The sequence below is a fragment of the Pseudomonas sp. R1-7 genome, from assembly GCF_051132105.1.
In the GTDB taxonomy this organism is placed as follows: domain Bacteria; phylum Pseudomonadota; class Gammaproteobacteria; order Pseudomonadales; family Pseudomonadaceae; genus Aquipseudomonas.
Map to the genome: position 1 here is coordinate 2,465,312 of NZ_CP071661.1, position 57,671 is coordinate 2,522,982.

The following is a 57,671-nucleotide window of genomic DNA, read 5'->3' on the forward strand; positions in this document are numbered from 1 at the left end:
GGATGACGCCGAATTCAAACGCGCGGCGGTCGCGGCCAGCGGTCAGGTGGTCGTAGCGGTGACCAATCAGAAGCTGTCCAGCGTTGCGCATTACCAGGTGGCGTCTTGTGAAGAAGTCACCGCGCTGGTGGTCGAGCACGACGCGCCGCGCGAGCGACTCGATCCTTTCCTGGCGCGAATCGCCAAGGTCATGAGGGCCCCCGCCAAGACGTGAGACGCAGCAATGGGCGACAAGCCCATTGTCCGCCAAGCGTTTTACGTCTAGTTTGCTGGCCCATCACAAGTACAAAAGTCAGGAGTCATCGATGCAACCGATCCGTCTCGGTCTGGTGGGCTACGGCAAGATTGCCCAGGATCAACACGTTCCCGCTATCCGCGCCAACCCTGCTTTCGAGCTGGTGGCGGTCGCGACCCAAGGACAGCCCTGCGCCGCAGTGGAGAACTTCCGGTCCCTGGAGGAGCTTCTTGACAAAGGTCCACGCGTCGATGCGATCGCGTTTTGCACGCCGCCGCAAGGCCGATTCGGGCTGGTGCGGCAGGCGCTGGAGGCCGGCAAACACGTCCTGGTGGAGAAACCGCCGTGCGCAACGTTGGGCGAGGCAATGGCGCTGGTGGACCAGGCGCACGCGGCCGGTGTAAGCGGCCTGTTCGCCTGGCATTCGCGTTACGCGCCCGGCATCGGGGCCGCCCGCGACTGGCTCGCCAGCCGCACGCTGCAAAGCGTCCAGATCGACTGGAAGGAAGACGTACGCAAGTGGCACCCGGGCCAGGCGTGGATCTGGCAACCCGGTGGCCTGGGCGTGTTTGATCCGGGCATCAACGCCTTGTCGATCGCCACTCACTTGTTGCCGCTGTCATTGTTTGTCGAGTCGGCTGAACTGCGCGTTCCCGATAACTGCCAGTCGCCGATTGCCGCCAGCATCAAGATGTCGGACTCAGGCCATCTCGATATCCGCGCGGATTTCGATTTCGATCATGGTCATGATGAGCTCTGGAGCATCGAGATTCGTTGCACCGAAGGCGTCCTGCGGCTCGACAATGGCGGTGCGCAGCTGAGCATCGACGGTGTGCGCCAGGCCGTGTCGGAGGAGGGCGAGTACGCGGCGGTGTACCGGCACTTCCAGCAACTGATCAATGACAAGGCCTGCGACATGGACCTGCAACCGCTGCGCCTGGTGGCGGACAGCTTTTTCGTCGGTAGCCGTATCTTGGTCGAGCCGTTTTACGATTGATAGCGCGAGCGTGCCCGTGGTCTTGGCGACGACGGGCACATGGCATTCCTACTGATGCAATTCGGCAACCGACATGGTGAAGATCAGCTTCGACCTGCCCGTGTTGGAATAAACGTGCGGGACATCTGTCCTCGCCACCGCCGAGCTCCCGGCGGGGATCACCAGCTCCGTTTCTCCCACCACGCATTTGAGCGTGCCTTTCTCCACATGGAACAACTCAAGGGTGCCTTGGGGATGTCCGGCTGAAGAAAACGATTCGCCCGGGAACATCTCCCAGCGCCACAGTTCGATCATGTTCGGGCCGCTCGTCCCGGCGAGCAGGCGCGCTGTGCCTCCCAATTCTCCGGTCCACAGTGTGGGTATGTCCCGGCTGTCGATAATGTGGGCCGAAGGGGGCTCCGCCACATTAACGATGTCGGCCACGGAAAGGCCCAGCGCCGCGGCAATCTTGCACAAGATGCCGATGCTCGGGTTGGCCGTGCATTTCTCGATCTCGACCACCATTCCCTTGCTTACGCCCGAGCGCCGGGACAGCTCGTCCAGGGTGATTTTCTGAGCCTTGCGCGCCTGCTTGAGCGTGCGCGCAACGGCCAGGCTCACCGCGTGGGCATCGGCGCCAGGCGTGGTCGATATATTGATATTCAAGGTCATCATCAAAGAATCATGAGAAAGAGAGTGCGGCGATTCTCGACGGTCGCCGGCGGTGTCGTCAATGTTCGTCGGGTTTCTATCGACCATAAAAGTCGATATATTGACTTTGGCGGTTGGCGATGACTAGCATGAAATCCTTTGGATCGCTGGAGAACCTTGATGCTGTCAGTACAGCCGTTGATCGACCAAGCCGTTGCCGAGCTGGCGCCCGGGTTCAGGGCGCTGAGCATCGTGGTGCAAGCGGCGCCGCTGACCAACCCGGACGTCGCCCGCATGGCCCTGGATCGAGCCTGCCAGTCGGTGCTGGCGGGTGGGCCTGCCTGGGGAGACGCCCATTTGCAGCAGTGGGCAGACACGTTTCGACTGTTCGGCGCCAAGCCGCAACGCACGCCGTGCTCGGCCGAAGCGTTACGCAAGCGGGTGCTGCGTGACGGCGGCTTGCCGAGCCTGGATCCGGTCGTGGATCTCTACAACGCCATTAGCATCGAGTATGCGATCCCGGTCGGCGGCGAAAATATCGAGGCGTACGTTGGCTCGCCGCGACTCGTTGTCGCCGAGGGCTGTGAACCGTTCGACACCATGAAGGAAGGCGCACCCGCCCATGAATTTCCGGACGCTGGCGAAGTGGTCTGGCGCGACGACCAGGGCGTGACGTGCCGGCGCTGGAACTGGCGACAGGGCGTCAGGACGCGGCTGGATGCGGAAGCCAGGCACATGTGGTTCATCCTCGAAAGCCTGCCGGCAATGCCGCTCGAAGCGCTGACCGAGGCGGGTGACAGGTTGATCGAGGGGTTGCAGTCGATGATGCCGGGTGTGCAGATTGAAAGTGTGCTGGTAGGGCCTGGTAGCTGAGCTGCTGGTAGAGCTGTTGTGGCGAGGGAGCTCGCTCCCGCTGGTCTGCGCAGCAGACCCAACCCAGCCAACGCGGTAGTCCGGGAAGACCGCGCTGGCCGGGTTACGACTGCTACGCAGCCGAGCGGGAGCAAGCTCCCTCGCCACAGGTTTGTGGCGCGTCGCGTCGACTAGCCCAGATCCTCCGCCCGATGCCGCTCCGGCACCTGGCTCGCCTCATCGCCCCAGGTCCGGTTGACACGTTGCCCTCGCTTGACCGCAGGCCGATTGGCGATTTCCTCGGCCCAGCGCTGCACGTGGGTGTATTCATGAGCGGAAAGGAACTCGGCCGCCGAATACACGTTGTTGCGCACCAGTTGGCCGTACCAGGGCCAGACTGCGATGTCGGCGATGGTGTACTGCTCGCCCGCCAGGTATCGGTGTTCAGCCAGGCGACGGTCCAGTACATCCAGTTGGCGCTTGGCTTCCATGGTGAAGCGGTTGATGGGGTATTCCAGTTTTTCCGGCGCGTAGGCATAGAAATGGCCGAAGCCGCCGCCCAGGTAAGGCGCCGAGCCCATCTGCCAGAACAGCCAGTTCAGGGTTTCAGTACGGCCGGCTGGATCGCTGGGCAGCAAGGCGCCGAATTTTTCCGCCAGGTACAGCAGGATCGAACCGGACTCGAACACACGGATCGGCGGCTCGACGCTGCGGTCCAGCAGGGCCGGAATCTTGGAGTTCGGATTGACCTCGACAAAGCCGCTGGAGAACTGGTCGCCTTCGCCGATGCGAATCAGCCAGGCGTCGTATTCCGCGCCGGCGTGCCCGAGGGCCAGCAGCTCTTCGAGCATGATCGTGACTTTCACGCCGTTGGGCGTCGCCAGCGAATAGAGCTGCAGGGGATGCTCGCCGATCGGCAAGTCTTTTTCATGGGTTGGCCCGGCTACAGGGCGGTTGATGCTGGCGAAATGGCCACCCGAGGGGGCTTCGTTTTTCCAGACCTTGGGCGGAACGTAAGACGCTTGGCTCATGAACGTACCTTATCGTTTGAATGCACTGATCCTGGGACGAAGCCATAGCGCATTTTGCGCCATGGCTCGCGTCGAGACATGGACTCTAATCTATGGGCGCTCTGTCAGGCAGACAAGGGCGGCCGACATTTTGTCGTGGTACTTCTATTTCCTTCGGCGATAGCCTCTCAAACAAGCCGATATAGGCTTCCTTGACGTCAAAAGATAATTCCCTCGATTCGTTACAGCCGCCCAGTTATTCGCCGATAGCCATTTGAGGTCCGGTTGATTCTCTTGCGTTCGTCGAGGGTACGTCATGTTTAATAAAACTTTAAAAAATGAACTGACGGCCAGGACGGCCGACTTGGAAACCTACAAGGGACTGGTCGGAGCGCTGGAACGGTCGATGGCCGTGATCGAGTTCAGCCCCGACGGCAAGGTGCTTCGCGCCAACGCAAACTTCTTGAACACGATGGGCTACCGCGAAGATCAGTTGGCGGGGTTGTCCCATCGCAATTTCTGTACCCCGGCGCTGGCCGGCAGTGCCCAATACCGGGAGTTCTGGGACCGGCTGCGAGCCGGTCAATTCGTTTCCGGGACGTTCCAGCGAATCAGTGGCGATGGCCGCAATGTCTGGTTGGAGGCCAGCTACAACCCGGTCCTGGATGAGCAGGGCAAGGTTTCGAAAGTGGTGAAATACGCCCTCGATGTCACCGCCCGGGTGGCCAGCGATGCGGAGATACGCGGTCGCTTGGCCGCACTGGATCGGGCCATGGCGGTGATCGAATTTGACCTGGGCGGCAATATCCTTACCGCTAATGACAACTTCCTGCACACGATGAATTACTCGCTGGCGGAGATCAAAGGCAAGCATCACCGACTCTTTTGCGAAGCGAGCCTGATCAACAGTTCGGAATACAGCGATTTCTGGCGGCGTCTCAATGCCGGCGAGTTCTTCAGCGGCCAGTTCAAACGCCTGGGCAAACACGGCAAGGTGGTCTGGCTGGAGGCCAGCTACAACCCGGTCTATGACGCGGACGGCAAACTGAGCAAGATCGTCAAGTTCGCCAGTGACATCTCCGAACGGGTGGAAAAATTCGAGGAGGATTCACGCGGCGCGTCCCGTGCCTACCACATTTCCTCCGAGACCGAGCGCGTCGCCGAACAGGGTGCGCAAGTGATCCAGCAGACCGCCAAGGAGATGCGCCAGATCGCCGAGAACATCGGCGCCTCCGCCCGACTGGTCGGGCAACTGGGCGCGCGTTCGGAAGAGATCACCGCCATCGTCAACACCATTCGCGGCATCGCCGACCAGACCAACCTGTTGGCGCTCAATGCCGCCATCGAGGCCGCGCGAGCCGGTGACCAGGGCAGGGGCTTTGCGGTCGTGGCTGACGAAGTCCGGCAACTGGCCGGGCGCACCAGTCGCTCGACCTCGGAAATCGCCGAGATGATCGGCATGATCCTCTCCGAAACCCGCGATGCGGTGGCCAGCATGAGCGTGACGCACGAGGGCGCGCTGCGTGGCGTGACCCTCGCGGACCAGGCGGGATCGGTGATCGTGCAGATCAGGGCAGGGACCACCGATGCATTGGAGGCAGTGAGCATGTTCGCGTCCAAGCTCGACGAGTCGGAAGTGATTCCTAAAACGGCGATTGGCTGGGTCGGCTGAGGAGACTGGCTGGCTGCTGCGTCTGGGCCAAGCGTCAAACAGGGCCGCGGCTCGCAGCAGGCCATTCCATTTTATGAAACAGTGGATTTCAATCCATGCGTATTCCTGCGCCGCCGCTTTGGGCAGAAGATGGCTCCACCTCATACACCGTTCGCCAAAGGTGTGATGGACCCTCCCTGACCACAGCGCACTGACCCCGTTGCCAAGCCGGGGGCGCGAGGAGTAGCTGATGAACGAAGCCACGAAAGCACAACCTTCGCCCTGGCATGAAGGTGAGTTGACCTTGCAGCGCTCCGTCGGGGCAGTGGAGATGATGGCCGGTGTCGGTCAGCGGCAACTGGCGCGCACCTGGATGCCGGACCAGCACCGCGAGTTCTACGCACAACTGCCGTTCGTGGTGCTGGGGGCGGTCGATAGCCAGGGCGACGCCTGGGCGACCCTGCGCACCGGCCAGCCCGGTTTCATGAATTCGCCGGATCCTGAAACGCTGCATATCCATTTCGATCCGCAGCCCGAGGACCCGGCCGAGGAAGGACTGGGCGAGGGCGACGCCATCGGCATGCTGGGTATCGAGTTGCACACCCGTCGGCGTAATCGCATGAACGGTGTGGTGCGCCGCCAGCTCGACCAGGGCCTGGAGATTTCGGTGAGCCAGGCCTATGGCAACTGCCCGCGCTACATCAACCTGCGCCAGTACAGCTTTGTCGATGAGCAGCCAGCCGTGTCCCGGGAACTGGCGGTGGCGGATCCGCTGGTTCGTCACATGGTCACGGCGGCCGATTCGTTCTATGTCGCCACCTACGTGGTGCGCGACGGCGAGCGCCAGGTCGATGCCTCCCATCGTGGCGGCAAGCCCGGTTTCGTGCGCATGGACGAGGACGGTACGCTGACCATCCCGGATTTCTCCGGAAACCTGTTTTTCAACACCCTGGGCAATATCCTGCTGAACCCTCGTGCCGGGTTGGTATTCGTCGATTTTCAAACCGGTGACTTGCTGCAGATGAGCGGTTCGGCCCAGGTGCTGCTGGACGACCCGCAGATTGCCGCGTTCCAGGGTGCCGAACGGTTGCTGCGTTTTACCCCGCATCGGATTGTCCACCGCCCGGCGGCAATACCACTGCGGTGGAAAGATCAGGAGGCGGGTGACTCGCCCAACTCCTTGATGACCGGCAGTTGGGAGCAGACCGCCGAGCGGTTGCAGGCCGAGGCGTTGCGCACCCATTGGCGTGCGCTGCAGGTCACCCGGGTGGTGGATGAAAGCCACAATATTCGTTCGTTCTACCTGCAAGCCACTGACGGTGCCGGTTTGCCCCGGTACGAGGCCGGACAGCATCTGCCCGTGCGGGTGCGGTTGGAGGGCCAAGACGTGCCGTCGATCCGGACCTACAGCGTGTCCAGCGCGCCATCGGATGATTTCCTGCGCATCAGCGTCAAGCGCGACGGTGTGGTGTCTTCGCACCTGCATGAGCAGATCCAGGCGAGCCACGATATCGAGGCCCGGGCGCCCCAAGGGCACTTCACGGTGAATCCCGCCGAGCGCCGGCCACTGGTGTTGCTGGCGGCGGGCGTCGGCATCACGCCGTTGCTGTCGATGCTGCGCGAGGTGGTCTATCAAGGGAAACGCATCAGCCGCATGCGTCCGGTCTGGCTGCTGCAAAGCGCCCGCCACGTGGCCGACCTGGCCTTTCGCGAAGAAATCGACGAGCTGGTGGCGCGTGCCGGAGACAAAGTGAACGTGCTGCGCCTGGTCAGCCAACCGCCCACCGACGGCAAGGCCGGGCAGGGCTATGACGTGGCGGGCCGGATCGATGTGGCGCTGCTCAAGCAACTGTTGCCACTCGACGACTACGATTACTACTTGTGCGGTCCGGGCACCTTTACCCAGGCGCTGTACGACGGCCTGCGCATGCTGCGCATCCCGGATGACCGCATTCACGCCGAAACCTTCGGCCCGTCCACGCTGGTGCGCGATATCGAGGTCCGCGTACCGGCGGCCGAACAGGTGCCGGCGGCGACTGAAGCGGTGAAAGTGCTGTTCTCCAGCTCGGCCAAGGAGGCCCGCTGGGAGCCGGACAGCGGGACGCTGCTCGAGCTGGCCGAAGCCCGCGGCCTGAACCCGGAATTCAGTTGCCGCGGTGGTTCCTGCGGCACCTGCAAGACCCGCATGACCCAAGGCCAGGTGCATTACCTGACCCAGCCGGCCGAGCCCGTGGCTGACGGCGAAGTGCTGATCTGTTGCGCGGTTCCGGCCCAGGGCAGCGAGCCTTTGGTACTCGAAGCCTGACACTCGGCGGTGCGGGCGGGTTAGATTGCGTCTCACCCACCCCACGATGCCCAGCCCAAAGCAGTTTTGATGAGTTTTCGCTGAAGCGTCCACGCCCCGCCATCAACATTTACCGAAACAATTCCCAACCCCGTCAGATGAACTAGTCTCTTTCAGACGCGGTAGAAGTAGTCGTTTTCATAGTTGCAGGGAAACCTCAGATGACTCACTACGAAACCGTTGTAAAAAAAGCCAGGAAAAAAGATCTGGACGGCATCCTGGCCCTTCAGGCCGAGAACCAGATGGATCGGGGCGGTTCGCTTTCCGCCAGTTTGCCGCGGGCCCGGTTGAAGATGATGCTGGCGGACATGCCTATTATCGTTGCACGTCATGGTGACCGCGTTACCGGTTTTCTAATGGCAACCTCCCGCGAAATGAATGCCGATCTTCCTATTGTGAAAGCGATGTTCGACGCTTATCAAGGGACCCCCGACGCGTATGTCTATGGTCCGATTTGCGTAGGCGCGCAAGAGCGCGGCAAGGGTTTGGCCCAGCGAATGTTTGACAAGCTGAGGGCGCTCGAACCCGGGCGCGAAGGCGTGCTGTTCATCCGCTCGGATAATGCCGCTTCAATTCGTGCACACGAAAAAATGAACATGGAGAAGGTCGCTGACTTTCAGTTCAACGATTTTCAATACGCTGTGTTTTCCTACTTCGGTTAGTTGCGCACGGATTCGATTGACTTCGTGCCTGACGAGCCTCATCGCGTACCACCATCCAGATACCGACGGCAGACACCGCCATCCCCAACGCCATTTGCCACGACAACGGCTCATCGAACATTGCCCAGGCCCATACCATCGTTATGGGCGGGCTCAGGTACAGGACACTGGCGACACGCGTGGCTGATGCGCGGCGCAGGCACAACCAATAGAGTCCATATCCGCCCACCGTCGACAACCCTGCAGTCCACAACACACTCAATGCGAAACCTGTGCTGGGAATCGGTGCCAAGCTGCGCTGCGAGCCCTCGATCAAGGCGAAGGCCACGCCCGAGACGCAGCACTGCAACCAGAGGTTGGGCAACAGGCCCATCGATTGCGAAGCGGGCAGGTGCTTTTGCCACAGCGTCGCGGCAGCGAGCGACAGCATGCCAAGCAGTGGCAGCCCGTAGACCCACAAGGGCGCGTTACCCCAGGCCAACGCACCATGGGTGCCGAGGGCAACGCCTGCCAAGCCAATGAGCAAACCTGCCCAGACTCGCGGCGCCATGCGTTGTCCCAGCAAACCGGCGGCCAACAGTGCCAGGCCCATCGGCAACAGGTCGGCGAACAAAGCTGCCAGGCCTGCCGGCACGCCGAGGGCGATGCCCTGGGTGATGCCTGCCAGGTAACCCGCCATCGCCAGCAGGCCGATGCCGGCATTTTTCACCAAAGTCATCGGCGAGATTCGCCGCAGCTCTTTTGCGACAAAGGGAAACAGCAGAAGGGTGACCAGGACGCAGCGCCAGAACACCACCAGCAATGGCGGCGCGTAATCAAGGGAAAATCGCGCGCCGACGAAGCCCGAGCTCCAGGCCACCAGCAGTGCCGCTTCGAGCAAGGGCAATGGAACCAGCCGACAGCCGCTGGGCGAGGATGCGCAAGTAATCGATTTGGTCGGGTTCATGGGCACAGGCTACGAAAGCAGCCTAATCTAATAAATCAAAATAACCTGTAGCAGTTGTTCAAAAAGGTTGAACCATGACAGCCATACTGGATATCGAACTGATCCGGACCTTTCATGCGGTCGCACGCTTGGGCAAGTTCAGCGGCGCGGCGGAGCAGCTTCACAAAAGTCCGGCGGCGGTGAGCGTCCACATTCAGCGATTGGAAGCCGTCGCCGGGGGGCGCTTGCTGAACCGTGACAATCAGGCGGTCTCCCTGACCGCCCTGGGCAAGCGCTTGCTCATTTCCACCACGGAGCTGCTCGCGACCCACGACCGTGTGCTCGCCGATCTCCACGGCACACGATTGGCGGGACGCATCACGCTCGGCGTGCCGGACGAATATGCGGACCACGTCATTCGCGACATTCTGCCGACGTTCACGGCAGCCTGGCCCAACGTGATCCTGGAACTCAAGACCGCGCCCAGCTACGCGCTGCGTGAACAGGTGCAGCGCGGCAAGCTCCAAGCCGCCGTGCTCACCCTGCCGAAGGGGCAACGGCAGGCCGAGGAGGTCCTGGTCACCACCACGCCAGTCTGGGTCGCGGCCATACACGCAACGGCGAGTTTGACGGAGCCCCTTGCGCTAGCCGTGCATGCGCCGCAATGCCCTTACCGCCAAATCATGCTGCAGGCGCTCCGGCAAACCGGGCGCAGGGTGCGAATCGTCCTGGAAAGCCCATCGAACCAGGCCGTCAAGGCGTGCGTGGAAGCCGGGTTGGCGATCAGCCTGATCGACCGTGGCCGGGTGACGAAGAATATGCGGATCCTCAGTGATCTGCCGGTGATCCCGGACCACGAGGTGGTGTTCATGCGGTCAGAAGCCTCGTATACCGAAGAAGCGATCGATCTGCTTGGCGAGGCCATGCAACAGCGTTTTCGGCTGTAGGGAAAGGCTTTATGTGGCCTTGGGACTTAGCGTTCCGCGCCCCTGACGCTATTCTTCGGACGGCCTGATGTGAAGGATCGTATAGGGCAGGATAAGCGAGCGACTGTCTGGGGTCGATAGACCGAAACTGCCCACACAACCAACGCGCCAAGACTGATCAACCCGCCCAGCCAACTGACTGCGGCCCAGCCCCAGTGTGCATAAACCTGGGGCGCGGCGGCGGCACCGAGCGCGCTCTCCTGGCCGCCAGCGCGCCGGCAACCCCGGCCAGGCCAAACAGGCCGATGGCGGTGTGGGACAGCGACAGCGGCGGGGCGCTCAACGGTAGCACCATAGCCGTCCACAGCACGGAAAATGCGGCGAAGATCAGCAGTGCGAACAGGCCCCTGGTCCGCGCGTCGAACGGTCAGAAATTGCAGCCATGGGATTGCCACAGGGTCAGGCGCATTCCCGGGGAGCCTTGAACCGAGCGAGTCATTTCAGGATTGGACAGGTTGCTCATAGCGCTGTTGGATGCGTGTCAATTCTCCAGACCGGCGCAGTTGTTCCAGCGCCTTGCTCCACGCGGCGATCACTTGGTCGTCGCTGTCGGTGCTGAAGGCGATGTACAGCGATGAGCGGTAAAGCTCGATGGGAATCTTGCGCAAGGTGCCCGGGGCGATGTCCAACTGGCGGCTGTAATACGCCACTCCGGCAGCGGTGTCGCCGACAATGATGCTGGTTCGTCCGGCCAGCAGCATGCGGTAGAGCAGCCTGCTTTCGGTCGCACTTTTATCCAGATTGTTGAAGCCCAGCGATTGCAACGTCTGAGGCACCAGGCCCGCATGCCGCGTGGTGATCTGCGGGGCGTGCAGCAGTTGTTCCAGGGTATTGATCGGTGGCGAGTCGGCCCGCTGGTAGGCGTGGATGGATTCTTCCACTATTGGCCCGACCCACTTGTACAGCGGCTCGCGCTCCGGTGTGCGGAACAGCGAGTACATGATGGTCTTGGGCCGATTCTTCAATACCTGCGTGGCGCGCATGCTGGGTTGCACCGAGATTTCGAAATGGTCGCCGGTCAGCCTCATGATGGCCCGGACGATTTCCGTGGTCATGCCGGTGACTTGGTCATGTTCTACATAGTTGTAGGGCGCCCATTCCTCAGTGACGACCTGATATTGCTCGTCTGCGGTCGCTGAACCGAGCAACAGGCAGAGCAGCGCTGCGGCGGGCATCGAATGCTTCACGTGTTCTCCTGATGGACGGTGCGCCGTTCCTGGCGAACCCAAGACAAGCATAGACCCAATCGGGTGCCTGATATTTGCAACAGCTTCGTTGTGCGAACGATCCCTCAGTTGATTCGCACATTGCCGCAAACGTCGCCGCTGACAACTTTTATCTTCCACCGCTGATAAAATGCCAAGCCTCGCCAAGGCAGTCGCCACATGGGCGACAGAAAACAGGACTGGAAGCTTGAACGAACAGACATTGTCCATGCGCCTCGAACGCGTGGCGGGGCTCGTGCCAAAAGGGGCGCGCCTGGCCGATATCGGCTCGGACCACGGCTACTTGCCGGTGGCATTGATCAACCGAGGGGTGATCACGGCGGCGGTGGCGGGGGAGGTGGCGTTAACGCCGTTGCGCTCGGCTGAACGCACAGTGCGTGAAAGTGGCCTGGACGAACAAATCAGCGTGCGCCTGGCCAACGGCCTGGAAGCGATCGAGCCGGCGGACGGCATCACGGCGATCAGTGTGTGCGGCATGGGCGGCGAGACGATTCGCGACATTCTCGACAGCGGCAAGCGTCACCTGAGCGGCAGGGAACGCTTGATCCTCCAGCCTAATGGCGGCGAACAGCCCCTGCGCCGATGGTTGATGGACAACGACTACCGCATCCTGCGCGAAGAGGTATTGCAGGAGAACCGCTTCTACTACGAAATCATTGTCGCCGAGCGCGACGGACCGGTGCGGTACAGCGCCGAGGAGCTGTACTTCGGTCCGTTGCAACTACAGGCTCGCACCTCGGTATTCCTCGCCAAATGGCAACGCATGCTGCGCCTCAAGCAAAAGACCTTGGCCAGTTTCACCCGGGCGCAGCAGGCTGTGGCTGAAGAGAAAGTGCAGGAAGTCGCACAACAAGTCCGGTGGATCAGCAAGCTGCTGGCGTGAGTCCGGCGAATCACGATGAAGTGAATCCGATCCAATCGGCTATGGGCCGGTCGCTGTCTGTTTCAACCGCTTCAACCGTTCAGCAAGGTCATCACCTCAGCGCTGTAGCGGGCCCCGGCCACGGCGCCTTCAGGGGCGAAAATAGCGTCGAGATGATTCAGGTCATCGCTGCTCAGGTGAACATCAGCGGCGGCGACATTACTCTCCAGGTATCGACGCTGCTTGGTGCCTGGAATGGCGGTGACGTTGCTTCCCTGGGCCAGCACCCAAGCCAAGGCCAATTGCGAGGCAGTCATGTGTTTCTGCTCGGCCATGGTCCGGACCCGTTCGACCAGCTCAAGGTTGCGATAGAAATTCTCAGCCTGGAAACGTGGGTTGAAACGCCGATAGTCGTCGACGGCGAAATCATCCGGGGTCTTCAGTTCACCGGTCAGAAAGCCACGCCCCAATGGGCTATAGGCAACAAAAGCGATCCCCAGGCGCCGGCAGGTTTCGAGCACGCCGTTGTGCTCCGGCTCCCTTGACCACAGCGAATATTCGCTTTGCACCGCCGCAAGGGGATGCACGGTGTGGGCACGCTGGATGGTTTCGGCGCTGGCTTCTGAAATGCCGATGTGGCGGACCTTGCCGGCCTTGACCAACTCAGCCATGGCCCCAATCGTTTCTTCGACTGGCACCTGCGGGTCGATACGGTGCTGGTAGTAGAGATCGAGGTAATCGGTTTCGAGGCGCTTGAGGCTGCCGTCGACCGATTGCCGAACATATTCGGGGCGTCCATTGACGCCCCTGGCGTGTGGATCGTCGCTGCGCACCAAGCCGAACTTGCTCGCCAGGAAAATCCCCTCCCGCTTGCCACGCAAGGCCCGTCCAAGCAGCTCTTCGTTGGTGTACGGCCCGTACATGTCGGCGGTGTCGAAGTGCGTTACGCCGAGCTCGATGGCCCGATGGAGCGTGGCGATCGCCTCTCGCTCATCCGCGCCGGTGGTGTAGAAGTCAGACATGCCCATGCAGCCCAGGCCGATGGCGCTGACATGTGGGCCTTGGTGGCCGAGTTGGCGTGTGATCATCAGAGTGTTCCTTCGAATTGAAATGACGTGGTCAGTCTCCGCAAATAGGATTTCTGGATAAAGCCAAGGTTTTTGGTTTAACTATTCGTGATTTCTAAATAGTGAGCCGAGAACCATGGACCGATTACAGGCAATGCAAGTTTTCCGGCGCATCGTCGAGTTGGGTGGTTTTGGCCGGGCAGCCGATGACCTGGGGCTGCCTCGGGCCACCGTCAGCCTGTTGATCCAGCAGTTGGAAAGTCACCTGGGCGTGCAACTGCTGCAGCGCACCACCCGACAAGTGCGTGCCACCCTCGATGGCGAAGCCTATTACCAGCGCTGCGGCCAATTGCTGGACGAGCTGGATGATTTGGAGAACTCGGTTTCCACGCAACGAAGCCAACCTCGGGGCACCTTGCGCGTAGACATGCCCATCGCCTTCGGCTGCACCTGGATCGTGCCGAACCTGCCGACGTTCTATCGGCGCTACCCGCAACTGCAATTGGACCTGGGTTTCCACGACCGCCAAGTACACCTGCAACGCGAAGGTGTCGATTGCGCCATCCGGGCCGGCACTATCGTCGACCAGGCTCTGGTTGCGCGGCCTATCGTGCGGCTGCATCAAGTGACCTGCGCCAGCCCCGGGTATCTGGCTCGCGCGGGCACTCCGCAGCGACTTGAAGCACTGGCTGAGCACCGCGCCATTGGTTTTGCGGCCGGCAACGGGCGCTTCTTTCCGTTCGAGTTCGAGGCGGCGGGGCAGGTGCGCGAGCTGCACTTGCCGTCCGAACTGACCGTCAACAATGCCGACGCCTACGTGGCGGCTTGCGAAGCGGGGCTCGGCTTGATCCAGGCGCCGCGTTATCACGTCCAGCGGCAGTTGGCCGAGGGGCGCCTGGTGCAAGTATTGGCTGAACATCCGGTGCCGTCATGGCCGATTTCGGTGGTCTATCAACCCCATCGACAGTTGTCGCCCCGGGTGCGGGTGTTCATCGACTGGGTGATCGAGTTGCTGCATGGCGCGGCGGACGTGCAAGGCGAGTTGATGGAGAAAGTGTGAGGCTTGAAACGGGCGTTGCGCTGATGGATCCAAAACTGGCGAAGCTGGCATGAGGGGCTATTTTGTAAGGTGCGAAATTTTCCGGAGTTTCCCATCCACACATGAGGCTCAGCATGGACAACGCAGACAGCACCGCAGGATTGACGCCGAGAGCGGGCACCGGCAAGACCTTTGTCGACCTTGACGGCTACAACGACACCAAGAAAATCGCGGTGGCCCCGGACGGCAAGATATGGCTGGCGGGCATGACAGGAGTGGACAAGGACTGGGAATACGAAGGCTACCGGACCTCGCTGATGCGCTTCAACGCCGACGGCACCCCCGATACGACCTTCAGCGACGATGGCAAGACGCAGCTTCCCCATGATATTTACCCGGGGGAAGGCTACAGCGCGGCCGTGCAACCGGATGGGAAATATCTGCTGGTCTATCCGCAATTCACGTCCGGCATCGCCATGATCCGGATCAATACCGACGGCACCGTGGACCAGGGGTTTGGTATCGACGGTAAAGCCATCGTGCCGGCGGCTTGGGGCGATTATGCCAGTGCCACGGTACAGCCGGATGGCAAGATCCTCGTGTCGAATCGTGACAGCTACGAAAATCTTTTTTCGGTCAGTCGCCTCAATGCCGACGGGACGGTGGACTCGACGTTCAATGGCGGCAACGCCATCGAATTCAACATCCCAGACATTGGCGCGCTGGAGGGGTACGGATTCACGCTGCAAGCGGATGGCAAATTACTGGTGCCGGGTTACAACGGCGAAATGGTAGTCGCGCGCTTGAATGCCGACGGCAGCCTGGACAGCAGTTTCGGGGTGGATGGCCTGGCCGACACGCAGGTGGCAGGCCTGGCAGCCTCCGTCACCGTCCAAGCCGATGGCAAGATCCTGTTGGCCGGTGGCGGCGAACAAGAGGGCAGCGGTTTCGATTTCAAGATCATCCGGCTGAATCAGGACGGCTCCCTGGACACCCGTTTCGGCAACGCTGGCGTAGCGGTGATCGACCTGACCGGGGACCGGGATATGGCCCGGGACATCACCGTCCTGGCGGACGGAAAAATCCTCGTGGCCGGGCAGAGCACCTATTTCGGCAACCCTGATTTCAGCCTCATCCGGCTCAACCCTGACGGCACGCTCGACACCACCTTCGGCGCCCTTGAAGGTGTCTTGCCGCGCATCGACGGAGGGCAGGGCGATGATGTCCTGTCAGGAAGCTATATCCCGGAACGACTCAGCGGTCATGACGGTGCCGACTTGCTCGACGGCGCCGGGCAACGGGACGTGCTGGAGGGCGGCGCCGGTGCCGATGTCTTTCGGATCAGCGCCATCGGCGACAGCTATCGCATCGACGGCCAAGTGGTCAGCGATCGCATCGCCGATTTCGACGCCAACCTGGATCGCATCGATTTGACGTCGCTGGGTTTCAGCGGGTTCGGCAATGGATTGGACGCAACCCTGGCGGTGCAGGTCAATGAGGCCGGGACGCGAACCTATCTGAAAAGCTTCGAAGCGAACTGGCAGGGCCATCGTTTCGAACTGGCCCTGGACGGCGACCTGGCCCAGGCACTCAACGAAACGAACGTGGTATTCGCGCCGCAACGGGTCCAGGGGACGGACTCAGCCGACCGTCTGGTGGGCTCGGTAGTCGGCGACGAGCTACTCGCCGGTGCCGGCAACGATGTCGTTTCGGGCGGCAATGGGCACGATGTCATCGATGGCGGGCTGGGACGTGACGTGCTCAGTGGCGGCGAGGGTTCGGATGTATTTCGCTACGACTCCCTCGAGGACAGCTTTCGCACGGCGGACGGTAACTTCCAGGATCGGATCACCGATTTCAATCCGCTCACCGACAAGATCGATGTGTCGGCGTTGGGTTTCACCGAACTCTGGAGCGGTTACTACACATCGCTGCGAGCGGTTGTCAGCGAAGATGGCCAGCGGACCTACTTGAAAAGCTACAGCGCCGATGAAGAAGGGCGCCGGTTCGAGATCACCCTGGAGGGCAATGTGGCTTCGGAACTGAGCGACAACAACTTTATCTTTGCCTCCAGCGACGACGCCTTCACCGAGCTACAACTGCTGGGCGTGGCTGCCCCGGAGCAATTCGGCTAGCAGGCCATTCATTCAATCCCTGGTCCCCGCTGTCGCCGGGGATTGGCTTGGATCCGAAAACATTCTGGCCAATCGCAATACACCCTTGCCCGCCATGATCTACGCTCCAGAAGAGGGTCTCTCGGGCAGGGGGTTTCAATGCGAAGCGCACCTGAAAACAGTCTGAAAAAAGCACTGCAAGCCTGCCGGGACAGTTTCATTTCTGTCGGGTTTTTCAGCTTTTTCATCAACGCGCTGATGCTTGTCCCGACCTTCTACATGCTCCAGGTGTACGAGCGCGTGATCACCAGTGGAAGCCTCACGACATTGGCGATGCTGACGCTGATCATGACCACACTGGTGATCACGCTTGGCTCCCTGGAATGGATCCGTTCGCGTGTCATGGTCCGGGTCAGCACACGGCTGGATGTGCTGCTTGGCCGCCAGGTCTACAAGGCCAGTTTCAAGCGGGCCCTGGACAGCGGCGGCATGGATGCCTCTGCCCAGTCGTTGAACGACCTGACAGGCTTGCGGCAATTTCTTTCCGGCAACGGGCTGTTCGCTTTTTTCGATGCGCCCTGGTTACCGATCTATATCGCGGTGATGTTCCTTTTCCACCCCTGGTTTGGCTGGGTAGCCACCGCCAGCGCCCTATTGTTGCTGGCGCTCGCCTTCCTCAACGAGCGGCTGACCGGACCGGCACTGGCCCAGGCCAACAAGGAGCACATCGGGGCGACGCTCGACACGACGAAAAACCTGCGCAACGCCGAAGTCATCGAGTCCATGGGCATGCTTGAAACGCTGATCGACCGTTGGGGACGGCGCCAGCGCAACGTGCTGATGCAGCAGTCGTTGGCCAGCGACAGAGGCGCGATCATCAGCACGCTGTCACGCACCTTCCGGCTCCTCGTCCAATCGCTGGTGCTGGGGCTCGGCGCCTACCTGGCCGTGGACCATCAAGTGGGCGCCGGCCTGGTATTCGCGGGGGCGGTGCTGCTGGGGCGCGCATTGGCGCCTATCGATCTGATCATCGGCAGTTGGAAAGGGTTTATCGCCGCGCGCTCACAGTACAGCCGCCTGAACGACATCCTCGGCAAGCAGCAGGCGCAACCCGAGCGCATGCCTTTGCTGGCGCCACAGGGGGACGTGCGGGTCGAGAACCTGGTTGTCGCCGCACCGGGTTCCAGGACTGCGATCATCAGGAACATCAGTTTCAGTACGCCGGCCGGATGCACGGTCGGCATCATCGGCCCAAGCGCGGCGGGCAAGTCGACCCTGGCCCGGGCCCTGATCGGAGTGTGGCCACCACAACTGGGGGTGATTCGGCTCGATGGCGCGGATATCAGTGCCTGGGACAAACAGGAATTGGGTCCCTACATCGGTTATTTGCCCCAGGACATTGAATTGTTCGAAGGCACCGTCGGCGAGAACATCGCCCGTTTCGCCGAGGTCGATTCGGCGAAAGTCATCCTGGCGGCCATGACCGCCGGCGTGCACGAGATGGTCCTGCAATTACCCGATGGCTACGACACCGTGCTGGGCAGCGAGGGCATCATGCTGTCGGCGGGACAACGCCAGCGCATCGGCCTGGCGCGGGCCCTGTACGGAAACCCGCGGCTGATCGTCCTCGACGAACCCAACTCCAATCTTGACGACGTCGGTGACCGCGCGCTGGCCGCCGCCGTGCAGCAACTCAAGCTGACCGGCGCGACCTTATTCGTCATTACCCACCGGACCAACATCGTGTCGCAACTCGACCGACTGATGGTGTTGAACGCCGGTGTCATCAGTGTCTATGGGCCTCGCGAGCATGTCCTGGCCGAACTCAACGCGCAGCGACAGCAGGCACAGACGCCAGCCGTACCCGCAAGTTCCAGCGCGGCTTCGGTCGACGCCGGCAAGGGTGATTCCGATGAACCCTGTGGTGCCCATTCGTCCAATTGACAGCTTCGCCGACCTGCCTATATCCGACCACAAGATCCGACGCCTGGGGGTGATCATCGTAGGGCTGATCTTCGGCCTGTTCGGCACCTGGGCGGCCATCGCGCCACTCGACGGCGCCGCTTATGCACCCGGTGTCGTCACCGTGCAGGCTTATCGCAAGACCGTCCAGCATCTGGAGGGCGGCATCGTCAAGGCGGTGCTTGCCCATGACGGGGACATCGTCAAACGCGACGATCCGCTGATCATCCTGGACGACGCGCAACTGCGCTTTGAATACGAGATGACCCGAAGCCAACTGCTGGCGGCCCGGGCGATGGAGGCGAGGCTCATCGCCGAGCGCGACATGTCGGCGACGGTGGGTTTTGGCGAGATGAGCGAGCCGCAAAACCTGCGGGGCATGGAGGCGCGCCAGGGCGAAAGCCATGTGTTCAGCGCCCGGCAGAACTCGCGACTGGGCCAGATCGCCGTGCTGCGCGAGCGCATCGGCCAGTTCCGGCAACAGATCAAGGGCCTGGAATCGATGGTCGGCGCCAAGGTCAAGCTGGAGAAATCCTACAGCGGCGAAATCAGCGACTTGTCCGAACTGCTCAAGCAAGGCTTCGTCGACAAGCAGCGCTTGCTCGAGCAGGAACGCAAGTTGGGACTGCTGCGTTCGGAAGTCGCCGACCACCGCTCGACCATCGACCGGACGCGTCTGCAAATCAGCGAAACACAGTTGCAGATCCTCCAGGTGGACAAGGAATTCAGTGCCGAGGTCGTCAAGCAACTGGCCGAAGTACAAACCAAGATCTACGACCTCCAAGAACAAACCTCGGCCCTGGAGGACCGGCTCAGCCGCGTGGTCATCCGCGCGCCCGACGCCGGCATGGTGATCGACATGACGGTGCACACCATCGGCGGCGTGGTGCGGCCGGCCACGCCATTGCTGGACATTGTTCCTTCGATTTCCGACCTGGTGATAGAGGCCCAGGTCGCGCCGGTGGATATCGACCGCATCGCCATCGGCAAGCGGGCGGACATCCGTTTCGGCGCCTTCAACAGCGCGACTACACCGGTGATCGAAGGCCAGGTCAGCAGCGTCTCGGCCGATCGGATGACCAATGAAAAGACGGGGACGGCCTATTACCTGGTGCGGGTGCGAGTGACCCAGGAGGGCGCGCAAACCTTGGGTGAGCGCAAGTTGCTGCCAGGGATGCCGGCGGACGTGTTGATTATCACCGGGCAACGCACGCTGCTGCAGTACCTGATGCAGCCGGCGCGCAATGCGCTTTCCCAATCGATGATCGAGGAATGACCATGGTCACGTCGGCCGCGTTGCTGGGCAGTGTCTGGGTGTTCGCGGTGGGCGTCGCCGTGGCGCAAACCGAGGTCGCGGTGCCCCCTGGGGTAAGCGCCTCGACGTTTTCCACCGACCTTATGCAGTTGTATCGCGAGGCGCGGCTGGAGGACCCGCAGGTGCTCGCCTCCTATGCACAAGCCCAGGCGGGAACCGAGCATCAGCGCGAGGCCAAGGGCGCGCTGTTACCGCAACTGTCCTTCAATGCCGGGTCGAACCGAATCCATCAGCAAAGCGATTTGGTGGAGCGCAGTTACGACAGCGAGAGCTATGGTCTGGTGCTGCGTCAGTATCTCTACAACAAGGCGGCGTGGGAGAACTATCAAAAATTCAAGAGCCTGGCCAGGCAGTCCGAATCGCAAGCGCTCGACACCCAGGCCGAAGCCGCCGTGGAACTGGCCCAGCGCTATTTCACCGCGTTGGCAGCCGAGGATGAATTGGAGCTGGTGAGGGCCGAGCGTCGCACCACGCAAAAGAGCCTGGACCGGGTCAATGCGCTGTACGAGAAACAGATGGCCTTGATCACCGACCAACTCGACCTCAAAGCCAGGGTGGACCTGCTTTCGGCGCAAGAACTGGACGCCCGCAACCAGGCCAGCCTCAGCCGCGAAGCACTGGCAGAGATTGTCGGGCGGCCGGTCAAGGAGCGGCTCGACCGGATTCGCAGTGACCTGCAACTGCAAGTATCGGCACAGAGCCTGGAGAGCTGGGTCCGCGATGGCATCGCCTTCAATCCGGCGCTCAAGGCCAACGAGAGCGGTGTCGAGGCGGCAGGCGCGGCGCTGCGCAGCGGCAAGGGCGGGCACTATCCGACCCTGAGCCTCAACCTGAGCGCGCAACAGACCAACGAGGGCTACAACAACTCGCTGGCTCCCCGCACGGATAGCTATGTCGCGGGCATCGGTGTGCAGGTGCCGTTGTACAGCGGCGGCTCGACCTCGGCGCGGGTCCGAGGGTTGTATCAAGACCAGGTGGTCGCCGAGCAACAGCTGGAAGCCGTCCGGCGCCGGGTGGTCAAGGAGATCACCAACGCGTATCTCACCGCCAACTCCAACGGGGAGAAAATCGGCGCGAACCGGCTGGCGCTGGAATCGGCACAGTTGTCCAGGGTGGCGGCGGAAAAGGCGCTGAGCTACGGGATGGTCAATTCGGTCGATGTGCTCGCGAGCGTGCGCAACGAATTTCGCGCTCGACGGGATCTGCTCAAGACCCAATACGAGTTTCTCAGCAACGTGCTGACCCTCAACCGCTGGGCGGGTAGACCACCGGCCGACGGTATCGAAAACGTCAATGGCTGGCTGAGCCCTGGCAGCGCTGGGCAGGATTTTCGTTGATTGGGGACACTTCGCAAGGAAAAAGCGGCTGCCTACTCGCCCATAAGTTGACGCAATACTTGCACTTACGAGCCCTGTCGCACCACTCGTCGATTAATTGACAAGCCGCTCAGGCTTCGCCCTGCCTGTTTATCCGCTTCCGCCAGAACTAACTGTTTGATTCCGATAGACATCTTTCAATCTTGCAAAATACGTCCAGCCCGTGGGTTCCAAGCTGCATCAACCAACGCCCACCCAGCGGTATGGCGTTGCGTCAGGCTGACCTAGACTCAGGCTACGGACCCAAGCGCAACGCATGATCATGTGTAAGTCGTTGATAATTATTCCCGTTTGAATCGTTTCATGGTCTTGTTCGGCTGCTTCATACAGGCACATTTGCCGTTGGTTCACAGGATGAACCCCATCGTTTGTTGTTCAAGGGGGGGTTATCAATATGAGACCGGACCACCGAAGCTCGATACGCGTGTTGCTGATCGATTGTCGCCCCCTTGTATTGAGGGGATTGCACGACCTGATCAACGCCAGGAAACCCCAGATGGAAGTCAGCGGCCAAGCCTCCACCTATACCAACGCCCTGGATCTCGCCGACCAATTGCACCCCAACGTGATCTTTTTCAGCTTCTTTCCCGACGCGCTGAATCCGTTGGAGGTCGTCGCCGGGCTCACCCGCAGCACCGAGATGAAAGTGCTGGTGCTCAAGGGATTGTACGAAGCCGTTCCCGTTGCCCAGGCAATCGAGGCGGGCGCGCGGGGTGTCGTGTTGGCGGAAGACCCGACGGAATCGATCATTCGCGCGATCATCAAGGTTCATCACCGCGACACCGGGTCGGACAGGGCTTGGGCCGGAGGGCTTTCAGGCTATGCCACGATGGGTCATGTACCCACCCAGTGCAATCTGGAGCAGGCGAAGCAGGCGCGACTGACCCTGCGCGAGAGAGAGCTGATTCGGGCCATCGTCGGCGACCCGTCCGCCAAGTACATCAGCATCGCGGGGCGCCTGGGCATCAGCGAGCACACCGTGCACAACCACCTCAGCAACATTTACCAGAAGCTCAATCTCATCAACCGGATCGACTTGCTGATGTACGCCCTCAAGCACGGGCTGACCAATAACGAGGATCCCCCCGAGTCCACCTGGGTGGAACTGGACTGAGCCGACACGATGGGCAGGTCCGGAAAAACAATGCGGGGAGGATTTCCAGGTCCTCCCCGCATTTTTCATGCTCGCGTTACGTTCAGGCGGCGCCCAACACCACGTCGCTGCCGAGCAGGTCCACCCCGACCAGCGTGATGGTGGTGATTTGTCCTCCGGTTTCGGCAACCGTCACGATGCTGTCCGCTCCGCCGTTGTCGATCGACTGGACCACCGCGCCCTGGTCGCCGTTGAGCACCAAGGTATCGCGCAGATCCTGGCTGACATCGAAGCCGGTCACCTGATACGCATTCTCGGTGAACGACAGGTCGACGTTGAACGCATCGCGCTCGCCCCCCGTGCCGGCCAGCGTGTAGTTGTACAACGCGTCGTCGGGCGTGTCGGCGAACAGGTTGGCATCGAAGGTGCTCGTCGCCGTGTCACCGTCCTTGTCCGTCAGGGTCGCGTTGAAGCTCAACTGGACATCGCTGGCCAGGTTCTCGGTTTCCTGGATGAACTGGATCACCGGGATCTTGATCGCGCCACGGGCCATCGTGAGCTGGACCGCGTCGATCATCACCGAGCCCTCGCGCTCGATCTCGAAGGACACCTGTCCGCCGGCCTCCGGCGTGAGGGTGTTGACTTCGATGAGGTTGGAGAAGGTGCCGTCCTCGTAGTAGATCCGGAAATACAGGTCTTCGGTCGCGGTGTTGTAACCGGCCACGGAGTTGTCGATGAAGATCTTCATGCCCGAGACCAGGCTCTCCGGGTTGATGACGAAGCTTTCATCGGCCGCGCCGATGGCGGCCAGGTTGTCGCCCTGGAGCAGGTTGTTGGCGACCCCGATGCCGGAAGTACTGACGTTCATGGCCGCCGGGTCGATGTACGACGGCAGTGGCGTGGTTTGCAGGGCAGCTTCGGTGGGGTCGGCGAGTCCGATGCCGATGCCGGTGAGGATGTCGGCGGTCGACGCAAGGGCCTTCGCCGAGAAGAACACGACTTCCTCGGAGGCCGAAGGGATGGTTGGGTCATTGGTGTCCGGGATCAGCAAGGTGCGCACCGAATCCGGGCCGCCGGCACTGAGGGCACCGTCTGCGCTGCTGCGCACGATCGTCGAACTGAAGCCCTGCACCAGGTCCAGCGCATAGCTGCCATCGGCGTAGGCGGTGAGTGTGTAGTCGACCGCAGTGTCCGCCGTGGCGGCATTGTTGTCGAAATCACCGGTCAACGTGCCCGCGAACTGATAGGCGCCATTGCCGTCCGGGGAGGGCGCCTGTTCGGTGAGCGTACCGGTCCCGGTGGTGGTCGTATTGTCCGGCCTGACCAGGGTGAACTGGCCGTTCACCAGGGTAATGTCCAGACCCGTTGCGCCAAGTCCGTCGGCACCGGTCGAGTGGTTCCAGAAACCGTATTGCGGCAGGACGCTGCCAGTGCCGACCAGGTTGCCGAACGCGAGGGATGGACCGTCGTCCTCGAATACCAGGTTCTGGCCAATGTTCAATGTCGCCTGGGCGCTGTCGCCGTCCTTGTCGGTCTTGATCGCCGTGAGCGTGACCAGGCTGTCCGAGGACAGGCTTTTGGCGTCGTCGGGATTGGTCGGGTCGGGATGCACCATCGCCCGGATCTGGTCCAGCGTGACGTCACCATTGGTGGCGACGCTGACGGTGAACGCCAGCAGGTTGGTAATGGCCGTACGGCCTTCCACCACGTTACCGTTGAGCGACAGGTTGACCGCTTCGCCCGTGGCCGTGTCGGTCATGCCGGAAGGCCCCGCTACCACGCCCAAGGCGTACGTCAGCGTACCGGCATCGTCGGCGCCATACGCCGAGAGGAAATTGGCCGCGAAGTTTTGCGTGGCATCGGTCGCCAATACAGTCTCGTCCACCGTCAGCGTCGGCTCTGTGCCGGTGGTGCTGACGCTGGGGCCGTCGTCCTCGAACGAGAGGTTCTGGCCAATATTGAGCGTCGATTGGGTGCTGTCGCCATCCTTGTCGGTGATGGTCGCCGTCAACGTGACCAGGTTGTCCGAGGTCAGCGTCACCGCATCATCGGGGTTGCTGGCGTCAGGGTGGACGACCGCCCGGACTTGATCCAGGGTGACGTCGCCATTGGTGGCGACGCTGACGGTGAACACCAGTGCGTCGCTGACGGCCGTGCGGCCTTCCACCACCGTGCCGTTGAGCGACAGGTTGACTGCTTCGCCGGTAGCCGTGTCGGTCAAGCCAGAAGCGCCCGCCACCACGCCCAAGGCATAGGTCAGCGTGCCGGCACCGTCCGCGCCGTAGGACGAGTTGAAATTGGCGGCGTAGTTTTGCGTGGCGTCGGTTGCCAGTACCGTCTCATCGACGGTCAACGTGGGTTCCGTGCCCGTGGTGCTGATGCTGGGGCCGTCGTCCTCGAACGAGAGGTTCTGGCCGATATTGAGCGTCGCCTGGACGCTATCACCATCCCCGTCGGTCTTGGTGGCCGTGAGTTTGACCAGGTCATCGGACGTCAGTGTCGTGGCGTCATCGGGATCGGTGGTGTCGGGATGCACCACGGCCCGGAGTTGGTCCAGCGTGACCTCGCCATTGCTGGCGACGCTGACGGTAAACGCCAGCTCATTGGTCGTCGCCGTGCGGCCTTCCACCACCGTGCCGTTGAGGGACAGATTGACCGCCTCGCCGGTGGCCGTGTCCGTCAGGCCAGAAGCGCCTGCTACCACGCTCAAGGCATAGGTCAGCGTGCCGGCACCGTCGGCGCCGAACGCGGAGACGAAGTTGGCCGCGAAGCTCTGCGTGGCGTTGGTGGCCAGAACGGTCTCGTCCACGGCCAGCGTTGGCTCGGTGCCGGTCGTGCTGATGCTCGGCCCGTCGTCTTCAAAGATGATTTTCGAGCCGATTTCGGTTTTGGCTACCGAAGCCTGGACCAGCGTAAAGCCACCGATGTCGAAGTCCGCGTGGTTATTGCCCTTGGCATCGAGCGCCGCGCCGTTCTCGATCAATACCCGATTATGGTCCGCCGTCGTGGTGTATTCGATCTGGTAGCCGGCCTGGACCCCGGTGATGGTCGCCACTCCGGCGTTGAAGCTGATCACGATACCCGCGTCGTTGGCCGTCCCGTCCGAGTTCTCGACGACCACGCCGGTAGCGATGTTGATCACGCGCACGTTGGTGATTGCCACGGCCGCATCACCGGCATAGCCGTTGACGAAGTCAGCCCCGGGTTCAGAGGCGGTGCTGAAGGCGCTGATCCTGACCACCGCCGTCTTGCCGCTTTGCAATTGCACCACATCGAAATTGGCCATCTTGGTATCGAAGACGTCGGTGAAATCGATGTTCGACTCCACGTCAGCTTCGGTCTGGTCCAGGTTGGGAATGGTCATGTCCTGCCGGGCACCGGTGACGAACGAATAACGAATGCCTTCCTGCTCGACGATCATCTGGTTGTTGGTGCCGAACGTGGTCGGCCCGCCGGCCTGGCTGGTGTTGATGGTGTCGCCGGTATTGATGTTGGCCCCGGTGGACTGGTCGGCCGGGTTTTTACCGGTGGCGATGATGGTGGGGTCGGTGATCCGCAGCACGCCGTCGACCAGCTCGGTCGTCGGGTTCGTCGTGGTGTACATCAGGAACAGGTTCTGCCCGGAAGGGGCGCCAGCCAGGCTGAACTCCAGGTCCTGGCTGGCACCGACGAAGACTTTGTCCAGCAGGTTGACCGCGTCGTCAGGGTTGGTGGTGTCCGGTTGCGCCAGCGGTTGGTAGAGCACCGTCCAGATCTTGCCGCCGGTTGCGGTTTCGTCGATGTACGCGGCGAAGACAATCGCACCGTTTGGCCCGCCGGCCCGGCCGAGGACGATATTGTCGTTGGTATCGGTGTACAGCAGGATGTCGGTGCCATCGAGAATGTCCAAGCCACTGTCGACCCCATCGAGGGGCGCGCCGTCGCTGCCAACGAAGCTGATGCCGGTTACGAGTGCTCCAGGGGCGGCGTTGATCGTAAAGGCATCGCTGCCGGTATCGCCCACCGCGCCGGTATAGCCACTCAGGGCGGCGCCGGTCGCCGTTCCAGCACCCAGCGCGGTCAGGCGGCTGGCGAATGACAAGGGCAGGGAGGCCGCCAGGATGTCGTTGTCATCGGCGTCTCCCACCGGGGCGGGCGTGGCGGTGGCGTTCTGCAGGTTGGCGGTTTCGTCCAGGGTGACGTTCACGCCGGTTGCCACGACGCCGAGGTCGTCGTTGGCGCTTGCCGCGTCTAGCGAGGTCGGATCACTCAGCAGTGATGAGTCTTGCTCGCGAATAGTCATGACTTTCTCCAGAGCATGCGGTCATCAAGGCCTGACCGTTGACCATTGACCGCAACTATGGATAAGCGCGGGGTGATTGTGCATCGGCCGATACTCCCAGTCGGCATGGGAGTTTCGGACTAGTCGGCCCTCGCGTGGTCGCTCGCGCCCAGCGCCCCGTCATTACGGGCCCGAACGCCTTCGATGGCGAAAAATCGGAACTTACCCTTCGCCAGCGCGATCATTTTCCTTGGCGTCAACCAACGCGGCCCTGGCCCGCCCATTTCCCTGGAAATGGCCAAACGGGGGCGCTGAACGAAAAGGAGCTGTCATGACCGTTACCGCCCATCCTCTCTACCGAAGCACGCCGGGACCGCTCCATGCGGTCCTGCTTGCCGGCACGGTTCCGCTGTTTCTCGGGGGCCTGCTCAGCGATATCGCTTACTACAAGACCTACCAGATCCAATGGAGCAATTTCGCCTCCTGGCTCATTGCCGGCGGGTTGCTGTTTTGTGGGCTGGCGTTGTTGTTCGCGTTGGTCAACCTGATCCGCGCGGATCGCAAGGCCGGACGTCCGATAGGCTATTTCCTGCTGTTGCTCGCCACCTGGGTGCTGGGGCTGATCAATGCCTTCGAGCACGCCAAGGACGCCTGGGCCAGCATGCCCCAGGGCCTGGCGTTGTCCGTCGTCGTGACCCTGCTGGCCTGCGTGGCGGCCTGGGTCGGGCTGACCAACCTGCGTTCGGGAGGTGAGCAATGAGACCTTGCATTGCATTGAGTGCCTTGAGCATGGCCTTGCTGTTGAGCGCCTGTGGAGGCGAAGGGGACGCCACGCAAGCGCGCGGCCCGGATCCGAAGTTGCCCGAGCCCCAGCGTGGCCTCTTGCCGAGCATGAAAATCGCCGAGCCGGTGCCTTGGGGTGACCAGAAGCCGACCGTGCCGCAAGGCTACGAGATCACGGCGATCGCCACCGACCTGAAGATCCCGCGCCAGACCCTGGTCTTGCCCAACGGCGATATTCTGGTGGCCGAGGGCCGTGGCGGAAACGCCGCGAAGCTCAAGCCCAAGGACGTGATCGCCAGCGTCATCAAGGCCAAGGGCAACACCCAGGTCAAGGGCGGCAACCGCCTGACCCTGTTACGCGACGCCGATGGCGACGGCACTTACGAGATGAAAACCGTCTTCGCCGAAAACCTCAACGCGCCCTACGGCCTGGCGTTTGCCGACGGCAAGCTGTACGTGGCGAACCAGGATGCGCTGGTTCGCTTCGATTACCAGGACGGCCAGACCAAGGCCGGCGGGGCGCCCGTCAAGGTCACTGATTTGCCCTCGGCGATCAACCATCACTGGACCAAGGCGCTGGCCATCAGTCCCGACGGGCGCTCGCTGTACGTCGGTATCGGTTCCAACAGCAACGTCACCGAGCGGGGGATGGAGGTGGAGATCGACCGGGCGATGGTCTGGCAGATCGACGCCGAGACGGGCGCCCACAAGCCTTACGCGACCGGCCTGCGCAACCCGACGGCGCTCAAGGTCGAGCCAGGCTCCGGGCAGTTGTGGGCGGTGGTCAACGAACGGGACGAGTTGGGGCCCGACCTGGTGCCGGACTACCTGACTTCGGTGCGCGAAGGCGCGTTCTACGGTTGGCCCTATAGTTATTGGGGCCAGAACGTCGACCCACGGGCGCAGCCGCAGGATCCGCAAAAAGTCGCTGCCGCGGTCAAGCCCGACTACAGCCTGGGATCCCACGTCGCCGCCCTGGGTGTCGATTTTTCCATTCCGGCCATGGGCGAAAAGTTCGCCGAAGGCGCGTTTGTGGGCGAGCACGGCAGTTGGAACCGTGACCAGCCGGTGGGCTACAAGGTGATCTTCGTGCCGTTCAGCAACGGTCGGCCCACGGGTGAGCCGGTTGATTTCGCGACTGGGTTCCGCGGCTCCGACGGCAAGACCCGAGGCCGGCCGGTGGGCGTGACCGTCGATCCTCGTGGTGCCTTGATCATTGCCGATGACCTGGCGAACACGGTGTGGCGGGTAACGCGCAAGCCGTGAACTTCAAGCCCGGGACGCATCGTGGTCCCGGGCGATCCCGCTGGTTTTGCAGGTTCGCGCAAGATCCCGACAGTCACCGCAACCTCACGAAAGCCCGATCTCCTTCATTGCGCGACAGTAAAGCCGTCAATCACGACAGGGCGCCGGCGAATACCTCGTCGGCCTGTCAATGAGGAGAACCACCATGAGCGATATCAAACACAGCATTCCCAACGAAGTAGAAGGCAAGGTCGCGCTGGTAACCGGCGCCGCCAGCGGCATCGGCAAGGCCATTTCCCTGTTGTTGCATGCCCGTGGCGCCAAGGTCATCGCCGAGGACATCAACCCTGCCGTCAACGAGCTGGCCCGTCCCGGGCTGGTGCCGCTGGTGGCCGACATCACCGAGGACGGCGCCGCCGAGCGCGCGGTGGGTCTGGCGGTGGAGCAGTTCGGCCGGCTGGACATCCTGGTCAACAACGCGGGCATCATCATCAACAAGTTGGTGGTCGACATGACCCGCCAGGATTGGGAGCGCATCCAGGCCGTGAACGCCACCGCCGCGTTCCTGCATTCACGCGAAGCCGTCAAGGCGATGATCCCCAACAAAGCCGGGGCCATCGTCAACATCGCCTCCTACGCGTCCTATTTCGCGTTCCCGACCATCGCCGCCTACACCGCGTCCAAGGGCGCCCTGGCGCAGTTGACCCGTACGTTGGCGTTGGAAGTCATCGAGCATGGGATCCGCGTCAATGCCGTTGGTGTTGGCGATGTGGTCACCAATATCCTGAACGACGTGGTCGAGGATGGCCCCGCGTTTCTCGCCCAACACGGTGAAGCCGCGCCCATCGGCCGGGCCGCGCAACCGGAGGAAATCGCCGGGGTGGTCGCCTTCCTGGCATCGGACCGTGCCAGTTTCATGGTCGGTGCGGTGGTCATGGCGGATGGCGGCATGACGGTCACCGCAGGTTGAATCCACGAAGGAGAACTGTCATGAACAACCCAAAAACCTGTTCGGCACCGCCGGCATGATCCACGCAGACGGGTTCCGCGCCTGGGAGGCCACCGCCCGTGGGGCTGATTTTCCGGATCCTGACCGTTGAAAGTCTGACCGGCGCCCGTTGTGCAGGGCGCCGGTTGGCCCGCTTAGAGACGGATATCCTCCGGACCTCGAATGGGGGCTTCGATCCGTGTTCCCGTCAGCCGTTCCTCATTCGAAAAACCATCGTAATGGGCTAGATCACCAAAACGGACACCCGTCAGCGCTTCGATCTGAACGACGCTGTGTCGGTAGGTCTTGAGCGCTCCGAAGATGAGTTCCAGTTTTCCCAGTTCTCGGCGCTGATCGATCATATACGCGCTGGCCGAGGGCTTGCCGTCATCACCGAGGAATGCCACGACTTTCCAAAATGCGGTGGGAATCCGCACGCCCCTGTAGGTCGGGTCCTCCTCGCGCAGCAGCGGTCCGGTGAACACCGTGGCCTTGGCTTGCCACCGCCGGGTGTTGTCGAGAATGTAGTCCTCGAGCTCAAGCCAGGTTTTCTGATTGAAGGCCGCCATTTGTGGCGAGCAGTTGGTGAAGTGGAAGGTGTCGGCATTCGCCGTGTGGGCGTCCGGCCCCCAGTTGGGATCCTGGCGCCTCACCAGATGGCCGCGATCGAGCAGGTTGTCGGCATACAGGGCTTCTCCAAGCTGCGCATCGCTGGGTAGCCGACCGTCATACGCCCAGGCATCACGTCCGCGATCCACCTCGACACTGCCGGCCCCGTCAATATTCACGCCGACGACGAGCGCCAGTCGCCGACGCCGCGACATCGTGATCGAAAAGTGCGTGTAATCGAGGCGGTTCTCGGTATTGCCGGTCGGGTAGGCGTCGTCTGCCTGGGCCGCGTCCAGGCTTGGCCAGGGCACGGTGAAATCGCCAAGGAAGTCACTGCGGTACCCCTTGCGATTTTCCAGCTGCGACGCAGGCGTAATCCTCGGGCTTGCGGGCTGGCGCAGGGAATCGCTTTGCGGTCGCAAGGGTTGAACGAGCGGTCTCAGATCCGCAAGCCGTGGACGATGGGACAGAATCAACGGTTGTCCTGATGACGGCATGGCGCTTCCTCGCTGGGCTGGCAAAAATCGTGACGGTGCAGCGTTGTTGCGAGTCATGATGCTGTCGGTCCGATGAACGTTTAATGACCCAGCCACCCATGGGAGCCGGCATGCCTTCAGAACGGGCCCAGTTTGAGCGGGTACTGGATGACGATGTACAGCCTGTCGATGTCATCGCCGGCCTGGGCGTCGTTGGCGCGGTGGGTGACGTGGGATACCTGCAGCGACAGGTCCTTGGCCGGGCCTGACGGCACGATATAGCGCAGGTCCAGGTCGCGTTCCCAATGCCGGCCACCGTCTCCCTGCTGCGGGCTGTAGGTGCCGGTGTCGTTGTCGAACGGGTTGTAGGCACCGCCACGGGGAGCGTGACTGCCGTCTATGCCGCTTCCCGTTACATAGCGGGCCATGAAGCTCAGGCCGGGGATGCCCACGGCGCCCAGGTCGAAATCGTAGCGGGCTTGCCAGGAGTGCTCGCCCGGGCCATTGAAGTCGGCATATTTGATCGAGTTGGCCAGGTAGATGGAGTCGCCGCCGACGAAATCGAAAGGCGTGTCGCCGTGGATTTTCTGATAGGCCAGGGTGAACGCCTGGGCTGGGAGCCGGTATTTGCCCGACAGGCTGAACGCAGTGTTGTCGATCGCCCCCGCAATGGCCTGGCCGTGGTCGCGGGTGTAATAGAGGTTGCCGTCAAGAAACAGGTTGCCAGCGGTCGCGTGCAGATTGCCGTAATACTGGCGCCACGTGTCGCTCAGTTCGGAAGCATAGAGGGCGCCGCCCATGTTGCGACCGCTGAACAGATCGGCGCCGATAAAGCTGATGCTGCCGTGGCGGGTGGTCGCGCCGTAGCCGGAAAAATCGCCCTTGGCGGTGGATGCATCCTGATTCTTGAAGGCACTGAAATGACCGGCCTGCAGATCGACCTCGTCGATTTCCCGACTGCCGAGCAGGACGCCGTTGGCGTATTCCGGTTGCAGGCGCTTGTCCGCTGTGTCGAATACTGGCGTCGCGACGGTCATTTCCCCGAGCGCCAGGGTGGTGCGCGACGCGTTGAGTTTCAGCGCGCCGCCGGCGCTGGAATATTGGTCCTCGGCGCGGCCGTCTCCGTCCAGCGGCAGCAATCCCGTCCCGGCGTGGCCCCTGCCACCGTCCAGTTTCAACCCGAGGAAGCCATGGGCGTCGACGCCTACGCCAACCGTGCCGGGGGTGAAGCCGGACTGGAACGTGGCAATGAACCCTTGCGCCCATTCCTGCTTGTAGCTTTTGCCTGCTGGAGTAGGGGAGCGGTAGTCATTGTTGAGGTAGAAGTTGCGGCTCAGCACCTCCAGCGATGCCCCTTCCATGAAACCGGGCGTGGTGGGCGCCGCCAGTGCCGGGGCATTTCCTGCGAGCAAGGCGAGGAGCCAGAGCGGCTTCAGGGGGACCGTACCTTGGCTGGGGACGATCAGGTTTTTCATTGCAGGCGACATGCGTCATTTCCAGGTGAAAAGTGTGGCGAGAGGGGGCGCGCGATCATCCAGGAGCACGTACCTGTGGTTGCATGCGCAGGACGCGGGATCGCCAGGCGAACGGACTGATGCCTTCGCTGTGGGTGAAGATGTGGCAGAAATGCGCCTGGTCGCAGAAGCCGCATTCCAGGCTGATTTGCGTCAAGGTCAGATCAGTGGTCTGCATCAAGCGCTTGGCCCGGACAATGCGCTGGGCCCGGATCCAGGCTTGAGGTGACTGGCCGGTGCTGCACTTGAAGGCTCGGGAAAAATGGCTGCGGGACAGGGCGCACGCCTCGGCCAGCCGGGCTATCTCCAACGTCTCGCCCAGGTCGTCGAGGATCATTTGCTTGACCAGGTTTTCGCGCCACGGCGAAAGGCCGCCGTGGTTGGACTTGCGCGCGGGCGTGGTGGGCGTCCTGACGGTGCTGAGCGATTGGGCCATGACATGAATTCCGTGCCAGCGGGAAGTGCGCCGGCTTAACGTGCGCGGGTCGGCGCCTCCCGCTTTAGAAGGTCTGAACAGAGGGCCCATTCTTGGTGACGCTGCGCGCGGGTGCGAGTTAAACGTTGTTAATTACGAGCCGATAATCGAGTGAACGCCTGATTTGACACACCGGTCATACGATCAACGGGCCCGACAGCACTCCAGAAAGCCGGGCCCGTGCCGACTCAAGAGGGGTTGCCTATAGTTTCTGCGTCACAGGGACGCCCGCTGCCGCGACGGAACACAGATCATGACCCAATCTTCTTCTCATCCGAATTTCAAATCCCTTGGCTGCGTCGAGTGTCGCGACCGTGAAGCGCTGGGGTTTGATTTCACCATGGCTTTCCAACCAATCTTCAACGTCCGCACGCGCCAGGCGTTTGCGTATGAGGCGTTGGTCCGAGGCGTGAATGGCGAGTCGGCCGGCCATATCCTTGGGCTGGTGAATGACAGCAATCGCTATCGGTTCGACCAGGCCTGCCGAGTGAAAGCCATCGAAGAAGCCGCAAGGCTGGGTATGCTGGACATTCCCGGCTGCCTGCTCAGCATCAATTTCCTACCCAACGCCGTGTACCGGGCCGAGACCTGCATTCGCGCGACGTTGGAGGCCGCGCGGAACACCAACTTTCCGCCAGACAGGCTGATGTTCGAAGTGACGGAAGGCGAGCGGGTCGACGACCCTGATCACTTGAAGTCGATTTTCCTGGAATACGAGCGCCAGGGCTTCACCACCGCCATCGATGATTTCGGATCCGGCTACTCGGGGCTCAATCTGCTGGCGCTGTTCCAACCCCAGGTAATAAAAATCGACATGGCGCTGACCCGAGACATCGACCGCGACCGGGTCAAGCGGGCCATCGTAGAAGGGATCATCCTGGTCGCCAATCGCCTGGGGATCACCATCATTGCCGAGGGCGTCGAGACGCGTGAAGAAAGCGCCACGCTGCTGGCGATGGGCATCGAACTGATGCAGGGATTTCTCTTTGCGCGGCCCGAGGTCGGCCGGCTTGCGGTCGGAAGTTTTGATTAACCGATAGCCTGAAGCAACGGTGGCGCAGGCCTCACCCCGGTGGGCCTGCTTTTCCAGGTCATGTCCCTGTTGTGGTTACAACGGTGGAGTCCTCGGCGGAATCCGCCGTTTCGATCCCATCGACTCGAATGCCGAAGCCAGCTGCAACAGCTTCGAGTCGTCATAGGCGCGGCCGGCGAACGTCAAGCCGACGGGCATGCCGATGTCCGCCATGACGCCCATCGGCACGGTGACGGTGGGCACGCCCAGGTGACGGATGGCGAGGTTGCCGTTGGCGACCCAGACGCCGTTGCTCCAGGCGATGTCGGCCGACGCGGGATTGATGTCCGCGTCCGCCGGCCCGACGTCTGCCACGGTGGGGAAGATCACCGCGTCCAGGCCGAGGCGCGCCATCCAGTCTTCCAGATCGATCCGGCGTGTCTCTTCCAGTCCCCGCAGCCCATCAGGCACGGTGGGAATCTGGTCCCACGGCGTGATGCCGCGCTGGGCCATCTTCACGTATTCGTCCATGCCGGCGGCGAGGTCATCCTCGCGGTTGGGCAGGGTGCCAGGGTCGTGGGGGAAAATCAGCGGTCCGTCGACGTCCGCCAGGCGGTTGAGTTTCGGGTCAGCGTTGGCCCGCAGGAAATCATCGAACGCCCAGGCCGACAGGTCCCACAGTTCATGGTGCAGGAATTCCTTGGACACCAGGCCGCGGGTGAACACCGTCGGCGCGCCAGGACGGTCGCCCTCGCAGTTGGACACCAGTGGAAAATCCACCTCGATCACCTCGGCGCCTTGGGCTTCCAAGGCCTTGCGCGCTTCTTCCCAAAGTGCAATCACCGATGGGCGCGTGATGATGCGCTGGCCGGTCGGGCCACCGATTCCCGGCTTTTCGGCAGTGCCCGCCTCGGGATCGGCATTGATGTACATGCGCGGGACGCCGAAGCGCACGCCCGCCAGCGCCTCGGGCTTGGCGGCGAGGCTGGGGTAGGAGGCGGGACGAACCAAATCGACGGGGGGAATCGGCACCCAGGGTTGCAGGCGCCACAAATCCCCGCGCGTATCCGGGTCGTTCGCCACCACGACGTCCAGCACTTCGAGCAGGTCGGCCATGGTCCGGGCGTAGGGCACGACCACGTCCATGGTCGGCGTCAGCGGCCAGTTGCCGCGCACCGAGATTACCCCGCGCGACGGCGTGTAGGCACACAGGCCATTGTTGGAAGCGGGGCCGCGTCCGCTGGACCAGGTTTCCTCGGCCAGGCCGAAGGCGGCGAAACTGGCGGCGGTTGCGGTACCTGCACCATTCGAAGAGCCCGAGGCGAAAGGTGCCGTAAGGTAATCACCGTTGTAGGGGCTTTCGGCACGGCCATACACGCCGCGCTGCATGCCGCCGTTCGCCATGGGCGGCATGTTGGTCTTGCCCAGGCAGATCGCCCCGGCGGCGCGCAACCGCTCGATGGTGAAGGCGTCGCGATAGGCGACCAGGTCCTTGAAGGCCGGGCTGCCCGAGGCGGCGGTAAGGCCTTTGACCAGGTAACTGTCCTTGGCCGTGTAGGGAATGCCATCGAGCGGGCCCAGCGCCTGGCCCCTGATCCGACGGGCATCGGATGCCTTTGCCTCTTCCAGTGCGTCGGGATTGCGAACCACCACCGCGTTGAGGGCCGTGGGCGTTTGCGGGCCGTCGTACGCATCGATCCTGGCAAGGTACGCCTGGACCAATTCGACCGCCGTGGTCTGGCCGGATTCGAGCGCAGCCCGGAGTTGGGCGATGGAGACTTCGGTGATTTCAATCATGCTGTGACCGCTGCGGCTGGAGAAAGGTGTGATGCCAGGCTCGGTTCGAACGGAGTTACGCAGGCATCACGTCTTTCAAAATGGGTTCTGGTATCGGGCGAAGACTTTACTACGAGAGCGCCACCTGTTCATCAGGAATGTCCTGAGACGAGGCAGCCGTTATCAATCATTGTCTGAGCGGACGTGCGGTGACCGGGCGTTCTTGACAGCAGGTGCATAGGCAGCGACAGCCCACGGGACTGATTACCGGACATTATTCGGATTTTGAACCCCGCGCCGTCGCGTCAAACTTTCCTGAACTCGCGGTTTGAATAAAGATCTAGAATGCATTGCTACTGCATGAAAAAATCCGCGCTGGCAGATTTAATGAAGTATCCGAGCCTGGATACCTACCCGTTTCTATAAAACGGGATCGTTGTGTAGCAGGGGATTCAGCCAGGCGGATCGAGGATCAACCATGTCGAATATAGAAGCGTTTCCCACGGAGACGCGCACGCCGAGCGAGTACGAAAGTCTCGTGGCGATGGGGGCCAGCGCAATCGATGCGATTCCTGGCGCGGTGTACCTGTGCGACCACAACGGCTGGCTGGTCCGGTACAACAGCGAGGCGGCCGCCATGTGGGGGCGAACGCCCACATTGGGGGAGGGCGGTGATCGTTTCTGCGGTTCCTATCGCCTCTTCCTGCCGGACGGTACCCCGCTCGCGTTCGAAGATTGCCCGATGGCTTGGGCCCTCGAGGCGGGCATGGCGACGCGCAACCAGGAAGTGCTGATCGAGCGGGCTGACGGATCGCGCGTCGTGGCGTTGGTCAATATCCGGGCCCTGAAAGATTCGCAGGGCGTTATCCAAGGGGCGATCAACTGCTTCCAGGACGTCTCCACCCAGCATGCCTTGGCCGATGAGCTCCAGCGCAAGAATGCCGACCTGGAGGACTTCTTCGAGAACAGCGCCGTGGGCCTTCACATCGTCAGCGGCGACGGCATCATCCTGCGCGCCAACAAGGCTGAACTGGCTTTGCTGGGTTACTCAGCAGAGGAATACATCGGCCGCAGCATCACTGATTTTCATGTCGACGAGCCGGTCATCAATGACATCCTGAATAAGCTCGGCAGCCGCGAGAGCCTGCAAGACTACCCGGCGCGCCTGAGAGCCAAGGACGGCTCGATCAAACATGTCACCATCACCTCCAACGGGCGCTTCGAAGCGGGCAAGCTGTTCAACACGCGTTGCTTCACGGTGGACATGACCAATTTCCATGCGTCCGAGACGGCGCGCCAGGAGAGCGACGACAGGTTGTCCGCGACGTACGAAGCGGCCACGATCGGCATTGCCGAGTCTGGCGCGGATGGCCGGCTGCTGCGCGTCAACGACGCCTTCTGCAACATGCTGGGCCGCACGCGGGAAGAGCTCCTGGCAATGACATTCCTGGACTACACCCACCCCGAGAGCGTTGACGAGGATATGGCTCTCTATGCACGCCAGGTCGCAGGCGAAATCGACAATTACGCGCTGCGCAAGCGCGCTTTCAAGCCCGATGGCGAGACCGTCTACCTGGACATCCACAGTTCTTCTGTCCGGGACGCCAACGGCGCGTTTCGCTATGGCGTGCGGGTGCTCCAGGACGTCACGCTGGCGCGGCGCATGGAAAACCAGATCCGCGACAGCGAACGGCATATGCGTAACCTGCTCGAGGCACTGCCGGCAGCGGTCTACACCACCGACGCGCAAGGACGTATCACGTTCTTCAATCGGGCGGCGGTGGAGTTGTCGGGACGAACGCCACAATTGGGCGACCTTTGGTGCGTCACCTGGAAACTGTTCAACACCGACGGCACCTTCCTGCCCCACGACCAATGCCCGATGGCGGTGGCCCTGAAGGAAAACCGCCCGATACGCGGTGTCGAGGCGGTTGCCGAGCGTCCCGACGGCACCCGCGTACCGTTCGCGCCGTACCCTACGCCGCTGCACGATGCGGAAGGCAACCTGGTGGGCGCCATCAACATGCTGGTGGACATCTCCGAGCGAAAGCAGGGGGAAGAGCGCCAAAAGACCCTGATCGACGAGCTCAACCATCGGGTCAAGAACACCTTGGCCACCGTGCAGTCCCTGGCGGCCCAGACCGCACGCAACGCCGATAGCGCCAAGGACGGTTACAACCGCTTCGAAGCGCGGCTACTCGCGTTGTCCCGCGCCCACGACCTGCTGACGAGGCGGCATTGGGGGCATACGGCCCTGGCGTCGCTGGCCCAGGAAGTGCTGATGCCCATTTTTGGCGCCGACCCCGCCCGTATCACGATCGAGGGCGATGCCATCAAGGTCGACACCCGAGTGGCGCTCGGCCTCACGATGACCCTCAACGAACTGGCGATCAACGCCCTCAAGTACGGTTCGATGTCCGTCGAGACGGGTCGGCTTTCGGTGAACTGGAATGTCCAGCCGCAATCGAACGGCGTGTTGCTCACTGTGGACTGGCGCGAGCAGGACGGTCCGCCAGTGTCGCCGCCGGAACGCGAGGGGCTGGGTTCGCGATTGATGAAGCGCTGCATCGAGCGCGACCTGGGTGGCATATTTGTGCTGACTTTCGCACCTGAGGGCGTGCTCTGCCGCTTCTCGTTCATGGTCGCCGAGCATCACGCATGACGTTATTTGCAGGGATCAAGGTGCTGCTCGTCGAGGACGAGGGCACCGTTGCCATGCTGATCGAGGAAATGCTCGAAGAGCAGGGGTGCGAGGTGGTGGCCTCCGTCCCGCGGCTTGCCCTGGCCCGGGAAGTGGCGGGTACGGCGCAGGTCGACCTGGCGATCCTGGACGTCAACCTCGCCGGAGAGCGGGTTTTTCCGGTTGCTGAAATCTTGCGGGATCGTAAGATTCCATTTCTGTTCAGCACCGGATACGGTGCCAGCGGCGTGCCCGCCGAGTTTGCCCAGTATCCGGTTTTGCATAAGCCGTTTTCAGAAAGCGAATTGCAGTTGAAGATTGCACTGACCCTGAAAAACTAAAGCCTGTCCAAGGAGCAACCATGAGTCTGCACGGCCAATACGATTCCCAGAACATCTTCGCGATGATCCTTCGCGGCGAAGCACCGGCCTACAAGATCTACGAAGATGACGATGTGCTGGCCTTCCTCGACATTTTTCCCCAATCACGTGGCCATGTGCTGGTCATTCCCAAGGCGGCCCGGGCCCGCAATATCCTCGATGTCGACCCGGCAGTCCTCGGCACGATGATGGCGGCGGTGCAACGCCTTACCCGCATCATCGTCGACGAGTTGCAGCCGGACGGCGTGCAGATCGCCCAATTCAACGGAGCGCCGGCGGGGCAGACGGTTTATCACATCCATGTGCACATCATTCCGCGCTGGGAGGGCCAGGCGCCTGGCGTCCACGGGCAAGGGAAGGCTGACCCACAGGAGCTCGAGGCGTTGCAGGCGCGGTTGGTGGAGCGTATTCGTTCGGGGGGCTGAGGCCGTAGCGCTTGTCCTCACTGCAGCGGAACATACACATCGGTTTGCCACTGAGCTTGTGGCGTCTCGGGATAGGCGCTCAGGTAGTGGAAAAACAGCGGCTGGTCGCGAAGTTCTTCTCCGCTCGCGGGAAGCCAGTCGCGGTAGATCGGGTAGATCGTTTCGCCGATATTATCAGGCGACCCGGCGTGGCGAACCACGACGTAGCGACCACCAGGGATGACGATCGGCTGGACGCCGAACTCATTCGGCGCCACCTCTTCATGAATCTCGCCGCAGATCGCGAAGCGGAAGGCGTGTGGCGGTGTTGTGTCGGGGTTGCCATAGGGAATGCCAAACGTACGGCTTGTCGCCACTGGCGACTGCCCGCTCTGCATGCGCCATTGGACGAACTGGCGCACGCTTTCGTTGACCAACCCCGCCGGTCCACGATGTTCCAGCGCGGCGACCTTGACTTCAGGGAGTTCGATGATTCGAACGTGCATGAGGATATTCCTTGAAAAGTGGGGGATGGCAAACACCGTATTCCAGACCTGCCAGTTCGGGTTCTTCCTGAACACACTCGGCGCCATGCCGAACGCTCGTCCGAACGCCCGGCTAAAGGCTTCGGGACTTTGAAAGCCTGCATCCAGTGTCGCGTCCAATACCGAGTAATCTGCGTTTGCAATCAGGCGATGTGCCGCGCGTCGTAGCCGCATCAGTTGCACATAACGTGAAACGGGTACGCCCGTGAACGCCGTAAACTGCCGGTGGAAGTGATAAGCCGAGAAGTTCGCCACATGACTCAACGCCTTCACCGAGAGATCACCTTCGAGATTGGCGTCGATGTAGGCCAGGACGGCGTCGAAGCGTTTTTTGTAAGCGAAATCGCTCGGTTGTTCAGGCACGGATAATGGCTCTTGGAAATGCGGTCCGTGTAGAGTCGACTATCGGCCACGGGCCTGCCTAGCCGTGTTTGCTCAAAAGAGCGTAGCTCGGCACTAGGCTCTGTACGAAATGTATCCGCACTCACCCATACTGCGTTGAAACGGGGCTCGGAATGCTCATGTACTCCAGTACACTCCGCTTCCTCGCCCCGTTTCGCCTTGTCTGGCCTTCGCGCGAACACATTTCGTACAGACCCTAGCAGCGTTCTCCGGCTAGCGTCAGCAACGAAAGGCCAGTGTTACGCGCGTCGTTCATCCATGATGTTTCGATCCTGGTTGATGATGCACTTGGCTTAAACGCTGAGATGACGCTTCACCGCGTCTTCGAGTATGTCTACCAACTCCGGATCCATGTAGCGATAGTCGTCGGGAATATCCAAGGTATGGATCCGCTTGTATTCAAGCAGTCGGGAATATTCGGCCTGCAAGCGATTCAGGTGTTTGCGTTCCATGACAAAAATGATGTCGGCCCAGCGAATGTCCGCTGGGCCGATGTGCCTGCGCGCGTTAGGGCTGGTGCCCGCCGAGCGGACACTGAAGCCCGGGCGGCGGCGCCAGATTGCCTCCGCCGTGGGGCTGCGCCACTGGTTACGACTGCAGACGAACAGAAGGTTTGTCACACTTGATCCAACAGTTGGCGAGTGCTGCGGATGGGATAGCTCATGCCGAGTTGACGTGCCCTGGCGAGCTTGTCGGCACGGGTATACATGAGCTTCCAGTTTTTTTCCGGCTTGAACTCCGGCCGACGAGCCGGTTTGTCATTACCGTGTTTACGACGGGCCTGCGTACGCCGCCAGGCGCGGCTTCTTTCCATGGTTTGTTTCCTCGTGAGTACCGGGTTCAGCAGCCGCGGTAATACGAGTCGGAACAGCATAAGCAGGAATATGGGCGATGGCTAGGCCTCGTCCCGATTTCGGCATCGGCTGCGTGCATCACTCAATCTGACACTACTCCAGGTAATACTTATCCCATCCTTGCGAATCAACGGGCCGCCGGGGAGTTTGGTCACGCCCCGGTCATGCCCACCTGAAGCAGGCTGCGCCGGGCAAGACAGGGCGGCGACGTTGAAGCAGCAGGCGCTTTCGCGTCGTCGATCATGCAGCACCCTTGAGTTGGGAATTGAAAATGATCTGTACCGCCGGGCTTCGAAGCAGGCTCGCCGGGGTGACGGTACGGCGTTGCCAAGGAATCCGGCCAAAGTACCACAGCCGCCAGAACGCGAGATTTGGATCAGCGTTGTCTTGCAGCAAGGTCGCGAACGTTTCCACGTGGCCGACCTGGACATTGGTCGCTTCTTCGATGACCTCACGAACGAAACGAGAGCAGAACTGGCGCCGCGAGCTGATGTTGAAGCCGGTGTCATAGAACGTGCCTAGCCGATGATCAGCGGCCTTTTTCAGCGCCTTGCGTTGTGTGTCGGTGAGAGAGTGCGTGAGCCTCGTGACTGCGCAGTGTCCGTGTTCGGAGCGCTGCAGAAAGCGGGAGAGCGAGGTGGTGCGCGAAAACGGAAAGGTACTTTCGGCAATCAACGGCTCATCGCCGCTGTCGTCGACCACCACGCCGACGTGGTTCGTCCAAGAGTTCGTCGCGTTGGCGACCTCCAGGAACGGGCGCGCGGTGACCCGGATGAACACCATATCGCCAATTCGCAGGTCATCCGCGAGTGGCCCACCGGGTGCTGGGGAATCAAGTGCTGCGGTTTTGTTGATAAACATGCTGGTCGCTCGGCTGTCTGGAGTTTTCAGCATGGGGAGGAGGTGGCGTATTTCGCAACGTTTTAATCATAATTTCGCTAAGCTGATACCAACGGTATCGGATATCAATACTTATGACTCAAATTGTCCAACTTATCTCCACCCTGAAAAAGCGCCTCAAGGCTGCCGGCCTGACCTATCGCGACGTGGCCCAAGCGCTCGACCTGTCGGAGCCCAGCGTCAAGCGATTGCTGGCCAGCGGACGCCTGACAGTCGAACGCCTGGTCCAGCTCTGTGAACTGCTGGACATGACGATGGCTGAATTGCTTGAGGAGGCGGAGCGATCGACACCGCGCCTGCAAATGCTGACGAGGGAACAGGAAGCGCAACTGGTTTCAAACGAAAAGCTCTTGCTGGTGGCGGTGTGTGCGCTGAATCACTGGTCGCTGGACGACATCGTGTCTGCCTACAGCGTTACCAAAGCCGAATGCATCAGTCACTTGATTGTGCTGGAACGCATGGGACTGGCGGACCTGAAGCCGGGAAATCGCATCAGGCTGCTGGTAGCGCGGGATTTTGATTGGCTGCCGGACGGCCCTATCCGAGGGTTCTTCCTCAAACAGGGCTTGCCGGACTTCATGGCCAGCCGATTCGACGGCCCCGACGAAACCCTGCACTTCGCCCATGGCATGCTGACCCATCCCGCTTACGCCCAGTTGCAAGTCGAAATCCACAAGTTGCGCGGCAAGCTGGCGGCGCTTCACGACGAATCGTTGGCCGCGCCGCTGTCCGAAAAACGGGGGACTGCCTTGTTGCTGGCGATGCGCGTCTGGGAGCCGCAGGCGTTCAGGAGGCTGAAGCGGGGTTAACCGATAAGGAGGGCCTTATCGGGCTGGAACAGGGGTTACTTCAGGTTGCTCTGGAAGAAGCGCGTCAACTTATCGAAAGGAATCAGATCGACCCGATCATACAGATCGACATGCCCGGCCCCAGGAATGATCACCAGTTCCTTGGGCTGGCCGGCAAGTTTGTAGGCCTCTTCGCTGAACTCCCTGGAGTGCGCATCGGCGCCGGCGATGAAGAGCATCGGGTGAGGCGAAATGGTCTCGATGTCATTGAGCGGATAGAAGTTCATGAACTTGATGTTGCTGGTCAGCGTCGGGTGCGTGGTCAGGTCTTTCGACGAGCTGGCCGGCGTGAACTCGCCGCGTGGCGTGCGGTAGAAATCGAAGAATTCGCGTTGGATCGGATGGGTATTTTCATCCAACTGATGCACCGTACCGCTGGTGTACAGCGTCTCACCGCCAGCGAACTCCACGTTACGCTGCTGTGTTGCTTGGGCAATGATGGCTCGGCGTTGATCGAGCGTCTGGGAGTGCTTCAACCCGTTGCGATTGACGCCGCCCATGTCATACATGCTCACAGTCGCAATGGCTTTCATGCGCGGGTCGATCTTGGCGGCGCTGATCACGAAACTGCCGCTGCCACAGATGCCGATGGCGCCAATCCGCTCCTTGTCGACGAAAGGCTGGGCGCTGAGAAAATCCACGGCGGCGCTGAAGTCCTCGGCGTAGATATCCGGCGAGACCGCGTTGCGTGGCCGCCCCTCGCTTTCGCCCCAGAATGAAAGATCCAGGGAAAGCGTCACGAAGCCTTTTTCCGCCATCTTCGTGGCATAGAGATTCGCGCTCTGTTCCTTAACCGCCCCCATCGGGTGGCCCACGACAATTGCCGGATTGCTGGTCTTGCCGTTGAGTTTTTTCGGGATGAACAGGTTGCCCGCGACGTTCATTTGATACTGGTTCTTGAAATTGACCTTTTGCACGGTCACTTCATCGCTGGTGTAGAAATTGTCTGCGCCGTTGGACATATCGGCTCCTATCGCTGAAAGAGACGTGACGAAAAGCGTCAATAAAACGAGGATTTTTTTCATGGGTGGACCTGTCGATGCGGGTTATCAATCGTGGGTAAACGTCACATGCATGGATCCCGGCCCCAGGGCTTGGGCGAGACCAGAGGCGTCGTTGATATGGCCCAGGCGCGTGTACGCGTAGGTTGAGTCGAAGTCCTTGTAGAACACGACCAGGGTGTCCTTGCCGTACAGCATCAGGTCGCCGTTGCGGATCGTTCCCGGCCTGCTCGCCTTGGCGGGTAGCGGTTGGGGTAGGGTTGCGTATTTCTCGTTGCGATTGAGATCGCTCATCTCCAGCGTCAGCGGCAATAGCCCGGCAAGCGCTTGGGCTGCAGCGCCGTCGATCAAGGTGATGGCGAAGCGCTGTTCACCGACGGTCATCCACATAGCCGTTTTCTCCGTTGTGGAAGATGCCGACGCGGCACCGTTGATCGTTGCGTAGCTGCCAAGCACGAGCGTCACCAGCAACAAGAAAAGCCGGGCCGACCTCATCGCAGTTGTCCAAGGGTTCCTGTTCATGGGGCACATGGTGACCGGTGGGCAGTGGCGCGACTAGCTAATGAATGCTTAACGAGGTTATAAGAATGGCTAATCAATTCCCTTGAAGTGCTTTCGCCATGGTCAAAAGAAATCTCAACGATCTGTTGTCTTTCGTCACGGTGGCGAGGGAGGGCAGCTTCACCCGGGCTGCCGGCGCATTGGGCGTCACCCAGTCGGCGCTGAGCCAGGCGATCAGAGGCCTGGAAGCACGCCTGCAGATCCGCTTGCTCACGCGGACCACCCGCAGCGTTTCGCCGACCATTGCGGGCGAACGCCTGCTGCACGCCATCGGCAATCGTTTCGATGAGATCGAAACCGAGTTGGATAGGCTCACCGAAATGCGCGACAAGCCCGCAGGCATCGTCCGCATCACCTGCGGCGACCATGTCTTGCGCACCACCTTGCTGCCGAAACTGACCGGGCTGCTGCACGAGTACCCGGACATCAACGTGGAATTTGACGTCAGCTACGGCTTTCGTGACATCGTCGCCGACCGTTTCGATGCAGGGGTGCGCTTGGGCGACACCATCGACAAGGACATGGTGGCAGTGCCGATAGGCCCTGCGTTGCGAATGGCCGCGGTGGCTTCGCCAGCGTACTTCGCCAGCCGCGCCATCCCCGGGCATCCTCGCGACCTGATGAACCATCGCTGTATCAACCAGCGCATGCCGACCTCCGGCGGGCTTTATGTCTGGGATTTCGAGCAACACGGCAAGCAAGTGAACGTGCGCGTGGACGGCCAGCTCATCTTCAACACGTCGACGCACATCGTGCAGGCGGCAGTGGCCGGGCTGGGCATTGCCTACCTGCCGGAAGAAGAATTTGAACCGTACCTTCAGGAGGGCCGGTTGGTGCGGGTGTTGGAAGCGTGGTGCCCGCCATTCTCAGGCTACTATTTGTACTATCCGAGCCGGCGCCAACCGTCACCTGCGTTTACACTGGTTGCCAATGCGTTGCGCAAGGACATCCAGGGGGATGCCTCGAAACCGTTGCCTGCTGGCCCATAAGGCTAAAAAGCACCAGTCGTCGTTTTCAGTGTGCTGTTGGCGGCTGGCCCTTTGAAGGTCGCTCCTTGATGAAGCGATGTCTTGATACAGAGACCGTTTTGGTGTCGCTATAAATAAATAAAAGCAAGAAGGATTAGGTCGATTCCTAGGATGGCTCTGCCAAAATTGCACAGATTTCCAACGCTTTCTTTATAGCTATTCCTAAAAAGGCACCACCATGGTCCGGCCACTACAATACTTTGGCCCTTTTTTGCATGCGGATACGCCATTATCATCAGGCTTATATATGTCAAGCCCAGTATCGAAAAAACATATGCGATCATTGTTTATCCTGTTCAGAGCCGTTAAGCCGGACTTGCACAGCTTTTTCAATCCGACTCTAGGCGATCAATGTCGGAATTTCAAACTCAGTATCTATTTTTCATCTGGCACATAGGTGAAAAAACTTTCCATCCAATGATCCTTACCTATCTGATAGCCTTCAATAAAAAAGCCATCTTTGGTTTTCGAGAATCCAGTTTTAAGGCTTGCTCTTTTTACGGATTCTTCTGCTGATGCATGATCCGCATAGACGCCTATAAACTTTATATCGTCATTTCTATCTGGGCATTTGATGTGTGTGTATGAGTATGTAAACAAAATTCATCGCGGGATCTCTATAGTTGTCGGATTCGAACGCACGATCATCCCGTTTCCTCGTTTTATTATGCACCGATGCGAGTCCTTTGTTGTATCCATTTTCTCCGTATTTTTGCCCAAAAGACGATCAGCAAAATCTTTTCCAGATTCGCCTTTGAATGATCTCTCTCCTTTAGCCCAGTTTGGGATGTCCTTGGCCCCATTTTTTTCCGGACAGATCAGCTATTGGTTTTTTCTTTTCTTCTGCGTCAGGTTCGAATTCGCTTAGTAGCTTGTCGATAAGATACCCATTCAGTCCTACGCGTAGACCGGCCCAATAGCGCTCCAATAATATTTCCAGCGCCAGGGCGGTGAGAGATTGAGGCAGTCGACAATGTGTTCAATAGTGGAGCGCTACGTTCTGTGCGAATGAGTGGATCGTAGCGCTCTACGCATTACATGTTTTGTGTCGATGAGTCACCACCAAGATGGCGCATGCAGTGATGCATTGAAATCTAAGGACCTTAAATAGCTAAGTAGAGCCAAATCTCTAACCAATATCATTCCTTCGTGACCTATTGTACATGCTTGCCATTCAGGGTTTTCGGGGCTGTAGATACATAGGCTGTCACAATTTTTTACTATGACGTTTTTTTCTTGGGTGATGTTATTTATTAATGCGTCGGTCACCCGAAGTCGTTGAGTGCAGCTGGCAATAACGTCATTTGCGTAGGTGGTAACTGGCGCTGCATTTATTGTGATTGATTTGTAAACACTGACGCCTAATATGGCATCGATGGTGGAGTCCGGATGTAACCAGGCAACTAAGTCAAAAGGCGCCTGATTTGCAAGTGCAGAAATCAAGTCTATTTGCCTCTCGAAGTTGTTTTCTTCAATGTAGATCATTTTGAATGCCTCTGGTTTTTCTTCGGGAATTTAGATTTGGTCGGATATATTAACAATCTCTTGGTATACCCTCCATTGGATCAGGGAGGCGCTCAGGATTTATTCTATCTAATATTTCAGGGGAGAGCGGGATTAGCATGGAAGGGATTTTTAGATTCCAATTAAACTTATTATTTATCTTGTCTTTTATTTTTTGGGGAGGCTCTTTGCCGTGTCTGATTGAACCGTCCTTGTTTACAGCATTTTCCCGAGGACTAGATTTATCTCCCCAATGTACATGCTCCTTGCCACCATTGTGCGATTCCACGCCGCTGCCTAGGTCTGGCTTGGCAAGGCCATATGGATCAAAAAAGCTAATCGGATTCCCTTCCACATATCCATAGGTATTGATCCCTCCGGCCAACCCAATCGGATCACTCTGCACATAGCGTCCAGTTTTCGGGTCGTAATCACGAAAATAGTTATAGTGGAGTCCAGTCTCGACATCGTAATACTGACCGGGAAAGCGCAGATTGATTTCCAGTTGTCCGCTGGCTTGCTTTGTACCAAATGCATCGGAAACCCATTCCCATACCTTGGTGCGCGCGGCGTTCGTTGCGATTCGAGGTGTATTGAGGTGGTCGCTATGGAGGTAGAACTCGGCGCTGTTTGCTGGCGCGCCCGTTGCACCGTAGCTCACACTGATCCCGCCCAAGGGCACTCCTTCGAGCCAGATATAGAACTGACTTTTCAGCTTCTTGCCTTGCTTGTCGTATAAATGCTCGCCAAGAAGTTCGTCATTTAATCCGTAGATAAACGTTGTGGTGCCTTGAGAGGTGATTTTCTGGCTGCGTTGGCCGAGAGCGTTGTAGCGGAACCGAGCCTTGGTAACCCCCTTGATTTTCACTTTGCTTAGGCGATTCTGCTCGTCGTAGGAAAACTGACGATTGGCGCGTTCTGCGGTCAGGTTGCCTGCCGCGTCGAATTCTACCGAGTGGGTGCCTGCATGCGTCAACCGATTGTTGCTCGCCCCATACTGATAAGACGTGCCAGCGGTGACACGCAACTCGCCGTCAATCAACGTGCTGAGCGCTTTTCGGGTGCGGTTACCCGCCGGATCATAAACGTAAGTCATCCGGTTGAAGGCCGTAGATTCTCCTACCAGGCGATCCAGTGGGTCATAGCTGTAGTCATGGTTGTCGACTGAGTCGCGTTGCAATTGAGTCATGTTTCCCTGGGCGTCGTAGGTATAGGTCTCGCTCTGGCCTGCGACGGTTTGAGCGGTCAGCCGGTAGTCCAGATCGTAGATGCGTTGAAGCGTAGTCTCGTTGGCCCAGGTCAGGCTTTTAAGCGGGCCGAAAGGTTGATACGTGATATTACTGGCGAACGCGGTTGGCTGGCCTGTGCCGTGCTGGATTTGCACTTGGCTGATCTGCCCAGCGGTGTTGCGTGAGTAGACGATGCTGAAACCTGTTGGATAATCGATCCTGCTCAACCGATTGGCGACATCGTATCCATAGCCGATTTGTTCTGGCTGAGTCGCTGTATTTGCAGGCGCCGTTTGCCTTTGGGTTGTAACGTTGCCTTGGGCGTCGTAGGTGTAATTCAGCACCCCGTTGACGTCCTCCACGGCTGTCAGTCGGCCGATGCCTTTGTTACCGGCCGCAATCGAATCGTAGTGGAACTGAACGTCCAGCGCCGGGTTCGTCGGATAGCGGCGGGCGGTCAGGCGATTGAGCGCATCGTAGGTAAAAGTCGTGACCACACCACGCGCGTCCACCTGTTGCGTCACGTTGCCTGCGGCATCGTGCTGGTAGTGAGTGGCTCCGCTGTCAGGACTGTTCACCCGCGTGAGGTTTCCCAGACCGTCGTATTGATATTGAGTGGTCGCACCACGTGGGTCGCGGACTTGCGTGAGGTTATCCTGATGATCGTACTCAAGTTGAGTGATGCCATTAAGCGGATCAGTATTCGTCACCAATCGGTTCAGTGGGTCAAAGGCCCGTTGATGGCTGTGATCGCGGGGGTTGGTCAGCTCGATTGGATTATCGTTGAGGTCGTACTGTGTCCGGCTTGTCTGGCCGGTAGCCCCCACTGAGCGCAGCAAACGACCCAGTTCGTCATACACCCATTGATGTTGCTTGGTCAGCTTACCGGTCTTGTCCTTGATCCGTACTGCAGTCCGGTTCCCCATCGGATCGAGATCAAATTCGATCTGCTCCCCTAAGTTATTGGTCGCTCGAATGAGCCGCCTTGCCTCGTCCCAGGTGTAAGTCGACAAGCTATTGTCTGCGCGGATGATCTTGGTGATGTCGCCCACGGCATTGTGTTCAAAGCGCACAGTGCCGGTAGCGGTACTCAACGACCTCACCCAGCCTTGTGGTGAATAGGTCAGGTTTGTAATAACACCATTGGAGTCGACAACTGTCTTAGGTTTGCCGGTGGTGTCAAAGTTGGAAAACGAGGTGGTGTGCCCGAGTGCGTTGATAATGCGCGCCAGACGTCCTTTGGGATCGTATTCGTAGCGGGTAATGTCGCTTACATCTGTCCGGGGGCCGTTCGAAGACTCCAGCAGCCCTTGAGTGGTGTAGGTAAACGACCAGCCACGTTCGGCAGCTTGACAAAGAGGAAGGGCGGTAATGGTTCCCCCCAAAACGAGAGCAAACAGAGCAACTTTGCATATCAATGTGTTCATATTCAGATCCTTCTGAATTAACGTGAAATGATTGTTTTACCGAGCTGGCGCCCTTGAGTGTCGTAGGTGTATTGAATGGAGCGATCCGGTTCGTTGATGCGCACTGGGGAATACAGCGTCGGGTGCCATTCGGTGGTGGTCGTTCTCGCTAGAGAAGTGCCGCTCGCTTCCGTGCGAGAGGTTTCCAGGCCTCGGTCGTTGTAGAGATAGGTGGTTACATTGGCATTGTTGTCGGTCTTTGTTGTCAGCAGACCGCGGGTGTCGTAGGTGAACGTTGAGTTGCTATCGGGACAGTTGACCGATGGAAAACCTGTAATGGATTTGATGCGTTTGATGCCTTGAGTCACTTCAAATTGATAGTGCGTCTGCTTGCCCAACGCGTTAGTGACCGTGGACGATCCATCACTGTTGTAACTGACCAGGACCTTTTCAGCTCCAGCAGCGTGCTCACTTGAAATGGCGCGTCCTTGTTCATCATAGGTCCATGTGGCGTAACGCACCCCGCGTTCATCGATAATGCCGGTCAGCAATCTGCTGTTGTTGGGGTCTTGATAGAGGTATTGTTTGTTTTCAGTTTGATTTGGATGGTTTTTGGTCATCGAAGCAAGTTGTTTGTAATTGTTATAGGTGTAGCTAATATTTACGTTGTCCGCTGTGACGGTAAGAGGTTGTTTGTTTGCGTCCTCAGTAAACGTTAAAGTGTTGCCAAAGCCATCGGTGACAGTTGCGACGGTATTTAAGTATGTGATGTTTAGTGTGCTGCCTGATTTGATAAGCGTTATGAGCCTTCCGTCGCCGTCAAACTCATATGCATGGTTGTTGGAAGCATGATAAACCCAACGGTTTGACAGGCGGGTGAGCTTGCCTGTTTCTGGTGGTTTACCCTTATACGACGCACCTTCCTTTTCGAAGTGGGAGCGATTTCCGTCATGATGAATAAGCGTGATCAGGTTCTCTTCAATACTTAATCTGGATGAATAGCCATGTCGCCATACTCCATCGGCGCTTCTGTAGGACTTTGAAAACTCGAGTGGATTTAAAGCTGAATGTGAGTTCGAAACAGAGTAATCATTTTCGAATTGTATTTTGTAGCCTGTTACGAAACTTATCGGATTTCCTGTGAGGCTTGAAGGGCAGCTGTTGTCCACCCCTTGGGCTTCGCATTGTTCAGTGGATTTATTAAAAATTTTACCGGCTTCGCATGAGTTGCCATGCCTGTATATCGATATGGCTAGATTGTCCTCCGGTCCGTCACCATAGAAAAGGTTACAGGTCCATTGGTTTTCCCATGAGGTGGGAGTGGCAGAGCCGTATTCATACAGTTCGTACCCAGTGTTTTCGTGCAGAAATCGACAGGCTAGTTCTGGGGATAGATGATTTTTCTGTGGTCCCTTCCAATCCCAAGCTTCTGGTTGTATGTGCCAATAATACTCTGCGAATGTGTCCAAGCTGAGGGCGAGCAGTAAGAGGGATAGAGCGCATGAGCTCAGTTTTTTAAGTAACATTTGGCGTCCTTGCGTTTTTTGGGTTGTTTAAATTCCTTGAATGATCTCTTGATGCGAGACTGTGAAACGATACATATGTATTGCGTCTGTAACTTTATGTTGTTGCCTGGCGAAGCGCGTTCTACACCAACAGTCTGGAAAACGCCCAGTAGCTGCCCATTCCCCTTGATAGCTGTGGATCGCCTACACTCACTTGTGCATTTGCCTTTCGTGGATGCAGGACAACTTTTCACGTCTAGTCGCTTTCAGAACACGTTTAGTCGTCCATATGCAATCGCCAGTCCCCGGGAGTGGCAAGCTGTGAAGATGCCCCGGACCAAGTGCGCTAAAGACACCTGGCCGGAGAGCGAGAATGGCGATCGGAATGCCACGCTACCGTGACGTGGGCCGGACGCCGCCGCCAAGACTCCGAACGACCAGCGCCACGCGGCGTTGTCGTTCGAGATGCCGAGGTACGTTTATGCCTGATGAGACGCTTCACCTGCCTCTGATTCACAGCGTGCTGGCGCGCGAGAAGGGCACCCCCGGTGCCTTGTTGCCCATCCTCCATGCCATCCAGGAAGGTTGCGGGTACGTTCCCGACACCGCCGTCCCTGAAATCGCCCATGCCCTCAACCTCAGCCAGGCTGAAGTGCGCGGCGTCATCAGCTTCTACCACGACTTTCGCACCACGCCACCGGCGCGCCATACCCTGCGCCTGTGCCGGGCCGAGTCGTGCCAGAGCATGGGCGCCGAGGGCCTGGCGGCGCAGTTGCGCGAACAGCTTTCGCTGGATGATCACGGCACCAGTGCCGACGGAGCGATCAGCCTGCGGCCGGTCTATTGCCTCGGCGCTTGCGTCTGTTCGCCGGCCCTGGAGCTGGATGGGGAACTGCACGCGCGGCTGACCCCGGAACGCCTGCGCCAATTGGTGGATGGTTGCCTGGAGGACGGTCCATGCTGACCCTCTGCATTCCCCGTGATTCAGTGGCCCGCGCCGTCGGTGCGGACAAGGTGGCCGATGCGCTGGTCCGCGAGGCCGAACGGCGTCAACTGCCGTTGCAGGTGGTGCGCACCAGTTCCCGCGGGCTTTATTGGCTGGAACCGTTGGTGGAGCTGGAGACGCCCGAAGGGCGTTTGGGTTTTGGTCCGGTCACCGCCCAAGACGTGTCGGGCCTGCTCGATGCACTGGCGAGTGATCCAGGCAGCCATCCATCGGCATTGGGATTGGTTGAACACATTCCCTACCTCAAGAGTCAGCAACGCCTGCTGTTCGCACGTGCCGGCATCACCCAGCCGTTGTCCCTCGATGATTACCGCGCCCAAGGCGGTTTTCTCGGGCTGGCCCGGTCCATCCAGACGGATGGCGCAGAGGTGGTAGCCCAAGTGCTTGATTCCGGCCTGCGTGGGCGAGGAGGCGCTGCATTTCCGGCGGGCATCAAATGGCGCACCGTGCGCGACGCCCCGGGACCGCAGAAATACGTGGTCTGCAATGCCGACGAAGGCGACTCCGGCACCTTTGCCGACCGCATGCTGATGGAAGGCGACCCGTTCCTGTTGATCGAAGGCATGATCATCGCCGGCATCGCCGTGGGCGCGACGATGGGTTACATCTACGTGCGCTCGGAGTATCCGGACGCCGTCAGCACGCTGAACGAAGCACTGCGCATCGCCCGCGACGCCGGTTACCTGGGCGCGGATGTGGGCGGCAGTGGTCGCGCCTTCGAACTTGAAGTCCGGGTCGGGGCTGGCGCGTACATCTGTGGCGAGGAAACCGCGCTGCTCGAATCCCTCGAAGGCAAGCGCGGCACCGTGCGCGCCAAGCCGCCGCTGCCGGCATTGCAGGGCCTGTTCGGCTTGCCGACGCTGGTGCATAACGTGGTGACGCTGGCCTCGGTACCGGTGATCCTGGAGAAAGGCGCGAAGTTCTATCGTGATTTCGGCATGGGCCGTTCCCTGGGCACCATGCCATTCCAATTGGCTGGCAACGTCCGCCGTGGCGGCCTGGTGGAGCGGGCGTTCGGCCTGAGCCTTCGCGAGTTGGTGGAAGAATACGGCGGCGGTACCGCGAGCGGTCGTCCGCTGAAGGCCGCGCAAGTCGGCGGGCCGTTGGGGGCCTGGGTGCCACCTTCGCAATTCGATACGCCGCTGGACTACGAAGCGTTCGCCGCCATGGGCGCGATGCTCGGCCACGGTGGCGTGGTGGTCGCCGATGACAGCCTGGACATGGCCAGGATGGCCCGGTTCGCCTTGCAATTCTGCGCCGAGGAATCCTGCGGCAAATGCACGCCTTGCCGCATCGGTTCGACCCGTGGCGTCGAGGTGGTGGATCGCCTGCTCGCCAGCACCGATGCCAATGCCCGCCAGGAACAGGCGTTGTTGCTGCATGACCTCTGCGACACCCTGCAATACGGCTCGCTCTGTGCCCTCGGTGGGATGACGTCCTACCCCGTCGCCAGCGCCCTCAAGCATTTCCCCGCCGACTTCGGTCTGGCGACCACGGAGGCCGACCAATGATCACCATCTTCGATCCAGCCAGCGACATCGACCTGGGCACCCCGGCCCGCGAAAGCGACGTGCAAGTCAGCCTGACCATCGACGGGCGCGAAATCAGCGTTCCCTCCGGCACGTCGGTGATGCGCGCGGCGGCCTTGCTCGGCACCACCATCCCCAAACTGTGCGCCACCGACAGCATGGAAGCCTTCGGCTCCTGCCGCATGTGCCTGGTGGAAATCGACGGCATGCGCGGCTATCCAGCCTCGTGCACCACACCGGTGACCGACGGCATGGTGGTGCGCACGCAAACGTCCAAACTCGCCACGCTGCGCCGCAACGTGATGGAACTGTACATTTCCGACCACCCGCTGGACTGCCTGACGTGCCCGGCCAACGGCAACTGCGAATTGCAGACCGTGGCGGGGCAGGTGGGCCTGCGTGAGGTGCGCTACGGCTACGAAGGCGCCAATCACCTGGCCGAAGCCAAGGACGTGTCCAACCCTTATTTTGATTATGACCCGAGCAAGTGCATCGTTTGCAGTCGCTGTGTGCGGGCCTGCGAGGAAATCCAGGGCACCTTCGCCCTGACCATCAGCGGGCGCGGCTTCGAGTCCCGTGTGGAAGCGGCTGGCGGCGAGAACTTCCTCGATTCCGAATGCGTGTCCTGTGGCGCCTGCGTCCAGGCCTGCCCGACGGCCACGCTGATCGACAAAAGCGTGGTGGAGATCGGCCAGCCGGAGCGCAGCGTCATCACCACCTGCGCCTATTGCGGCGTGGGTTGCTCGTTCCGCGCCGAAATGAAAGGCGAACAACTGGTGCGCATGGTCCCGGACAAGAACGGCCAGGCCAACCACGGTCATTCCTGCGTCAAGGGCCGCTTCGCCTGGGGCTACGCGACCCACCCGGATCGCATCACCAAGCCGATGATCCGCAAGCACATCCACGATCCGTGGCAGGAAGTCAGCTGGGACGAGGCGGTCACCTATGCGGCCAGTGAACTGCGGCGCATCCAGCTCAAGTACGGGCGCGATTCCATCGGCGGCATCACCTCCAGCCGCTGCACCAACGAAGAAACCTACCTGGTGCAAAAACTGGTGCGCACAGCGTTCGGCAACAACAACGTCGACACCTGCGCCCGTGTCTGCCATTCGCCGACTGGTTATGGCCTAAAGCAAACCTTGGGCGAGTCCGCCGGCACCCAGAATTTCGATTCGGTGATGAAGGCCGACGTTATCCTGGTGATGGGCGCCAACCCCACCGATGCACACCCGGTATTCGGCTCGCAACTCAAGCGCCGCCTGCGCCAGGGTGCGCGGTTGATCGTCATCGACCCACGGCGCATCGACCTGGTGGATTCGCCCCATGCCCGTGCCGAGCTGCACTTGCAACTGCGTCCGGGCACCAACGTGGCGATGCTCAACGCGTTGGCCCATGTGATCGTCACTGAAGGCCTGGTTGACGAGCCTTTCGTCAAGGCGCGTTGCGAGGCGACGGATTTCGCCCGTTGGCGCGATTTCGTCAGCCTGCCGGAAAACTCCCCCGAGGCCCTCGGCCCGGTCTGCGGCGTGCCTGCCGAACAGATCCGCGCCGCCGCGCGGGTTTACGCCACGGGTGGCAACGCGGCCATCTACTATGGCCTCGGCGTCACCGAACACAGCCAGGGCAGCACGTCGGTGATGGGCATCGCCAACCTGGCCATGGCCACCGGCAACATCGGTCGCGAAGGTGTCGGCGTGAACCCGTTGCGTGGGCAGAACAACGTCCAGGGCTCCTGCGACATGGGCTCGTTCCCCCACGAACTGCCCGGCTACCGGCACATCTCCAACGAAACGGTGCGCACCCAGTTCGAGCAAGCCTGGAACGTGACCCTGCAACCCGATCCGGGCCTGCGCATCCCGAACATGTTCGAGGCGGCGCTGGACGGCACTTTCAAGGCGCTTTACTGCCAAGGCGAAGACATCGCCCAGAGCGATCCCAACACCCAGCATGTGACGGCCGCGCTGTCCGCGCTGGAATGCGTGATCGTCCAGGACATTTTCCTCAACGAAACGGCCAAGTTCGCCCACGTGTTCCTGCCGGGCAGCTCGTTCCTGGAAAAGGACGGCACCTTCACCAACGCCGAACGCCGCATCTCCCGCGTGCGCAAGGTGATGGACCCGTTGGCCGGCAAGGCCGACTGGGAAGCCACCATCGCCCTGGCCGATGCCTTGGGCTACAAGATGCATTACAACCATCCTTCGGAAATAATGGATGAAATCGCCCGCCTGACACCGACGTTCAGCCGCGTCAGCTATGCCGAACTGGAGCGTCACGGCAGCCTGCAGTGGCCGTGCAACGATGCCGCGCCGGACGGCACGCCGACCATGCACATGGAGGAGTTCGTGCGTGGCAAAGGACGTTTCATGCTCACCGGCTACGTACCCACCGACGAGAAGGTCAACGGTCGTTATCCGCTGTTGCTGACCACTGGACGCATCCTCAGCCAGTACAACGTCGGTGCCCAGACCCGGCGCACCGACAACGTCGCCTGGCATGAGGAGGATCGCCTGGAAATCCACCCGACCGACGCCGAGAACCGTGGTATCGCCGAAGACGATTGGGTCGGCATCAGCAGCCGCGCCGGGCAGACTGTGCTGCGGGCCAAAGTGACCGAGCGGGTGGCGCCGGGCGTGGTCTACACCACGTTCCACTTCCCCGAATCCGGCGCCAACGTCATCACCACCGACAACTCCGACTGGGCCACCAACTGCCCGGAATACAAAGTGACGGCGGTGGAAATCGTCCGGGTCAGCCAGCCTTCGGAATGGCAGAAGCGTTACCAGGCCTTCAGCGATGAACAACGCCGTTTGCTCAAGGAACGCCGTCATGCGGAAAAAGCCGAGGTGCGTCGATGAGCGCTCAGAACCTGATCAAGATGGCCAACGAGATCGCCCGTTATTTCGCCACCGAGCCTGACCAGGCGCTGGCGGTGGCTGGCATTCGACAGCACATCAAGAACTTCTGGACGCCGGGCATGCGCCGGGACCTGGGGGCGTGGAAGGAGAAAAATCCGGATGCGGTGTTGCATCCGTTGGTGTTGGCGGCGTTGAAAGAGCCGGAGGGTGCTACCTGACGCTCGCCCTCGACCGAAGCAAGCAATCCCCCTGGCGAGGGAGCAAGCTCTCTCGCCACGGGTGCAAGGCTCAGGTCTGGGGCTGCTGCGCCGTCCAGTGTTTCATCTCTTCAGCAATAAAGTGATTCACCAGGTCGCTGTACATCTTCTCGATGGCATCCGGGCTCAGTCCCTCGGCCTCGGCCCATTCCCGCCGAGTCGTCAACATTGCCTTGAAGCGCTCCGGGGCGCGTACCGATGTGGCGGATGTCTTGAACTTCGACGCCGCGAGCACGTATTGAAAGCGTTTGCCCAGCAGCTTGATGACGGCCTGGTCGAGGGTATCGATTTCCTGGCGGATGTCTTCCATGCCGGTGCATTGCGCAGGGGATAGCTGGTTTTTTACTTCCATTTAGGTTTATTCCATTTGTAGTAGATGGTCTATTTGCTGTGGCAGCTTACTCGGGATATTGGCTCTACAGTCGGCCTGGATGTTTTTGGGTTTGGCGTAACCGACCTGATTCTTACGGTCATACTCCGATCCATTGTGTGAGCGAGCCTGCTCGCGAAAGCGGTGGGTCAGCTTGCATCTGCATTCGCTGTGCCGCCGTCTTCGCGAGCAAGCTCGCTCCTACAGTGCTGTTAGCCTTCGAGACCGCGTTGTTCGATGACGCCGAATACGTCTGTCGCGTCTTGCACGAGGATCCGGGCAACGTTGGTCAGGGTGTTGATGTCGCTGGTGGAGGAGTCGCGCAGGCTGGAGCAGGCCACCAGGGTCAGGAAATCGAGCGTGGCGTGCAGGCGTTCGCTGACGCAGGCGTGAAGTTCGGGCAGTGGGGCTTGAGTATCGATCAGCAGGACGGGCTGGGTCGTAGCGGTTTGCGTCAGAGGGGTGTAGCGGGGTAACTGTTGATTAGCTGTCATGAGATTACTTCCTTCAATAAAAGAAATGCCCCCTTTTCGCTGCGAAACAAATGGGTGGCAGTTGCGCGCAGGTTCGCAGACCGAGGAAGGAAAACCCGGCAGACCCGAAAGTCTCCCGCACGCAACCGCCATAAAATGAACGCGGGCAAGTTTGCCTGAATTTCATTGAACGGTGCATTTCCTTTGCTATCGGGCTGCGAAACCCAGCCACTGACAAAAGCCAGCGACGCCCCAACTATAGAAGCCGCCCCCAGCCCCCACAACCGACCTGTAGGACGCCCCAATCCCCCGTGGCGAGGGAGCTTGCTCCCGCTCGGCGGCGCAGCCGCCGCAAAACCGGGCGATGCGGCACGTCTGACGAAACGGAGTCGCCAATCCTAGGCCGCTTCGCAGCCCAGCGGGAGCAAGCTCCCTCGCCACGGGTCGTCA

The 57,671-nt window shown here is 60.5% G+C and carries 47 protein-coding genes and 3 pseudogenes (1 of these 50 cut by a window edge); 28 read left to right on the plus strand and 22 right to left on the minus strand.

All coding sequences use genetic code 11. The features are described from left to right. Together J3P79_RS11190 and J3P79_RS11195 are read left to right on the plus strand one after the other, a co-directional pair. Positions 1-214, plus strand: the 3' portion of a protein-coding gene (locus J3P79_RS11190; RefSeq protein WP_434610462.1) for a DeoR/GlpR family DNA-binding transcription regulator. 572 nt of this gene lie to the left of the window's left edge; only the last 214 of its 786 coding nucleotides appear in the window; the start codon falls outside the window, past its left edge; it ends in the stop codon at positions 212-214. A 91-nt stretch (positions 215-305) separates the two neighbouring features. Further along, positions 306-1,232 carry a Gfo/Idh/MocA family protein gene (locus J3P79_RS11195; protein ID WP_434610465.1) on the plus strand — a complete coding sequence of 309 codons (927 nt, stop codon included), beginning with the start codon at positions 306-308 and terminating at the stop codon, positions 1,230-1,232. Positions 1,233-1,280: 48 nt separating this feature from the next. On the opposite strand, the gene J3P79_RS11200 is transcribed toward J3P79_RS11195, so the two are convergent. Then, entirely contained in the window at positions 1,281-1,886 is a 606-nt protein-coding gene (locus J3P79_RS11200) for a helix-turn-helix domain-containing protein (RefSeq protein WP_434610467.1), read from the minus strand. A gap of 156 nt (positions 1,887-2,042) precedes the next feature. On the opposite strand from J3P79_RS11200, the gene J3P79_RS11205 reads away from it, so the two are divergent. Next, positions 2,043-2,735, plus strand: a complete 693-nt coding sequence (locus tag J3P79_RS11205; RefSeq protein ID WP_434610469.1) for a B3/B4 domain-containing protein — start codon at positions 2,043-2,045, stop codon at positions 2,733-2,735. Between the two features lie 170 nt (positions 2,736-2,905). On the opposite strand, the gene yghU is transcribed toward J3P79_RS11205, so the two are convergent. Next, positions 2,906-3,745, minus strand: a complete 840-nt coding sequence (gene yghU / locus J3P79_RS11210) for a glutathione-dependent disulfide-bond oxidoreductase (protein WP_434610471.1) — start codon at positions 3,743-3,745, stop codon at positions 2,906-2,908. Positions 3,746-4,130: 385 nt separating this feature from the next. On the opposite strand from yghU, the pseudogene J3P79_RS11215 reads away from it, so the two are divergent. The 4 genes and pseudogenes from J3P79_RS11215 to J3P79_RS11230 form a co-directional block, all read left to right on the plus strand. Then, positions 4,131-4,760: pseudogene (locus J3P79_RS11215) on the plus strand (PAS domain-containing protein); the annotation flags it as partial. A 159-nt stretch (positions 4,761-4,919) separates the two neighbouring features. After that, positions 4,920-5,396: pseudogene (locus J3P79_RS11220) on the plus strand (methyl-accepting chemotaxis protein); the annotation flags it as partial. A gap of 229 nt (positions 5,397-5,625) precedes the next feature. Further along, positions 5,626-7,680, plus strand: coding sequence for a 2Fe-2S iron-sulfur cluster-binding protein (locus J3P79_RS11225; RefSeq protein ID WP_434610472.1), 2,055 nt, complete (start codon positions 5,626-5,628; stop codon positions 7,678-7,680). Between the two features lie 200 nt (positions 7,681-7,880). Beyond that, complete coding sequence (locus tag J3P79_RS11230; RefSeq protein ID WP_434610474.1) at positions 7,881-8,381, plus strand: GNAT family N-acetyltransferase; 501 nt, start codon at positions 7,881-7,883, stop codon at positions 8,379-8,381. Here the strand turns inward: J3P79_RS11230 and J3P79_RS11235 are convergent. After that, the gene (locus J3P79_RS11235; protein WP_434610476.1) at positions 8,341-9,327 is read right to left on the minus strand and encodes a DMT family transporter; all 987 of its coding nucleotides are present in this window, start codon (positions 9,325-9,327) and stop codon (positions 8,341-8,343) included. The two genes, J3P79_RS11230 and J3P79_RS11235, sit on opposite strands and share 41 nt — an antisense overlap. Positions 9,328-9,401: 74 nt before the next feature. Between J3P79_RS11235 and J3P79_RS11240 the strand changes: the two genes are divergently transcribed. Then, positions 9,402-10,253 carry a LysR family transcriptional regulator gene (locus J3P79_RS11240; RefSeq protein ID WP_434610479.1) on the plus strand — a complete coding sequence of 284 codons (852 nt, stop codon included), beginning with the start codon at positions 9,402-9,404 and terminating at the stop codon, positions 10,251-10,253. 232 nt (positions 10,254-10,485) lie between these two features. On the opposite strand, the pseudogene J3P79_RS11245 reads toward J3P79_RS11240, so the two are convergent. Continuing rightward, positions 10,486-10,647 (minus strand): annotated as a pseudogene (locus tag J3P79_RS11245) (MFS transporter); the annotation flags it as partial. An 85-nt stretch (positions 10,648-10,732) separates the two neighbouring features. Beyond that, on the minus strand, positions 10,733-11,479 hold the full coding sequence (locus J3P79_RS11250; protein ID WP_434610481.1) for a substrate-binding periplasmic protein: 747 nt from the start codon (positions 11,477-11,479) through the stop codon (positions 10,733-10,735). 226 nt (positions 11,480-11,705) lie between these two features. Between J3P79_RS11250 and J3P79_RS11255 the strand changes: the two genes are divergently transcribed. Continuing rightward, positions 11,706-12,401 (plus strand): tRNA (adenine(22)-N(1))-methyltransferase, encoded by a 696-nt coding sequence (locus J3P79_RS11255; RefSeq protein WP_434610482.1) that lies wholly within the window; start codon positions 11,706-11,708, stop codon positions 12,399-12,401. A 71-nt stretch (positions 12,402-12,472) separates the two neighbouring features. Here J3P79_RS11255 and J3P79_RS11260 read toward each other — a convergent pair whose 3' ends face one another. Further along, complete coding sequence (locus J3P79_RS11260; RefSeq protein ID WP_434610484.1) at positions 12,473-13,468, minus strand: aldo/keto reductase; 996 nt, start codon at positions 13,466-13,468, stop codon at positions 12,473-12,475. Positions 13,469-13,583: 115 nt separating this feature from the next. Here J3P79_RS11260 and J3P79_RS11265 point away from each other — a divergent pair, with 115 nt between their 5' ends. From J3P79_RS11265 to J3P79_RS11290, 6 genes are all read left to right on the plus strand, one after another. Continuing rightward, complete coding sequence (locus J3P79_RS11265; RefSeq protein ID WP_434610486.1) at positions 13,584-14,507, plus strand: LysR family transcriptional regulator; 924 nt, start codon at positions 13,584-13,586, stop codon at positions 14,505-14,507. Positions 14,508-14,620: 113 nt separating this feature from the next. After that, positions 14,621-16,621 carry a M10 family metallopeptidase C-terminal domain-containing protein gene (locus tag J3P79_RS11270; protein WP_434610488.1) on the plus strand — a complete coding sequence of 667 codons (2,001 nt, stop codon included), beginning with the start codon at positions 14,621-14,623 and terminating at the stop codon, positions 16,619-16,621. A gap of 138 nt (positions 16,622-16,759) precedes the next feature. Continuing rightward, positions 16,760-18,544 (plus strand): type I secretion system permease/ATPase, encoded by a 1,785-nt coding sequence (locus J3P79_RS11275; protein WP_434610489.1) that lies wholly within the window; start codon positions 16,760-16,762, stop codon positions 18,542-18,544. Continuing rightward, positions 18,513-19,838 (plus strand): HlyD family type I secretion periplasmic adaptor subunit, encoded by a 1,326-nt coding sequence (locus J3P79_RS11280; protein WP_434610491.1) that lies wholly within the window; start codon positions 18,513-18,515, stop codon positions 19,836-19,838. The genes J3P79_RS11275 and J3P79_RS11280 overlap by 32 nt, the downstream gene beginning before the upstream one ends. Positions 19,839-19,840: 2 nt before the next feature. Next, on the plus strand, positions 19,841-21,214 hold the full coding sequence (locus J3P79_RS11285; protein ID WP_434610493.1) for a TolC family outer membrane protein: 1,374 nt from the start codon (positions 19,841-19,843) through the stop codon (positions 21,212-21,214). A gap of 433 nt (positions 21,215-21,647) precedes the next feature. Beyond that, positions 21,648-22,367 (plus strand): LuxR C-terminal-related transcriptional regulator, encoded by a 720-nt coding sequence (locus tag J3P79_RS11290; protein WP_434610495.1) that lies wholly within the window; start codon positions 21,648-21,650, stop codon positions 22,365-22,367. Positions 22,368-22,449: 82 nt separating this feature from the next. Here the strand turns inward: J3P79_RS11290 and J3P79_RS11295 are convergent, their stop codons facing one another. Then, the gene (locus J3P79_RS11295) at positions 22,450-26,628 is read right to left on the minus strand and encodes a DUF5801 repeats-in-toxin domain-containing protein (RefSeq protein ID WP_434610497.1); all 4,179 of its coding nucleotides are present in this window, start codon (positions 26,626-26,628) and stop codon (positions 22,450-22,452) included. Between the two features lie 310 nt (positions 26,629-26,938). Here J3P79_RS11295 and J3P79_RS11300 point away from each other — a divergent pair, with 310 nt between their 5' ends. From J3P79_RS11300 to J3P79_RS11310, 3 genes are all read left to right on the plus strand, one after another. After that, on the plus strand, positions 26,939-27,367 hold the full coding sequence (locus J3P79_RS11300; RefSeq protein WP_434610499.1) for a DUF2231 domain-containing protein: 429 nt from the start codon (positions 26,939-26,941) through the stop codon (positions 27,365-27,367). After that, complete coding sequence (locus tag J3P79_RS11305; protein WP_434610501.1) at positions 27,364-28,656, plus strand: PQQ-dependent sugar dehydrogenase; 1,293 nt, start codon at positions 27,364-27,366, stop codon at positions 28,654-28,656. The genes J3P79_RS11300 and J3P79_RS11305 overlap by 4 nt, the downstream gene beginning before the upstream one ends. 184 nt (positions 28,657-28,840) lie before the next feature. After that, complete coding sequence (locus J3P79_RS11310; RefSeq protein WP_434610504.1) at positions 28,841-29,605, plus strand: SDR family NAD(P)-dependent oxidoreductase; 765 nt, start codon at positions 28,841-28,843, stop codon at positions 29,603-29,605. Positions 29,606-29,778: 173 nt separating this feature from the next. Here J3P79_RS11310 and J3P79_RS11315 read toward each other — a convergent pair whose 3' ends face one another. From J3P79_RS11315 to J3P79_RS11325, 3 genes are all read right to left on the minus strand, one after another. After that, the gene (locus J3P79_RS11315; protein ID WP_434611431.1) at positions 29,779-30,729 is read right to left on the minus strand and encodes a DNA/RNA non-specific endonuclease; all 951 of its coding nucleotides are present in this window, start codon (positions 30,727-30,729) and stop codon (positions 29,779-29,781) included. A 116-nt stretch (positions 30,730-30,845) separates the two neighbouring features. Continuing rightward, the gene (locus J3P79_RS11320; RefSeq protein WP_434610507.1) at positions 30,846-32,195 is read right to left on the minus strand and encodes an OprD family porin; all 1,350 of its coding nucleotides are present in this window, start codon (positions 32,193-32,195) and stop codon (positions 30,846-30,848) included. Positions 32,196-32,238: 43 nt separating this feature from the next. Next, positions 32,239-32,658 (minus strand): helix-turn-helix domain-containing protein, encoded by a 420-nt coding sequence (locus J3P79_RS11325; RefSeq protein ID WP_434610509.1) that lies wholly within the window; start codon positions 32,656-32,658, stop codon positions 32,239-32,241. Positions 32,659-32,950: 292 nt separating this feature from the next. Between J3P79_RS11325 and J3P79_RS11330 the strand changes: the two genes are divergently transcribed. Then, positions 32,951-33,730: an EAL domain-containing protein gene (locus J3P79_RS11330; protein ID WP_434610512.1), complete on the plus strand. Its 780-nt coding sequence runs from the start codon at positions 32,951-32,953 to the stop codon at positions 33,728-33,730. A gap of 75 nt (positions 33,731-33,805) precedes the next feature. On the opposite strand, the gene J3P79_RS11335 is transcribed toward J3P79_RS11330, so the two are convergent. Beyond that, positions 33,806-35,506 (minus strand): amidase, encoded by a 1,701-nt coding sequence (locus J3P79_RS11335; protein ID WP_434610514.1) that lies wholly within the window; start codon positions 35,504-35,506, stop codon positions 33,806-33,808. A 457-nt stretch (positions 35,507-35,963) separates the two neighbouring features. Here J3P79_RS11335 and J3P79_RS11340 point away from each other — a divergent pair, with 457 nt between their 5' ends. From J3P79_RS11340 to J3P79_RS11350, 3 genes are read left to right on the plus strand one after another with little or no spacing between them, the layout of a single operon-like run. After that, a complete protein-coding gene (locus J3P79_RS11340) occupies positions 35,964-38,147 on the plus strand; it encodes a PAS domain-containing sensor histidine kinase (protein ID WP_434610516.1) in 2,184 nt (727 codons plus the stop codon). Then, the gene (locus tag J3P79_RS11345) at positions 38,144-38,506 is read left to right on the plus strand and encodes a response regulator (RefSeq protein WP_434610519.1); all 363 of its coding nucleotides are present in this window, start codon (positions 38,144-38,146) and stop codon (positions 38,504-38,506) included. Before J3P79_RS11340 ends, J3P79_RS11345 begins: the two co-directional genes overlap by 4 nt. A gap of 20 nt (positions 38,507-38,526) precedes the next feature. Continuing rightward, positions 38,527-38,970: an HIT family protein gene (locus J3P79_RS11350; RefSeq protein ID WP_434610521.1), complete on the plus strand. Its 444-nt coding sequence runs from the start codon at positions 38,527-38,529 to the stop codon at positions 38,968-38,970. Between the two features lie 17 nt (positions 38,971-38,987). On the opposite strand, the gene J3P79_RS11355 is transcribed toward J3P79_RS11350, so the two are convergent. The 4 genes from J3P79_RS11355 to J3P79_RS11370 all read right to left on the minus strand — a co-directional run bounded on the left by J3P79_RS11355 (position 38,988) and on the right by J3P79_RS11370 (position 41,611). Continuing rightward, positions 38,988-39,857 (minus strand): AraC family transcriptional regulator, encoded by an 870-nt coding sequence (locus J3P79_RS11355; RefSeq protein WP_434610523.1) that lies wholly within the window; start codon positions 39,855-39,857, stop codon positions 38,988-38,990. A gap of 332 nt (positions 39,858-40,189) precedes the next feature. After that, positions 40,190-40,516, minus strand: coding sequence for a low molecular weight protein tyrosine phosphatase family protein (locus J3P79_RS11360; protein WP_039591243.1), 327 nt, complete (start codon positions 40,514-40,516; stop codon positions 40,190-40,192). After that, complete coding sequence (locus J3P79_RS11365; RefSeq protein ID WP_434610525.1) at positions 40,513-40,710, minus strand: hypothetical protein; 198 nt, start codon at positions 40,708-40,710, stop codon at positions 40,513-40,515. The genes J3P79_RS11360 and J3P79_RS11365 overlap by 4 nt, the downstream gene beginning before the upstream one ends. A 280-nt stretch (positions 40,711-40,990) precedes the next feature. Beyond that, entirely contained in the window at positions 40,991-41,611 is a 621-nt protein-coding gene (locus J3P79_RS11370; protein WP_434610527.1) for a YebB family permuted papain-like enzyme, read from the minus strand. Positions 41,612-41,724: 113 nt separating this feature from the next. Here J3P79_RS11370 and J3P79_RS11375 point away from each other — a divergent pair, with 113 nt between their 5' ends. Further along, on the plus strand, positions 41,725-42,459 hold the full coding sequence (locus tag J3P79_RS11375) for a helix-turn-helix domain-containing protein (protein ID WP_434610529.1): 735 nt from the start codon (positions 41,725-41,727) through the stop codon (positions 42,457-42,459). A gap of 35 nt (positions 42,460-42,494) precedes the next feature. Here J3P79_RS11375 and J3P79_RS11380 read toward each other — a convergent pair whose 3' ends face one another. Beyond that, on the minus strand, positions 42,495-43,523 hold the full coding sequence (locus J3P79_RS11380) for an alpha/beta hydrolase (protein WP_434610531.1): 1,029 nt from the start codon (positions 43,521-43,523) through the stop codon (positions 42,495-42,497). A gap of 24 nt (positions 43,524-43,547) precedes the next feature. Then, positions 43,548-43,964 (minus strand): cyclophilin-like fold protein, encoded by a 417-nt coding sequence (locus J3P79_RS11385; RefSeq protein ID WP_434611433.1) that lies wholly within the window; start codon positions 43,962-43,964, stop codon positions 43,548-43,550. Positions 43,965-44,119: 155 nt separating this feature from the next. On the opposite strand from J3P79_RS11385, the gene J3P79_RS11390 reads away from it, so the two are divergent. Then, positions 44,120-45,049: a LysR family transcriptional regulator gene (locus tag J3P79_RS11390; RefSeq protein WP_434610533.1), complete on the plus strand. Its 930-nt coding sequence runs from the start codon at positions 44,120-44,122 to the stop codon at positions 45,047-45,049. Between the two features lie 1,095 nt (positions 45,050-46,144). Here J3P79_RS11390 and J3P79_RS11395 read toward each other — a convergent pair. From J3P79_RS11395 to J3P79_RS11405, 3 genes are read right to left on the minus strand one after another with little or no spacing between them, the layout of a single operon-like run. Next, positions 46,145-46,573 (minus strand): hypothetical protein, encoded by a 429-nt coding sequence (locus J3P79_RS11395; RefSeq protein ID WP_434610536.1) that lies wholly within the window; start codon positions 46,571-46,573, stop codon positions 46,145-46,147. Positions 46,574-46,622: 49 nt separating this feature from the next. Then, positions 46,623-49,247 (minus strand): RHS repeat-associated core domain-containing protein, encoded by a 2,625-nt coding sequence (locus J3P79_RS11400; protein ID WP_434610539.1) that lies wholly within the window; start codon positions 49,245-49,247, stop codon positions 46,623-46,625. Positions 49,248-49,264: 17 nt separating this feature from the next. Beyond that, positions 49,265-50,752, minus strand: a complete 1,488-nt coding sequence (locus J3P79_RS11405; RefSeq protein WP_434610541.1) for a DUF6531 domain-containing protein — start codon at positions 50,750-50,752, stop codon at positions 49,265-49,267. 460 nt (positions 50,753-51,212) lie between these two features. On the opposite strand from J3P79_RS11405, the gene J3P79_RS11410 reads away from it, so the two are divergent. The 4 genes from J3P79_RS11410 to J3P79_RS11425 are packed head-to-tail and all read left to right on the plus strand — an operon-like array spanning position 51,213 to position 56,339. Beyond that, entirely contained in the window at positions 51,213-51,695 is a 483-nt protein-coding gene (locus J3P79_RS11410) for a formate dehydrogenase subunit gamma (RefSeq protein ID WP_434610544.1), read from the plus strand. Then, positions 51,689-53,248: a formate dehydrogenase beta subunit gene (locus tag J3P79_RS11415; protein ID WP_434610545.1), complete on the plus strand. Its 1,560-nt coding sequence runs from the start codon at positions 51,689-51,691 to the stop codon at positions 53,246-53,248. Before J3P79_RS11410 ends, J3P79_RS11415 begins: the two co-directional genes overlap by 7 nt. After that, positions 53,245-56,121 (plus strand): formate dehydrogenase subunit alpha, encoded by a 2,877-nt coding sequence (gene fdhF / locus J3P79_RS11420; RefSeq protein WP_434610547.1) that lies wholly within the window; start codon positions 53,245-53,247, stop codon positions 56,119-56,121. Before J3P79_RS11415 ends, fdhF begins: the two co-directional genes overlap by 4 nt. After that, positions 56,118-56,339 carry a formate dehydrogenase subunit delta gene (locus J3P79_RS11425; RefSeq protein WP_434610548.1) on the plus strand — a complete coding sequence of 74 codons (222 nt, stop codon included), beginning with the start codon at positions 56,118-56,120 and terminating at the stop codon, positions 56,337-56,339. Before fdhF ends, J3P79_RS11425 begins: the two co-directional genes overlap by 4 nt. Before the next feature lie 70 nt (positions 56,340-56,409). On the opposite strand, the gene J3P79_RS11430 is transcribed toward J3P79_RS11425, so the two are convergent. Together J3P79_RS11430 and J3P79_RS11435 are read right to left on the minus strand one after the other, a co-directional pair. Continuing rightward, the gene (locus J3P79_RS11430) at positions 56,410-56,730 is read right to left on the minus strand and encodes an isochorismate lyase (protein ID WP_434610550.1); all 321 of its coding nucleotides are present in this window, start codon (positions 56,728-56,730) and stop codon (positions 56,410-56,412) included. A gap of 230 nt (positions 56,731-56,960) precedes the next feature. Then, a complete protein-coding gene (locus tag J3P79_RS11435; protein ID WP_030138768.1) occupies positions 56,961-57,242 on the minus strand; it encodes a hypothetical protein in 282 nt (93 codons plus the stop codon). Positions 57,243-57,671: the final 429 nt, after the last annotated feature.

Bases quoted from the DNA above. Each gene is read 5' to 3' on its own strand.
- J3P79_RS11425 (WP_434610548.1), top strand. From the start codon at position 56,118: ATGAGCGCTCAGAACCTGATCAAGATGGCCAACGAGATCGCCCGTTAT.
- J3P79_RS11390 (WP_434610533.1), top strand. From the start codon at position 44,120: ATGGTCAAAAGAAATCTCAACGATCTGTTGTCTTTCGTCACGGTGGCG.
- J3P79_RS11260 (WP_434610484.1), bottom strand. From the start codon at position 13,468: ATGATCACACGCCAACTCGGCCACCAAGGCCCACATGTCAGCGCCATC.
- J3P79_RS11405 (WP_434610541.1), bottom strand. From the start codon at position 50,752: ATGTTACTTAAAAAACTGAGCTCATGCGCTCTATCCCTCTTACTGCTC.
- J3P79_RS11415 (WP_434610545.1), top strand. From the start codon at position 51,689: ATGCTGACCCTCTGCATTCCCCGTGATTCAGTGGCCCGCGCCGTCGGT.
- J3P79_RS11205 (WP_434610469.1), top strand. From the start codon at position 2,043: ATGCTGTCAGTACAGCCGTTGATCGACCAAGCCGTTGCCGAGCTGGCG.
- J3P79_RS11375 (WP_434610529.1), top strand. From the start codon at position 41,725: ATGACTCAAATTGTCCAACTTATCTCCACCCTGAAAAAGCGCCTCAAG.
- J3P79_RS11380 (WP_434610531.1), bottom strand. From the start codon at position 43,523: ATGAAAAAAATCCTCGTTTTATTGACGCTTTTCGTCACGTCTCTTTCA.
- J3P79_RS11320 (WP_434610507.1), bottom strand. From the start codon at position 32,195: ATGTCGCCTGCAATGAAAAACCTGATCGTCCCCAGCCAAGGTACGGTC.
- J3P79_RS11400 (WP_434610539.1), bottom strand. From the start codon at position 49,247: ATGAACACATTGATATGCAAAGTTGCTCTGTTTGCTCTCGTTTTGGGG.
- J3P79_RS11285 (WP_434610493.1), top strand. From the start codon at position 19,841: ATGGTCACGTCGGCCGCGTTGCTGGGCAGTGTCTGGGTGTTCGCGGTG.
- J3P79_RS11295 (WP_434610497.1), bottom strand. From the start codon at position 26,628: ATGACTATTCGCGAGCAAGACTCATCACTGCTGAGTGATCCGACCTCG.
- J3P79_RS11410 (WP_434610544.1), top strand. From the start codon at position 51,213: ATGCCTGATGAGACGCTTCACCTGCCTCTGATTCACAGCGTGCTGGCG.
- J3P79_RS11395 (WP_434610536.1), bottom strand. From the start codon at position 46,573: ATGATCTACATTGAAGAAAACAACTTCGAGAGGCAAATAGACTTGATT.
- J3P79_RS11325 (WP_434610509.1), bottom strand. From the start codon at position 32,658: ATGGCCCAATCGCTCAGCACCGTCAGGACGCCCACCACGCCCGCGCGC.
- J3P79_RS11305 (WP_434610501.1), top strand. From the start codon at position 27,364: ATGAGACCTTGCATTGCATTGAGTGCCTTGAGCATGGCCTTGCTGTTG.
- yghU (WP_434610471.1), bottom strand. From the start codon at position 3,745: ATGAGCCAAGCGTCTTACGTTCCGCCCAAGGTCTGGAAAAACGAAGCC.
- J3P79_RS11290 (WP_434610495.1), top strand. From the start codon at position 21,648: ATGAGACCGGACCACCGAAGCTCGATACGCGTGTTGCTGATCGATTGT.
- J3P79_RS11230 (WP_434610474.1), top strand. From the start codon at position 7,881: ATGACTCACTACGAAACCGTTGTAAAAAAAGCCAGGAAAAAAGATCTG.
- J3P79_RS11275 (WP_434610489.1), top strand. From the start codon at position 16,760: ATGCGAAGCGCACCTGAAAACAGTCTGAAAAAAGCACTGCAAGCCTGC.
- J3P79_RS11335 (WP_434610514.1), bottom strand. From the start codon at position 35,506: ATGATTGAAATCACCGAAGTCTCCATCGCCCAACTCCGGGCTGCGCTC.
- J3P79_RS11195 (WP_434610465.1), top strand. From the start codon at position 306: ATGCAACCGATCCGTCTCGGTCTGGTGGGCTACGGCAAGATTGCCCAG.
- J3P79_RS11310 (WP_434610504.1), top strand. From the start codon at position 28,841: ATGAGCGATATCAAACACAGCATTCCCAACGAAGTAGAAGGCAAGGTC.
- J3P79_RS11240 (WP_434610479.1), top strand. From the start codon at position 9,402: ATGACAGCCATACTGGATATCGAACTGATCCGGACCTTTCATGCGGTC.
- J3P79_RS11340 (WP_434610516.1), top strand. From the start codon at position 35,964: ATGTCGAATATAGAAGCGTTTCCCACGGAGACGCGCACGCCGAGCGAG.
- J3P79_RS11350 (WP_434610521.1), top strand. From the start codon at position 38,527: ATGAGTCTGCACGGCCAATACGATTCCCAGAACATCTTCGCGATGATC.
- J3P79_RS11300 (WP_434610499.1), top strand. From the start codon at position 26,939: ATGACCGTTACCGCCCATCCTCTCTACCGAAGCACGCCGGGACCGCTC.
- J3P79_RS11235 (WP_434610476.1), bottom strand. From the start codon at position 9,327: ATGAACCCGACCAAATCGATTACTTGCGCATCCTCGCCCAGCGGCTGT.
- J3P79_RS11370 (WP_434610527.1), bottom strand. From the start codon at position 41,611: ATGTTTATCAACAAAACCGCAGCACTTGATTCCCCAGCACCCGGTGGG.
- J3P79_RS11265 (WP_434610486.1), top strand. From the start codon at position 13,584: ATGGACCGATTACAGGCAATGCAAGTTTTCCGGCGCATCGTCGAGTTG.
- J3P79_RS11200 (WP_434610467.1), bottom strand. From the start codon at position 1,886: ATGATGACCTTGAATATCAATATATCGACCACGCCTGGCGCCGATGCC.
- J3P79_RS11330 (WP_434610512.1), top strand. From the start codon at position 32,951: ATGACCCAATCTTCTTCTCATCCGAATTTCAAATCCCTTGGCTGCGTC.
- J3P79_RS11345 (WP_434610519.1), top strand. From the start codon at position 38,144: ATGACGTTATTTGCAGGGATCAAGGTGCTGCTCGTCGAGGACGAGGGC.
- J3P79_RS11280 (WP_434610491.1), top strand. From the start codon at position 18,513: ATGAACCCTGTGGTGCCCATTCGTCCAATTGACAGCTTCGCCGACCTG.
- J3P79_RS11365 (WP_434610525.1), bottom strand. From the start codon at position 40,710: ATGGAAAGAAGCCGCGCCTGGCGGCGTACGCAGGCCCGTCGTAAACAC.
- J3P79_RS11225 (WP_434610472.1), top strand. From the start codon at position 5,626: ATGAACGAAGCCACGAAAGCACAACCTTCGCCCTGGCATGAAGGTGAG.
- J3P79_RS11435 (WP_030138768.1), bottom strand. From the start codon at position 57,242: ATGACAGCTAATCAACAGTTACCCCGCTACACCCCTCTGACGCAAACC.
- J3P79_RS11430 (WP_434610550.1), bottom strand. From the start codon at position 56,730: ATGGAAGTAAAAAACCAGCTATCCCCTGCGCAATGCACCGGCATGGAA.
- fdhF (WP_434610547.1), top strand. From the start codon at position 53,245: ATGATCACCATCTTCGATCCAGCCAGCGACATCGACCTGGGCACCCCG.
- J3P79_RS11270 (WP_434610488.1), top strand. From the start codon at position 14,621: ATGGACAACGCAGACAGCACCGCAGGATTGACGCCGAGAGCGGGCACC.
- J3P79_RS11315 (WP_434611431.1), bottom strand. From the start codon at position 30,729: ATGCCGTCATCAGGACAACCGTTGATTCTGTCCCATCGTCCACGGCTT.